At 31.8% G+C, this 57,671-nt stretch carries 58 protein-coding genes and 1 riboswitch (2 of these 59 cut by a window edge); of the genes, 28 read left to right on the forward strand and 30 right to left on the reverse strand.

Annotation, left to right across the window (positions count from 1 at the left end; all coding sequences use genetic code 11):
* Both L3X39_RS11980 and L3X39_RS11985 read right to left on the reverse strand, forming a co-directional pair.
* Positions 1–542, reverse strand: the 5' portion of a protein-coding gene (locus tag L3X39_RS11980; RefSeq protein WP_237232035.1) for an endonuclease. Its footprint begins 445 nt before the window's first position; only the first 542 of its 987 coding nucleotides appear in the window; it begins with the start codon at positions 540–542; its stop codon lies beyond the left edge, outside the window.
* Between the two features lie 5 nt (positions 543–547).
* Positions 548–1,762, reverse strand: a complete 1,215-nt coding sequence (locus tag L3X39_RS11985) for an RsmB/NOP family class I SAM-dependent RNA methyltransferase (protein WP_237232037.1) — start codon at positions 1,760–1,762, stop codon at positions 548–550.
* Positions 1,763–1,866: 104 nt separating this feature from the next.
* Here L3X39_RS11985 and L3X39_RS11990 point away from each other — a divergent pair, with 104 nt between their 5' ends.
* Positions 1,867–2,910 (forward strand): WD40/YVTN/BNR-like repeat-containing protein, encoded by a 1,044-nt coding sequence (locus L3X39_RS11990; protein ID WP_237232038.1) that lies wholly within the window; start codon positions 1,867–1,869, stop codon positions 2,908–2,910.
* Positions 2,911–2,938: 28 nt separating this feature from the next.
* On the opposite strand, the gene L3X39_RS11995 is transcribed toward L3X39_RS11990, so the two are convergent.
* The 7 genes from L3X39_RS11995 to L3X39_RS12025 form a co-directional block, all read right to left on the reverse strand.
* Positions 2,939–3,385: a sensor of ECF-type sigma factor gene (locus tag L3X39_RS11995; protein ID WP_237232039.1), complete on the reverse strand. Its 447-nt coding sequence runs from the start codon at positions 3,383–3,385 to the stop codon at positions 2,939–2,941.
* 10 nt (positions 3,386–3,395) lie between these two features.
* Complete coding sequence (locus tag L3X39_RS12000) at positions 3,396–3,893, reverse strand: hypothetical protein (RefSeq protein WP_237232040.1); 498 nt, start codon at positions 3,891–3,893, stop codon at positions 3,396–3,398.
* Positions 3,894–3,926: 33 nt separating this feature from the next.
* A complete protein-coding gene (locus L3X39_RS12005) occupies positions 3,927–4,469 on the reverse strand; it encodes an RNA polymerase sigma factor (RefSeq protein ID WP_237232042.1) in 543 nt (180 codons plus the stop codon).
* A gap of 293 nt (positions 4,470–4,762) precedes the next feature.
* The gene (locus L3X39_RS12010; RefSeq protein WP_237232044.1) at positions 4,763–6,592 is read right to left on the reverse strand and encodes an ABC transporter ATP-binding protein; all 1,830 of its coding nucleotides are present in this window, start codon (positions 6,590–6,592) and stop codon (positions 4,763–4,765) included.
* Complete coding sequence (locus L3X39_RS12015; protein ID WP_237232045.1) at positions 6,592–8,322, reverse strand: phospho-sugar mutase; 1,731 nt, start codon at positions 8,320–8,322, stop codon at positions 6,592–6,594. The genes L3X39_RS12010 and L3X39_RS12015 overlap by 1 nt, the downstream gene beginning before the upstream one ends.
* Before the next feature lie 98 nt (positions 8,323–8,420).
* Positions 8,421–9,371, reverse strand: coding sequence for a glycosyltransferase family 2 protein (locus L3X39_RS12020; RefSeq protein WP_237232046.1), 951 nt, complete (start codon positions 9,369–9,371; stop codon positions 8,421–8,423).
* Positions 9,372–9,409: 38 nt separating this feature from the next.
* Positions 9,410–9,940: a DUF4199 domain-containing protein gene (locus L3X39_RS12025; protein ID WP_237232047.1), complete on the reverse strand. Its 531-nt coding sequence runs from the start codon at positions 9,938–9,940 to the stop codon at positions 9,410–9,412.
* 158 nt (positions 9,941–10,098) lie between these two features.
* Between L3X39_RS12025 and L3X39_RS12030 the strand changes: the two genes are divergently transcribed.
* The 3 genes from L3X39_RS12030 to L3X39_RS12040 all read left to right on the forward strand — a co-directional run bounded on the left by L3X39_RS12030 (position 10,099) and on the right by L3X39_RS12040 (position 12,017).
* On the forward strand, positions 10,099–10,350 hold the full coding sequence (locus tag L3X39_RS12030) for a type B 50S ribosomal protein L31 (RefSeq protein ID WP_167918659.1): 252 nt from the start codon (positions 10,099–10,101) through the stop codon (positions 10,348–10,350).
* A 140-nt stretch (positions 10,351–10,490) separates the two neighbouring features.
* Positions 10,491–11,666 carry a GlmU family protein gene (locus tag L3X39_RS12035; protein WP_237232048.1) on the forward strand — a complete coding sequence of 392 codons (1,176 nt, stop codon included), beginning with the start codon at positions 10,491–10,493 and terminating at the stop codon, positions 11,664–11,666.
* Positions 11,667–11,681: 15 nt separating this feature from the next.
* Entirely contained in the window at positions 11,682–12,017 is a 336-nt protein-coding gene (locus tag L3X39_RS12040; protein WP_237232049.1) for a hypothetical protein, read from the forward strand.
* Here the strand turns inward: L3X39_RS12040 and L3X39_RS12045 are convergent.
* Positions 12,014–13,633, reverse strand: a complete 1,620-nt coding sequence (locus L3X39_RS12045) for an ABC transporter substrate-binding protein (RefSeq protein WP_237232050.1) — start codon at positions 13,631–13,633, stop codon at positions 12,014–12,016. The two genes, L3X39_RS12040 and L3X39_RS12045, sit on opposite strands and share 4 nt — an antisense overlap.
* Positions 13,634–13,721: 88 nt before the next feature.
* Between L3X39_RS12045 and mtaB the strand changes: the two genes are divergently transcribed.
* On the forward strand, positions 13,722–15,044 hold the full coding sequence (gene mtaB, locus L3X39_RS12050; protein WP_237232051.1) for a tRNA (N(6)-L-threonylcarbamoyladenosine(37)-C(2))-methylthiotransferase MtaB: 1,323 nt from the start codon (positions 13,722–13,724) through the stop codon (positions 15,042–15,044).
* Between the two features lie 56 nt (positions 15,045–15,100).
* Here the strand turns inward: mtaB and L3X39_RS12055 are convergent, their stop codons facing one another.
* On the reverse strand, positions 15,101–15,397 hold the full coding sequence (locus L3X39_RS12055) for an N-acetyltransferase (protein WP_237232052.1): 297 nt from the start codon (positions 15,395–15,397) through the stop codon (positions 15,101–15,103).
* Positions 15,398–15,578: 181 nt separating this feature from the next.
* On the opposite strand from L3X39_RS12055, the gene L3X39_RS12060 reads away from it, so the two are divergent.
* From L3X39_RS12060 to cls, 3 genes are read left to right on the forward strand one after another with little or no spacing between them, the layout of a single operon-like run.
* Positions 15,579–16,244 carry an alpha/beta hydrolase family protein gene (locus tag L3X39_RS12060; RefSeq protein ID WP_237232053.1) on the forward strand — a complete coding sequence of 222 codons (666 nt, stop codon included), beginning with the start codon at positions 15,579–15,581 and terminating at the stop codon, positions 16,242–16,244.
* 37 nt (positions 16,245–16,281) lie between these two features.
* Complete coding sequence (locus tag L3X39_RS12065; protein ID WP_237232055.1) at positions 16,282–17,202, forward strand: lytic transglycosylase domain-containing protein; 921 nt, start codon at positions 16,282–16,284, stop codon at positions 17,200–17,202.
* A 12-nt stretch (positions 17,203–17,214) separates the two neighbouring features.
* Positions 17,215–18,672, forward strand: coding sequence for a cardiolipin synthase (gene cls / locus L3X39_RS12070; protein ID WP_237232057.1), 1,458 nt, complete (start codon positions 17,215–17,217; stop codon positions 18,670–18,672).
* Here cls and L3X39_RS12075 read toward each other — a convergent pair.
* Positions 18,669–19,244 (reverse strand): DUF2892 domain-containing protein, encoded by a 576-nt coding sequence (locus L3X39_RS12075; protein WP_237232060.1) that lies wholly within the window; start codon positions 19,242–19,244, stop codon positions 18,669–18,671. The two genes, cls and L3X39_RS12075, sit on opposite strands and share 4 nt — an antisense overlap.
* 298 nt (positions 19,245–19,542) lie before the next feature.
* Between L3X39_RS12075 and rpmH the strand changes: the two genes are divergently transcribed.
* Together rpmH and carB are read left to right on the forward strand one after the other, a co-directional pair.
* Positions 19,543–19,704, forward strand: a complete 162-nt coding sequence (rpmH, locus tag L3X39_RS12080; protein ID WP_076700048.1) for a 50S ribosomal protein L34 — start codon at positions 19,543–19,545, stop codon at positions 19,702–19,704.
* Positions 19,705–19,816: 112 nt separating this feature from the next.
* The gene (gene carB, locus L3X39_RS12085) at positions 19,817–22,672 is read left to right on the forward strand and encodes a carbamoyl-phosphate synthase large subunit (RefSeq protein WP_237232062.1); all 2,856 of its coding nucleotides are present in this window, start codon (positions 19,817–19,819) and stop codon (positions 22,670–22,672) included.
* A 31-nt stretch (positions 22,673–22,703) separates the two neighbouring features.
* Here the strand turns inward: carB and L3X39_RS12090 are convergent, their stop codons facing one another.
* From L3X39_RS12090 to L3X39_RS12115, 6 genes are all read right to left on the reverse strand, one after another.
* Entirely contained in the window at positions 22,704–23,225 is a 522-nt protein-coding gene (locus L3X39_RS12090; RefSeq protein WP_237232063.1) for a YceI family protein, read from the reverse strand.
* A 49-nt stretch (positions 23,226–23,274) separates the two neighbouring features.
* Positions 23,275–23,640: a hypothetical protein gene (locus L3X39_RS12095; protein ID WP_237232064.1), complete on the reverse strand. Its 366-nt coding sequence runs from the start codon at positions 23,638–23,640 to the stop codon at positions 23,275–23,277.
* Between the two features lie 39 nt (positions 23,641–23,679).
* On the reverse strand, positions 23,680–24,528 hold the full coding sequence (locus tag L3X39_RS12100) for a DUF5777 family beta-barrel protein (RefSeq protein WP_237232065.1): 849 nt from the start codon (positions 24,526–24,528) through the stop codon (positions 23,680–23,682).
* 13 nt (positions 24,529–24,541) lie between these two features.
* Entirely contained in the window at positions 24,542–25,117 is a 576-nt protein-coding gene (locus tag L3X39_RS12105; RefSeq protein WP_237232068.1) for a T9SS type A sorting domain-containing protein, read from the reverse strand.
* 16 nt (positions 25,118–25,133) lie between these two features.
* A complete protein-coding gene (locus tag L3X39_RS12110; protein ID WP_237232070.1) occupies positions 25,134–25,511 on the reverse strand; it encodes an OB-fold protein in 378 nt (125 codons plus the stop codon).
* Between the two features lie 171 nt (positions 25,512–25,682).
* Entirely contained in the window at positions 25,683–26,756 is a 1,074-nt protein-coding gene (locus L3X39_RS12115; RefSeq protein ID WP_237232071.1) for a hypothetical protein, read from the reverse strand.
* A 112-nt stretch (positions 26,757–26,868) separates the two neighbouring features.
* Between L3X39_RS12115 and L3X39_RS12120 the strand changes: the two genes are divergently transcribed.
* From L3X39_RS12120 to L3X39_RS12130, 3 genes are read left to right on the forward strand one after another with little or no spacing between them, the layout of a single operon-like run.
* A complete protein-coding gene (locus L3X39_RS12120; protein WP_237232073.1) occupies positions 26,869–27,393 on the forward strand; it encodes an RNA polymerase sigma factor in 525 nt (174 codons plus the stop codon).
* A gap of 47 nt (positions 27,394–27,440) precedes the next feature.
* Positions 27,441–28,352 (forward strand): FecR family protein, encoded by a 912-nt coding sequence (locus tag L3X39_RS12125; protein ID WP_237232075.1) that lies wholly within the window; start codon positions 27,441–27,443, stop codon positions 28,350–28,352.
* Positions 28,336–30,852: a TonB-dependent receptor gene (locus L3X39_RS12130; RefSeq protein ID WP_237232077.1), complete on the forward strand. Its 2,517-nt coding sequence runs from the start codon at positions 28,336–28,338 to the stop codon at positions 30,850–30,852. Before L3X39_RS12125 ends, L3X39_RS12130 begins: the two co-directional genes overlap by 17 nt.
* On the opposite strand, the gene L3X39_RS12135 is transcribed toward L3X39_RS12130, so the two are convergent.
* From L3X39_RS12135 to L3X39_RS12150, 4 genes are all read right to left on the reverse strand, one after another.
* Positions 30,849–31,385, reverse strand: coding sequence for an acyl-CoA thioesterase (locus L3X39_RS12135; RefSeq protein ID WP_237232078.1), 537 nt, complete (start codon positions 31,383–31,385; stop codon positions 30,849–30,851). The genes L3X39_RS12130 and L3X39_RS12135 overlap by 4 nt on opposite strands.
* 12 nt (positions 31,386–31,397) lie before the next feature.
* Positions 31,398–32,717, reverse strand: coding sequence for a DNA recombination protein RmuC (locus tag L3X39_RS12140; RefSeq protein ID WP_237232080.1), 1,320 nt, complete (start codon positions 32,715–32,717; stop codon positions 31,398–31,400).
* Positions 32,718–32,796: 79 nt separating this feature from the next.
* Positions 32,797–34,521, reverse strand: a complete 1,725-nt coding sequence (locus L3X39_RS12145) for a tetratricopeptide repeat protein (protein WP_237232082.1) — start codon at positions 34,519–34,521, stop codon at positions 32,797–32,799.
* A 192-nt stretch (positions 34,522–34,713) separates the two neighbouring features.
* Entirely contained in the window at positions 34,714–35,229 is a 516-nt protein-coding gene (locus tag L3X39_RS12150) for a DUF6580 family putative transport protein (RefSeq protein ID WP_237232083.1), read from the reverse strand.
* Positions 35,230–35,275: 46 nt separating this feature from the next.
* Positions 35,276–35,495, forward strand: a riboswitch (cobalamin riboswitch).
* A 67-nt stretch (positions 35,496–35,562) separates the two neighbouring features.
* On the opposite strand from L3X39_RS12150, the gene L3X39_RS12155 reads away from it, so the two are divergent.
* On the forward strand, positions 35,563–37,434 hold the full coding sequence (locus L3X39_RS12155) for a TonB-dependent receptor plug domain-containing protein (protein ID WP_237232085.1): 1,872 nt from the start codon (positions 35,563–35,565) through the stop codon (positions 37,432–37,434).
* A gap of 43 nt (positions 37,435–37,477) precedes the next feature.
* On the opposite strand, the gene L3X39_RS12160 is transcribed toward L3X39_RS12155, so the two are convergent.
* Positions 37,478–38,911, reverse strand: coding sequence for a GFO_1087 family putative carboxy terminal peptidase (locus tag L3X39_RS12160; RefSeq protein WP_237232087.1), 1,434 nt, complete (start codon positions 38,909–38,911; stop codon positions 37,478–37,480).
* 148 nt (positions 38,912–39,059) lie between these two features.
* Here L3X39_RS12160 and L3X39_RS12165 point away from each other — a divergent pair, with 148 nt between their 5' ends.
* The 4 genes from L3X39_RS12165 to L3X39_RS12180 are packed head-to-tail and all read left to right on the forward strand — an operon-like array spanning position 39,060 to position 41,194.
* Positions 39,060–39,569: a GFO_1088 family ECF-type sigma factor gene (locus tag L3X39_RS12165; RefSeq protein WP_237232089.1), complete on the forward strand. Its 510-nt coding sequence runs from the start codon at positions 39,060–39,062 to the stop codon at positions 39,567–39,569.
* Positions 39,556–40,026, forward strand: coding sequence for a PG0215 family putative anti-sigma factor (locus tag L3X39_RS12170; protein WP_237232091.1), 471 nt, complete (start codon positions 39,556–39,558; stop codon positions 40,024–40,026). Before L3X39_RS12165 ends, L3X39_RS12170 begins: the two co-directional genes overlap by 14 nt.
* 48 nt (positions 40,027–40,074) lie before the next feature.
* Entirely contained in the window at positions 40,075–40,635 is a 561-nt protein-coding gene (locus tag L3X39_RS12175; protein ID WP_237232093.1) for a GFO_1090 family protein, read from the forward strand.
* Between the two features lie 16 nt (positions 40,636–40,651).
* The gene (locus L3X39_RS12180) at positions 40,652–41,194 is read left to right on the forward strand and encodes a GFO_1091 family lipoprotein (protein WP_237232095.1); all 543 of its coding nucleotides are present in this window, start codon (positions 40,652–40,654) and stop codon (positions 41,192–41,194) included.
* A gap of 31 nt (positions 41,195–41,225) precedes the next feature.
* On the opposite strand, the gene L3X39_RS12185 is transcribed toward L3X39_RS12180, so the two are convergent.
* The 3 genes from L3X39_RS12185 to L3X39_RS12195 all read right to left on the reverse strand — a co-directional run bounded on the left by L3X39_RS12185 (position 41,226) and on the right by L3X39_RS12195 (position 43,438).
* Positions 41,226–41,438, reverse strand: coding sequence for a hypothetical protein (locus L3X39_RS12185; RefSeq protein ID WP_237232097.1), 213 nt, complete (start codon positions 41,436–41,438; stop codon positions 41,226–41,228).
* A gap of 8 nt (positions 41,439–41,446) precedes the next feature.
* A complete protein-coding gene (gene purB, locus L3X39_RS12190) occupies positions 41,447–42,790 on the reverse strand; it encodes an adenylosuccinate lyase (protein ID WP_237232099.1) in 1,344 nt (447 codons plus the stop codon).
* Positions 42,791–42,859: 69 nt separating this feature from the next.
* On the reverse strand, positions 42,860–43,438 hold the full coding sequence (locus tag L3X39_RS12195) for an adenylosuccinate lyase (protein ID WP_237232101.1): 579 nt from the start codon (positions 43,436–43,438) through the stop codon (positions 42,860–42,862).
* Between the two features lie 38 nt (positions 43,439–43,476).
* Between L3X39_RS12195 and L3X39_RS12200 the strand changes: the two genes are divergently transcribed.
* The 5 genes from L3X39_RS12200 (at position 43,477) to L3X39_RS12220 (ending at position 48,786) form a co-directional block, all read left to right on the forward strand.
* Entirely contained in the window at positions 43,477–43,950 is a 474-nt protein-coding gene (locus L3X39_RS12200; protein WP_237232102.1) for a heme-binding domain-containing protein, read from the forward strand.
* 68 nt (positions 43,951–44,018) lie between these two features.
* Positions 44,019–45,254 (forward strand): glycosyltransferase family 4 protein, encoded by a 1,236-nt coding sequence (locus L3X39_RS12205; RefSeq protein ID WP_237232104.1) that lies wholly within the window; start codon positions 44,019–44,021, stop codon positions 45,252–45,254.
* A gap of 102 nt (positions 45,255–45,356) precedes the next feature.
* Positions 45,357–48,026, forward strand: coding sequence for an FIDD domain-containing protein (locus L3X39_RS12210; protein WP_237232105.1), 2,670 nt, complete (start codon positions 45,357–45,359; stop codon positions 48,024–48,026).
* Between the two features lie 113 nt (positions 48,027–48,139).
* Positions 48,140–48,586, forward strand: a complete 447-nt coding sequence (locus tag L3X39_RS12215) for a hypothetical protein (RefSeq protein WP_237232106.1) — start codon at positions 48,140–48,142, stop codon at positions 48,584–48,586.
* Positions 48,586–48,786 carry a helix-turn-helix transcriptional regulator gene (locus tag L3X39_RS12220; RefSeq protein WP_237232107.1) on the forward strand — a complete coding sequence of 67 codons (201 nt, stop codon included), beginning with the start codon at positions 48,586–48,588 and terminating at the stop codon, positions 48,784–48,786. Before L3X39_RS12215 ends, L3X39_RS12220 begins: the two co-directional genes overlap by 1 nt.
* Positions 48,787–48,815: 29 nt before the next feature.
* On the opposite strand, the gene L3X39_RS12225 is transcribed toward L3X39_RS12220, so the two are convergent.
* Complete coding sequence (locus L3X39_RS12225; protein ID WP_237232108.1) at positions 48,816–49,499, reverse strand: SIR2 family NAD-dependent protein deacylase; 684 nt, start codon at positions 49,497–49,499, stop codon at positions 48,816–48,818.
* An 82-nt stretch (positions 49,500–49,581) separates the two neighbouring features.
* On the opposite strand from L3X39_RS12225, the gene L3X39_RS12230 reads away from it, so the two are divergent.
* From L3X39_RS12230 to L3X39_RS12240, 3 genes are read left to right on the forward strand one after another with little or no spacing between them, the layout of a single operon-like run.
* The gene (locus tag L3X39_RS12230; protein WP_237232109.1) at positions 49,582–50,238 is read left to right on the forward strand and encodes a TrmH family RNA methyltransferase; all 657 of its coding nucleotides are present in this window, start codon (positions 49,582–49,584) and stop codon (positions 50,236–50,238) included.
* A gap of 40 nt (positions 50,239–50,278) precedes the next feature.
* The gene (locus L3X39_RS12235; RefSeq protein WP_237232110.1) at positions 50,279–50,806 is read left to right on the forward strand and encodes an SRPBCC family protein; all 528 of its coding nucleotides are present in this window, start codon (positions 50,279–50,281) and stop codon (positions 50,804–50,806) included.
* 11 nt (positions 50,807–50,817) lie between these two features.
* Positions 50,818–51,192 carry a VOC family protein gene (locus L3X39_RS12240; protein WP_237232111.1) on the forward strand — a complete coding sequence of 125 codons (375 nt, stop codon included), beginning with the start codon at positions 50,818–50,820 and terminating at the stop codon, positions 51,190–51,192.
* A gap of 51 nt (positions 51,193–51,243) precedes the next feature.
* On the opposite strand, the gene L3X39_RS12245 is transcribed toward L3X39_RS12240, so the two are convergent.
* The 3 genes from L3X39_RS12245 to L3X39_RS12255 form a co-directional block, all read right to left on the reverse strand.
* Positions 51,244–52,017, reverse strand: a complete 774-nt coding sequence (locus tag L3X39_RS12245; RefSeq protein ID WP_237232113.1) for a carboxypeptidase-like regulatory domain-containing protein — start codon at positions 52,015–52,017, stop codon at positions 51,244–51,246.
* Between the two features lie 104 nt (positions 52,018–52,121).
* Positions 52,122–53,939: a DEAD/DEAH box helicase gene (locus L3X39_RS12250; RefSeq protein WP_237232115.1), complete on the reverse strand. Its 1,818-nt coding sequence runs from the start codon at positions 53,937–53,939 to the stop codon at positions 52,122–52,124.
* Positions 53,940–54,261: 322 nt separating this feature from the next.
* On the reverse strand, positions 54,262–55,146 hold the full coding sequence (locus tag L3X39_RS12255; protein ID WP_237232116.1) for a LysR family transcriptional regulator: 885 nt from the start codon (positions 55,144–55,146) through the stop codon (positions 54,262–54,264).
* A gap of 81 nt (positions 55,147–55,227) precedes the next feature.
* On the opposite strand from L3X39_RS12255, the gene hutH reads away from it, so the two are divergent.
* Positions 55,228–56,718, forward strand: coding sequence for a histidine ammonia-lyase (gene hutH / locus L3X39_RS12260; RefSeq protein WP_237232238.1), 1,491 nt, complete (start codon positions 55,228–55,230; stop codon positions 56,716–56,718).
* 6 nt (positions 56,719–56,724) lie between these two features.
* Positions 56,725–57,671: the beginning of a urocanate hydratase gene (hutU, locus tag L3X39_RS12265; RefSeq protein ID WP_237232117.1), read on the forward strand. 1,051 nt of this gene lie beyond the right edge of the window; only the first 947 of its 1,998 coding nucleotides appear in the window; the start codon lies at positions 56,725–56,727; its stop codon lies off the right edge, out of view.

A 57,671-nucleotide genomic window follows, 5' to 3' on the forward strand; every position in this document is an offset into this window, starting at 1 on the left:
TTATATCTTAGGTTAACATACATAATTATTCTAGCAACATCACCTCTCCAGTCATCTCCAGGATACCATGCGCTTCCAGTTGAACCATAAGTTCCAGAACCAGCCGTGAAAGGGTCGTTTCCTCTATTGGAATTAATACTTATATCACAAGACCTCAATAAATGTAAGTCTGCTTCTGTATTTGAATTATCCAATAATGAACGAGGGTATACATGTTCTGTATTAAATGTTTGAGGCGAATAAGAATTTGATCCAGATAAATATTCGTTTTCATTTCTACTATCTCCACTGTAAATTAAAATTACATTTGAAGTATTTGACAAATCTTCGTCAGCATTATATAAGTAATCATGTCTATCCGAGTAAGTAAGAAAAGTTGAATGTGATGCAATTATTTCTGTAGCTAAATTATTGTATAAATTATTTCCAGTTTCTGAAAAGTCTACACCAGAATAATAAGCTTGTAACTCGCTAGGAGGTGTAAGTTGTGCAAAAGCTACTGATGTAATTAGTAAAAGAAATAGAGAGTAAAAGTGTTTCATGTAATTTATTGTTTACGTTCCAGAAGTGCCATATAAAAACCGTCGTAACCAGATTTATGGGCTAAAACTTTATTGTCTTTTACAAAAGTAAAATTTTTTCCAGTTTCTGATGTTAAGAATTCATCTACTTGATTTTGATTTTCAGAAGGCAACACCGAACACGTTGCATACACTAATTGTCCGTCAACTTTAACCATTCTGGAGTATTGCTGAAGTATTTCTTGTTGCGTTGCTTTAATTTTTTCAATAAAATCGGGTTGTAATTTCCATTTTGCATCTGGATTTCTACGTAAAACCCCTAGACCAGAACAAGGTGCATCAATTAAAACTCTATCGGCTTTATCGTATAGTTTTTTAATAACCTTAGTTGATTCTATAGCTCTGGTTTCAATATTATGAGCACCATTTCTTTTTGCACGACGTTTTAATTCGTGCAACTTATTAGCATATATATCTAAGGCAATAATTTGCCCTTTGTTTTCCATTAACGACGCAATATGTAGCGTTTTTCCACCAGCGCCAGCACAAGTATCCACAACTCGCATTCCGGGTTCTACATTCAAAAATTCTGCGACTAATTGCGAAGATGCATCTTGCACCTCAAAAAATCCATTTTTAAATGCATCGGTAGTAAATACATTCGAGCGTTCCTTTAATTTTAATGCATTGGGATAGTCTTTTAAAAATTCAGTTTCAACATCTAAATCAAAAAGCTCTGCTTGTAACGCTTCTTTGGTTGTTTTTAAAGTATTAACTCTTAAAATAACATCAGCCTGTTCGTTTAATGCCGCAATTTCTTTAGTCCAAACCGTATTTCCGAGTTCCTTTTCACCAAGCTCGTCCATCCAATCTGGAATAGATTCTTTAAACTTTCTAATTTTTGACAATTCATCAAATCGTCCTTTTATTTTTCGTGTTGGTGTGTTTTCAAAATACTTCCAGTCGGGTAGTTTTATGCCTTTTAAAGTTGCCCAAACAGCAAACATGCGCCACAAGTTGTCTCTATCAAAAGGTTCTTTAACGTCACCAATTTCGGCATATAAACGTTTCCATCGCACTATATCATACGTAGTTTCCGCAACAAAGGCTCTATCTCTTGCTCCCCAACGCTTATCACGTTTTAATAGTTGTTGAATAACTTTATCGGCATAGTTCCCCTCATTAAAAATTAAGGTTAATCCATCAATAACCGCAAAGCATAAATTTCTGTGTAATCGCATCTTGTATAAATAAGGCTGCAAAGTTACGTTTTTAAATGTGTATTTGTTTAAACGTTTATTAGTTTATTGATTTAGCTTTTCTATTTTTAAGGAAATTTAAATTTATGAAACAGTTCCTTCTAATTATTGTAGTCATATTATTGATTTTTTCTTGTGGAAAAAAGGAAACATTTAGAGCAAGAAATTTTAGTAAGGTTGATGTAAAACATCTTTTAGAAGATTCTTTGTTGAATGTTCGGGCTTTAGAAATAAACGAAGGTCGAGTGGTGGCTGTTACATCTGATGGAAGAATTTATAGAAGTATTTTAAGCTATATGAATGGTTTTGAAGAAGGCAATTATTGGTCACAAACAGAAGATTCATTAGTCCCAAGTAATTTTAGGTCTATTGCATTTCAAGGAGATAAAACATTTACTTTATCAATTAGTAGTCCAGCGAAATTATTTTATGATGGATGGCTAGTTTATTATGAAAACCATCCTAACGCTTTTTACGATTCTATGGATTTTTGGAATGATGAAGAAGGCATTGCCATTGGCGATTCCACCGATGGTTGTTTGAGTGTTATCATCACCCGAGATGGTGGAAATACATGGACGAAATTAACTTGTGACGAATTACCAAAAGGCACTGAAAACGAAGGAGCTTTTGCTGCTAGCGATACTAATATTGCTATTGTGGGTGACAATACTTGGGTAGCTACAACGGCTGGTCGTGTTTATTATTCACCAGATAAAGGGAAAACTTGGGAAGTTTTTGATACGCCAATTATAAAAGAAAAAGATACAGAAGGCATTTATTCAATCGATTTTTATGATGCATTAAATGGTTTTGCTATTGGTGGCGATTACACCAAACCCGATGATAATGCTGCCAATAAAATAAAAACTACGGATGGTGGAAAAACTTGGCAATTAGTAGCTCAAAACCGAAATCCAGGGTACAGAAGTTGTGTGCAATATATTCCTAAAGGAAATGGTAAAGAGCTTGTCGCCATTGGTTTTAAAGGAATAGATTACAGTAATGATGCTGGAGAAACTTGGAAGCATTTAAGTGATGAAGGCTTTTATACCATTCGTTTTTTAAACGATAGTGTTGCTTATGCCGCTGGTGCCGGAAGAATAAGTAAACTTACTTTTAGAGAATAAAAAAAGGAGCTAAGTAGCTCCTTTTAATTTATGGTTTTTTACCATCGTGTTTCATTTTTTTCCACTGATCAAATAGTTTCTTTTTAAAATCTTCTTCAGCTATTTTCAGTAAGAGTATTTTTTTTGGTGAAATTATTTTTTTTAGTTTCACATTTAGCTTAACTTCTTCTTCATGTAATTTGTTTTCAGCACTTGCAATCTCTTCTAAAAGTTCACTGGCTCTTTTATCGGTAAGTGTAGCGATGTTGTTTTTTATTTCACGACGAATATTTCTTAAATCTTCATATTTAATCTTACCAGTAATATCGTCATAAGCATTATAAACGGGCCAAAATTTTTGCGCTTCTTCTTGTGTTAATTCTAATCTTTCGGTTATAAAAGACACTTTTAGTGCTTTAATTCTATCTTTTTTACTTTGGGAAAAAGCGCTCAAAGCTATTAATAAAGCAATAATAGGGAGTATTATTTTTTTCATAAGGTCTGTTTTATTCATTTACTAAGTCTCCAATATCTAAATTATTTAATAAATAGTTTTCGATATTTTCATTGTCAAAATTATAGTCAATAAAATCTTCTTCTTTTAAATCTTCTTCTGATAATAAAGATGCTATTTCATACGAGCCATAATCTTCAGCTATTATATAATTTTCTACGGTTTCTGTATCCAATTTATTCCAACCAGCGTCTTTATTAAAAATGGATAAATTAAACAATAGTAAAATGGCTGCTGCAATACTAGAAACGTAGATTACCGTACGTTTGTTAAATAGTGAAATAACTTTTGATGATTCTTGTTCTGAAACATTTGTAATAATACGTTTTTCTAAAGCTTCAAAATACCCTTTTGGGACATTAAAACCAGGGTTTTTAATGGTTTCCTTAAGCTTAATTTCGCTCAATATAACATCGTCAAGATTAGCAAAGTAATCTTTTGGTGTTTTAAAACCAGTTTTTTTAATGTTATGTAAGTTATTTTTATCCATCCTATTATTAAGACTGTTTTTTTTATTAAAGGTTTAATCTTTAGTTAAATAGCTTTCAATTTTTTTTACCGCTAAATGATAAGAAGCCTTTAATGCACCTTCACTTGTTTCTAATATTTCAGACATATCGGAGTATTTAATGTTCTCAAAGTATTTCATATTAAAAACCAATTGTTGTTTTTCTGGTAATGTGGCTATAGCCTTTTGTAGCTTTAACTGAATTTCATCACCTTCAAAATATACATCAGAAGCTAAATTAGTTATCGCCAATTGTTGTACCTCTTCGTTAGTTATTTGCAATTGTTTTGCTTTGTTGTTTATAAAAGTAATAGACTCATTAGTTGCAATGCGATACATCCAAGAATACAATTTACTGTCGCCTTTAAACCCGTTAATGTTTTTAAAAATTTTTATAAATGTATTTTGAAGCACATCATCGGCATCGTCATGCGATTTAACAATATTTCGTATATGCCAATACAAGCGCTCTTTGTAAAGCGTTAAAAGGGCTTTAAAGGCTTGATTTTTATGGGTTTCTGACTTTAATTGTTCTAACAGTTCTAATTCGTCTGTCACAAAATATATTTTGTATTTAGACTAATAAATATACTAAAAGTTTAATCAAAATTATTTTCATTCTTTTGGTAATATTGTAACCTTTTGATATACAGAGATATAAATATTAAAACATCGATAAAGTGTAATTAAAATACGATTAAATGCATTTTTTCTTGTAAGATTAGTTTTTATGATTTATGTTTGTACCAGAAACCTACTTATGTTGTTAGTCGTCCCCAAGTCTAACAAAAACAAAAAAAAGGATAGATGCCCAAATCTCTATCCTTTTTTAATTTTATAAAGTTAGGTGTTTACTCAAAACTTTGCATATCCACAAGCTTTTTATACACCCCATTTTTTTCAATAAGTTCGTTATGTTTTCCTTGTTCTACAATTTCACCTTTGTTAAGAACAATAATTTCGTCAGCATTTTGGATGGTAGATAACCTATGAGCAATTACAATTGAGGTTCTGTTTTTCATCATATTTTCTAAAGCTGCCTGTACTAAACGTTCGCTTTCGGTGTCTAAAGCTGAGGTTGCCTCATCTAGAATCATAATAGGAGGACTTTTTAGAACCGCCCGGGCAATACTTAAACGTTGTTTTTGTCCGCCAGAAAGCTTGTTTCCAGCGTCACCAATATTAGTTTCAATTGTATTTGGTAAATCTTTTACAAATTCCCAAGCGTTAGCAACTTTTAAGGCTTCAATAATATCTTCGTCTGACGCTTTTTCATTACCTAATTTTAAATTGTTCTTAATACTGTCGTTAAACAAAATAGCATCTTGGGTAACAATACCTAACTGTTTACGTAGCGAAGCGATGGTTAAATCACGAATATCAACACCATCTATTAAAATTGCGCCTTTATTAACATCATAAAAGCGTGTAACTAGGTTAGCTAGCGTTGATTTTCCACTTCCAGATTGCCCAACAAAAGCTATCTTTTTTCCCTTAGGGATGGTTAACGAGAAATCTTTTAAAACATACTCGTTTTCATATTTAAATGATATGTTTTTAAATTCAATTTCAGAATTAAATCCATCTTTGATTATGGCGTTTTCTTTATCTTTTAGTGGGTTTGGTGTGTCAATTATTTCTTGAATTCGTTCTGCAGCGGCATTCCCTTTTTTAATGTTATAGAGGCCACGTGAAATAGCTTTTGCAGGTGTTAGAATATTATATGAAAGACCCATATACACTAAAAATGTACTACCATCTAGATTGGCATCGCCTCCTAATACTAAATTCCCTCCGTACCATAAAATTACAGCAATCATACAGATTCCTAAAAATTCACTTGCTGGAGATGCTAAGTTTTGACGATTTAATAGCTTATTTGAAAAGTGATAAAAACGGGATGTAGATTCTTGAAATTTTTCATTGAATTTATCTTCAGCATTAAAGCCTTTAATAATTCGTAAACCCGTTAATGTTTCTTCTAAGGTAGATAAAAAAGTACCTTGCTCTTTTTGAACCCTATCTGATTTTCGTTTTAAACTTTTGCCAATTCTTGATATTATAATACCCATTACTGGAATAAACACAAAAACAAATAGCGTAAGTTTTGCGCTTATAATAAGCATCGCTGTAATAGTAAATATAATAGTTAATGGTTCTCTAACCAGAAGTTCTAAAACAGATAAAAAGGAGTATTGCAACTCTAAAACATCACTAGTTACTCTTGATAAAATATCACCTTTGCGTTGTTCAGAGAAATATGATAAAGGTAAATCAACGGTTTTTTTATAAACCTTATTTCTTAGATCTCTAATCACACCATTTCTCAAGAACACTAGAAAATAATTAGCGAGATAAGCAAATACATTTTTTAGCAAAAACATGATTATAATAAGACCTACAACAAATATGAGCGCTTTTGATTTATCACCACCTGTAAATTGATTCATTTCATAAGCTAAATAATTTTCAGCGTAGTGTCCTATTTCCATAAGGCCTTCATAAACTGGTTTAGAGGTTGGAGCAACTTTGTCTTTTTCAAAAATAACATCAAGCATTGGCTTTAATGCTATAAAAGAAAGTGTACCGAATAAAGCAAAAAACACATTAGAAATAATGTGTCCTATAGCATAACTTTTATACGGTTTTGCGTATTTTAAAATATTATAAAAATGGTTCATTAAATAAGGTTCATGTCTTTTAAAATGGCTTCTGCTTTAGCATCCAACTGTTTTTCTGTTTCTTTAAAATTATCAACCGATTTTAATGTAGTATTTACGCTTACATAAAATTTTATCTTTGGCTCGGTACCACTTGGTCTTAAAGCTACTTGACTGCCATCTTCAAGATAATAGATAATAACGTTTGATTTTGGTATATCAATTTTAGATTTTTCACCTGTTAGCATATTTTTAGACACAGATAAATCATAATCTTCAATTTTAGTCACTTTAGTTCCGTTTACTATTTTAACTGGGTTTTCACGAGCATCGGTCATCATCTGTTGTATTTCCTGTGCGCCCTCAATACCTTTTTTAGTAAGTGATACTAATTTTTCTTTATAGCAACCATGCTCAACATAAAGCTTTAAAAGTTCTTTGTAAAAAGAACTACCGTTTGACTTTGAAATGGCAGCTATTTCACAAGCTAAAAGGGTAGAGGTTACAGCATCCTTATCGCGAACAAAATCACCAACCATATAGCCAAAACTTTCTTCACCGCCACCAATAAAGCTTAGCTCAGGAAAGTCCTTAATTAACTTAGCTATCCATTTAAAACCTGTTAGTACAATTTTACTATCTACACCATAAGCATTGGCAAGTTTAGTTAACATGGGTGTAGAAACTATTGTAGAAGCAATAAATTCTTTTCCTTTTATTTTACCATCGGCTTTCCATTGTTTTAATAGAAAATCGGTCATCATCAACATGGTTTGGTTGCCATTAAGTAATTGTAACTCATTTTCAGAGTTTCGTACTGCTACACCTAAGCGGTCACAATCAGGATCGGTACCAATTACAATATCAGCGTTTACTTTTTTAGCTAGTTCTAGAGCCATTTTAAGTGCAGCTGGCTCCTCTGGGTTTGGTGATGCAACTGTTGGAAAATCTCCATTTGGAACTTCTTGTTCTTTTACAATATGTACATTTTTAAAGCCTGCTCGTTTTAATGTTTCAGGAACAGCGGTAATTGAGGTTCCGTGAAGGGATGTGAATACGATGGTTAAATCGTCTTTAGCGGCTTGAGTTGCTCCAACACTACCATTTTTAACAGATGCATCTATAAAAACATTATCAACATCTTTTCCTATATAATGAATGAGTTTATCGTTAGGTTGAAACTTAATATCTCCATATTTTAAATTGTCTATAACTTCTATAATTTCGCCGTCTTGCGGTGGTACTAATTGACCACCATCTTGCCAATAAACCTTATAACCGTTGTATTCAGGTGGATTGTGAGATGCAGTTAATACAATTCCACAATGACAATTTAAATGCTTTACTGCAAATGATAGTTCTGGTGTAGGGCGTAAATCTTCAAACAAATAAACTTCAATGCCGTTTGCTGAAAATACATCGGCAACCACTTTAGCAAGTGTTTTACTATTATGTCTACAGTCATACGCAATTACAGCTTTTGGTGTTTGGTTTGGAAACGCTTTATTTAAATAATTGCTTAAGCCTTGGGTGCTTTTTCCCAATGTATATTTATTAATACGATTAGTTCCAACTCCCATAATACCACGCATTCCACCAGTACCAAATTCTAAATCTTTGTAAAAACTTTCTTGTATATCTTTTGGGTTATTGGCTATGCTTTCTTTAATAGTATTTTGTGTTTCACTATCAAAAACTGGTGTTAACCAAGTATTAATTCGGTCTAAAATTTTTGGCTCAATGTGTATCATAATGCGTTAATTAATATAATTTTTCAAAAGTAAAGGATAGAATTGGAGTAATACTTAAAGTTTCTCGTTTCGATTGAAACGAAACTACATTAAATTTACTAATTTAAATTTAATTCATCCTTAATTAAATATCGTTTTTTGTCAGGTCTATTTCGTAAAACAATTTCGCCTAAAAATCCAGCAACAAAAAATTGTGTGCCAATAATCATAGTAGAAAGTGCAATGTAGAATTGTGGGCGTTGAGTTATTAATCTACCGCTTGGGTTTAAAAATAACTTGTCAACACCTAAATATAATGCAAAACCAAATCCAATTGCAAACATAATAACACCTAAGGCGCCAAATAAATGCATAGGACGTTTGCCAAAACGCGATAAAAACCAGATAGTAATTAAATCAAGGAAACCATGAATAAAGCGATTCATTCCAAATTTTGTTTCGCCATATTTTCTGGCTTGATGTTGAACTATTTTTTCACTAATTTTTGTAAAACCAGCATTTTTTGAAAGCACTGGAATGTAGCGATGCATTTCACCATTAACATCTATGTTTTTTACAACATCTATATGGTAAGCTTTTAAGCCACAATTAAAATCATGAAGTTTAACTCCTGATGTTTTTCTTGCTGCCCAATTAAAAAGTTTTGAAGGTAAATTTTTAGAAATAACAGAGTCGTAGCGTTTCTTTTTCCAACCCGATACTAAATCGAAGCCATCGTTTACTATCATACTGTAAAGTTCAGGAATTTCGTCTGGGTTATCTTGTAAATCGGCATCCATGGTAATAACCACATCGCCTTGAGCTTTTTCAAAGCCAGCATGTAAGGCTTGTGATTTACCAAAGTTTTTTAAAAACCGAATGCCTTTAACCGATTTGTTTTTTTCTGAAAGTTGAGCAATTGTTTTCCAAGAATCATCGGTACTGCCATCATCAATGAAAATGATTTCATATGAAAAATGATTGGATTGCATAACTTTTGCAATCCAATCATGTAATTCTGTTAAAGAGTCTTGTTCGTTGAGTAGTGGTATGACTACTGATATATTCATTTAAGTATTTTCAAATATTATTTTCAAAAATACTGAATTTATGCTTCGTCTGGATTATTTTTTTTAACAACTAAAGCCACTATTAATCCTACGATACTATATCCTATAAGCTGAAAAGCTAAAGATTGCAAAACTTTACCGATTGAAAACATGTTTTCTTGGGCTTCTAATTTCTCTACAGCTTCAGCAATAGCTTCTTCTGGTGCACCAAAATTTTGCATCATTTGCACTTGAGAATCCATAATTTTTTCTTTTAAAGTATTTGCTGCTTCAGGATCAACAAAGTTAAAAATGATGATACTTACAACAGTGCTTATCACTAAACCTAGCGCTACTGTTATAAAATAAGAGGTGAAGGCATTTTTAAAACTTATAAATCCACCTAAAAGTCCTTTAGACTTCATTGCAGAAATGATGCCCATTACAATTACAAGAATTAGCATGCCAATACCAAACCACCATTTAGTAAATAAATCAAGGTTAACATAACCTAATACAGTTAATAAAGCTAGAGCCACACCTAAGTATAAACCCCAATTTGTAGCTAAAGATTTAATAGATTTTTCCATAATATTCCGTTTAATTTGTTAGTTGAATAGTTAGTAACCAAAGATACTAAAACGTTACAGAATACATAAAAATAAAAAATATTAAAAAGTATTGTGAGTTTACAAAAATTACGTAAATTTGCACTTCCAAAATTGAAAAGAATAAAAAGCATTTAGCGATGAGAAAAGGTATACATCCAGAAAATTATAGAGTAGTAGCGTTTAAAGATATGTCTAACGACGATGTGTTTTTAACAAAATCTACTGCCGATACTAATGAAACAATTGAAGTTGATGGTGTTGAGTATCCATTAGTGAAAATGGAGATTTCTAGAACATCTCATCCTTACTATACTGGTAAATCTAAATTAGTAGATACTGCTGGTCGTATTGATAAATTCAAAAACAAATACGCGAAATTTAAAAAATAATTTCTGTGTTACGTTATACTTATTAAGCCTTTCAACCGAAAGGCTTTTTTATTTTATACAATTAAACTACTTTTGATAATGTTAATCAAGGCTAAATTTATGTATAAAACCCTATTTAGCTTATAACTTTCAGCTTACAAATGAACTACATTCTTTTTGACGGTCCTTCTCGAAACAATTTGTTACCATTTACGTTTACCAGACCTGTTGCCGAAATACGTGTTGGGATATTAACCATTAGAGAAAAGTGGGAAACTTTTTTAGACACCACGACTACCACTATTACTGAAGATTATTTATCCGAAAAATATCCGATGGTTGAAATGGACGAGAATGTGTTGATAAATGCTTCATACCTCCCAAATTTGGAGTTGGTTGAAATGATTAAAGATTTAAAAGAAAATCAAGCCATTTTTAAAGATGAAGATGTCATTGCATTTTTTACAAAAGAGGCTCAAGAAGACATTGATTTTAATACGTTTGAAGCTATTGAGTTTAGTGAAGCTATTATAAAAATTGAAAACACTTGGGATATTTTCTCCAAAAATGGAGAGGCAATTCAAGAAGATTTCAATTTAATTACAAACAACCGAAAATCGCAACCCATACCATCTAGCAATAACATTATTGCAGCTGAAAACATCTTTATTGAGCCAGGAGCTAAATTAGAGTTTACAACACTAAATGCAACAAATGGACCTATTTATATAGGTAAAGATGCCGAAATTATGGAAGGTTCTATAATTCGTGGACCTTTAGCTTTATGTGAAGGTAGCATTGTGAAATTGGGAGGCAAAATTTACGGGCCCACAACTGTGGGACCGCACAGTAAAGTTGGAGGTGAAGTGAATAATTCGGTTCTTTTTGGATATTCAAATAAGGGGCACGATGGCTTTTTAGGAAATTCAGTGCTTGGAGAGTGGTGCAATTTAGGGGCCGATACTAATACCTCTAATTTAAAAAATAATTACGCTGAAGTAAGACTTTGGGATTATCAAACCGAAGCTTTTGCAAAAACAGGATTACAGTTTTGTGGGCTTATGATGGGTGACCACAGTAAATGTGGTATAAACACCATGTTTAATACTGGAACTGTTGTTGGTGTCAGTGCTAATATTTTTGGCAGCGGTTTTCCAAGGAATTTTGTCCCTAGTTTTAGTTGGGGAGGTAGTGGTGGATTTACGACCTATTTAACTAAAAAAGCTTTTGAAGTGGCTGAGGTTGTAATGAGTAGACGCCATGTTGAGTTTTCTGAGCAAGATAAAGCGATTCTTGAACACGTTTTTGAGGAAACAAAGAAATATAGGCGCAATTAATTTTATACTTTATCAATGCTAGGACTACTACTTATTTATTTTATTGGGAAGCGTTTTTACGACCTTTCGGTTGAATTCAATCAAAACAAATGGCTATTTGCTATTTTAGGTGTTATAGTTTACTATGCCGCTGGATTCATATTTGGGATTATTGTTGCGATTTTAGATGTGTATGTTTTTGATTGGGGAATTGATTGGGAAAATAGTTTTGGTGTTAATTTATTAGGATTGCCGGTTGGGTTATTAACTGTTTGGGGATTATATATACTGTTGCAAAATAAATGGAAAAAATCAGTTGTGTTGATTAAAGATGAAATTAATGATATTGGCAGAAATATAGACGATAATTAATCTTTTTGAACATATCTTAAATCTAACATATTAATAGGGTTAATACCCAAACCCTTTATATTTTTTCTAGTAAATCTTATTACTTCGTCATAATACAACGGCACCATTATAGCGTGTTCCATAGCTATAGAATCTATAGTCGTATATATGTGCTTTCGTTCTTCAATATCTATAATCGTAAAAGCCTTATTGTACAAACTATCAACAGTGGCATTTTTAAAATGAAAATAATTGGAACCGTTTGGAGCAAAATTTTCACTATAAAATATGGATAAATAATTTTCGGCATCTAAGTAATCCGCAACCCAAGAACTTCTAAACATATCTACTTTGCCATTTGAACGCGCTGTTCTTAAAGTAGCTTCAGGCATAACATCTACATTAATTTTAAGGCCGATTTTTTCAAGTTCTCGTTGAATAAATTCGCAAAAACTTAGGTAATTACTTGTAGTAGTTAATGTAATTTCAGGGTTTCTAATTCCAGTTTCATTTTTAAATTGCTCAATAAGTTTTTTTGCTTTTTCCGGTTGGTATGTAAACCCAATAAGTTCATCAAATCCTTTTAACCCCATAGGTATAAAACCACCATTAGCAGGATTGCCAATACCATTCCGTAAATAAAGCATCATTTTTTTTCTATCAAAACCATAATTAATCGCTTTTCTTATAAGTTTTGATTGAATTTCGGGTATTTTAGAGTCTAAATAAAAACCAAGATATTCAGAATTTAAATATGGACCGCGTATCATATCAATACTAGAATTGTAATTTTCTCGAAGGCGTCCATCACTTGTTAATAGTTCGTCTTTATAAGAAGCATCTAAACTATTTAAAAAGTCAATATTGCCCTGAACAAACTGTAAAAATTCACTCTGTTTATCTGGTAAGAAAGTTATGGCAACAGCTTCTAAATAGGGTAGATGGTTTCCAGTTTCATCAGTTTCAAAATAATCATGATTTTTTCTAAAAACGAGTTTAATGTTTTCTTCCCATCTTTTAAATTTAAAGGGTCCAGTACCAATTGGATTCGACCTGAATTCCGAACCATAGTGCTCAACAATCTCTTTTGGTACAACTGAGCAATATTTCATGCTTAATAAACCAATAAACGCCGGAAATGGCTGTTTTAATTTAATTTGAAAAAGCGTATCATTAATGGCTCTGAAATCTTGTACTTTATTTAAAACCCAGCTTCCTGGAGCAGCAACCTTTTTGTCTCTTAATCGGTTTAAACTATATTCAAAATCTGAAGCATTAACAATTCTGGTAGAATCTTTTCCAAAAAGTTTATGTTTATGAAAATAGACGTCGTTCCGCAGTGAAAATGTATAAACTGTTGCATCCTCAGAAATCGTCCAATCTTTAGCAATACAAGGTGTAATATTCAAATCGCTATCCATTTGTACCAGCCCATTAAACAACTGATTAGCAACCCAGGTATCTTGTAAAGTTCTAGAAAAAGCGGGGTCTAAAGTGTTAATATTAGCATGTTCGTTATACCTAAAAACTAAATGATCTTTGCTTGAAGTAGAACTATCATTGCAGGATAAAAAGAAAAATGCAACACAACTTATTGATAAATAGATTATTAATTGCTTTAAATTAGGTTTTATCATATAATTTAATAGTTGTAAATTTGCAGTCTTTTAACGGTAAAGATAAATTTTAAAAAATCTTGAAACAAGTTCAGGGTGATAAATTATAATGAAGAAGAACGTCGCATTTTATACGTTGGGTTGTAAGCTAAATTTTTCAGAAACCTCTACCATTGCCAGAAGTTTTAAGGATGAAGGCTTTAACAGAGTAGATTTTTCGGAAAAGGCGGATATCTATGTAATTAATACCTGTTCGGTTACCGAAAATGCAGACAAACGATTTAAAACCATTGTTAGGCAAGCTCAGAAAGCAAATTCAGAAGCATTTATAGCTGCAATAGGATGTTATGCCCAATTAAAACCGCAAGAATTGGCGGATGTAAATGGTGTAGACTTAGTTTTGGGAGCTACAGAGAAATTTAAAATTACCGATTATCTAAACAACCTTTCAAAAAATGATTTTGGTGAAGTACATTCTTGTGAAATTGAAGAAGCCGATTTTTATGTAGGGTCTTATTCCATTGGTGACAGAACCCGTGCTTTTTTAAAAGTACAAGATGGGTGCGGTTACAAATGTACTTACTGTACCATTCCTTTGGCACGAGGTATTTCGCGTAGTGATACTATGGACAATGTTTTGAAGAATGCTCGAGAAATTTCTGCTCAAAACATTAAAGAAATTGTATTAACAGGAGTTAATATTGGGGATTATGGAAAAGGTGAGTTTGGTAACAAAAAACATGAACATACGTTTTTAGATTTAGTAACAGAGTTGGATAAAGTTGAGGGTATTGAACGCCTTCGTATTTCCTCTATCGAACCAAATTTGTTAAAAAACGAAACTATTGATTTAGTATCGAAATCTAGAGCCTTCGTACCTCACTTTCATATCCCATTACAATCTGGGAGTAACGATATTCTTAAAAAAATGAAGCGACGTTACATGCGTGAATTATATGTAGACAGAGTTTCAAGAATTAAGGAAGTAATGCCTCATGCTTGTATAGGTGTTGATGTTATAGTTGGTTTTCCAGGTGAAACTGATGACCATTTTTTAGAGACTTATAATTTTTTAAATGAACTTGACATTTCATACTTACATGTGTTTACATATTCTGAGCGAGATAATACAGAGGCTGCAGAAATGGATGGGGTTGTGCCACGGAATGTTCGAAACAAACGCAGTAAGATGTTACGAGGATTATCAGTTAAAAAACGTCGGGCATTTTATGAAAGTCAAATAGGAACAAATAGAACTGTGCTATTTGAAAGCGAAAATAAAGAAGGTTATATACATGGTTTTACAGAAAACTATGTGAAAGTAAAAGCACCTTGGGATCCGGAGTTAATAAATACATTGCATGAAGTTGAGCTTACTAAAATTGATGATGATGGTTTGGTGCGGTTTGAATTCCTTAAAATATTAGTTTAATAAAAAAACCGAAACTTCAAGTTTCGGTTTTTTTTATTACTCTCTAATTGAGTTTGTTATATTCTTACTCCAACAGGAAGCATACGTTTGTATTTTCGGTTACATCTAACAAATTTAGCTATTTCAGGACTAGTAGGAACAATGCTTAAGTTTCTTTCATTTATTTGTTCAAAAACAGCACTCAAAAACTCTTTTTTAAAATCCTCTCCTTTAATTTCTTCTGGAATTATAAGCTTAGTTAAAAAAATCTTCCTCTCTTGCAGTGAATATTCAATTTTGGCTAAATGGTTATCGATTTTTAGTTCAAATTGTCGTAAAAAATCGTTGTCAATAAGTTCAGCTGCATCAACCATAGTATAAATTGTTTAAATTATTCGGAATGACAAAAAATAGTGAAGACTATTTTATAAGTTTGCGGTGCAAAAGTACGAAAAAAAACGTTACCAATTGTCAAATATTAAGTTAATCTCTTCAAAAATAACCTTTTATAAATTATTTTTTCGATTGATTAAACTAAAAGTCATTTTATAGATAATGCACAATGATATAATACATGTTTATTTAATGCCAGGAATGGCGGCAAGTTCGAAAATATTTGAGCATATTAAGCTACCTGAAGATCAATTTAAAATTCATTTATTGGAATGGATTATTCCTCTTGATCATGAATCAGTTAGTGACTATGCATTGCGTATATCTAAGCATATTGAGCATGAAGACATTGTTTTAATTGGTGTATCCTTCGGAGGAGTGTTGGTACAAGAGATTAGTAAACACATATCGGTTAAAAAATTAATCATTATTTCTAGCGTAAAATCTGTAAATGAACTCCCGAGACGAATGACGCTGGCAAAAGCAACCAAAGCATATAGACTTATACCAACCAAACTGGCAAGTAATATTGATATTTTTGCAAAATATGCTTTCGGTGAGAATGTAACAAAGCGTTTAGAGTTGTATAAAACCTATTTATCAGTTAACAATCCTAAGTATTTAAATTGGGCTATTAAAAATATGGTTTGCTGGAATCAAAAGGTCTGCAACCCTGATATTGTTCATATTCATGGGGATAATGATCCTGTTTTCCCAATAAAATACATTCAGAATTGTATAACGGTGAAAGGAGGAACCCATATTATGATTATAAATAAGTATAAGTGGTTTAATGAAAATTTACCAAAAATTATTTTAGACAAGTAACCAAATAATAATTATCTTTATAAAAACTTTTTAAAAGATGAAGACAGTACAAAAAGTATTGGCGTTTGTAGGATTATTAAGTTTATGCACCATATTTATATTTGCCCTACAAGATGCCCCAACCGATGAAAATTTTGAAACAAAACTTATAAACGATTACAACGTTTATGCGTTACAAGTGCCAGAAAATTTAGACTTTGCAGGCGAGCCTGTTCCTCTTAAAAATCCAGATATTTTGGAACGAATGGATAGAGAATTGCTAGTGAATACTTATTGGCAATCTAATGGATTGTTAATGTTTAAACGCGCAAAGAAATATTTTCCAGTAATTGAACCTATTTTAGCAAAACATGGTATTCCTGACGATTTTAAATATTTAGCAGTTATTGAAAGCGGGCTTACAAATGCGGTTTCTCCGGCTGGAGCACGTGGCGTTTGGCAAATTATGCCAGCAACAGGAAGAGAAAATGGCTTAGAAGTTAATGATAATGTTGATGAAAGATATCATTTAGAAAAAGCAACAGAAGTAGCTTGTAAATACCTTATAAAATCTAAGGAGGACTTAGGATCTTGGACACTAGCTGCTGCAGCTTACAACGCTGGGAATGCAGGAATCTCTAGAAGATTAGAAGAACAAAATGTTTCAGGTTATTATGATTTATTGCTAGGTGAAGAAACAGGGCGTTATTTATTTAGAATTGTTGCTTTAAAAGAAATTTTATCAAACCCAGCTAAATACGGTTTTAATTTTAGAGAAAAAGATTTATACACAAATGTTCCTACTTATAAAGTAGATGTTGATACGGCAGTAACAGATTTCACCAAATTTGCCCAAAATTTTAATATAAATTATAAAATATTAAAACTTCATAACCCTTGGTTGCGTGAGCCACATTTGAATAATAGATCTAGAAAATTATATCAAATAGAAATCCCTAAAAATGGCTACTATCAATAATAATTTATTGATATGCTAGATTTTATAAAGGAAAATATTTGGAATATACTTATTGTTTTAAACTATGTAATTGCGGCTTCTGCAGTAATTACAATCCTTCTAAAAAATATTAACCCTACAAAAACACTATCCTATATTATAGTTTTAGTGTTTTTTCCTTTTTTAGGGATAGTGGTTTATTATTTATTTGGGCAAGAGTATCGAAAAACAAAAATCTTCAACCGAAAATATATACTTAACAAAAATGTTGTTAAATCAATTAAAGAGGAATTAGAGTTTAATAGAAAGGAATTAGAAAAAGTAGATCGATATCTAGAAGATAAAGTAAAGTTAGTTAAGTTAATTCACTGTAATGAAAACGAACCATTAACTTTAAATAATAAGATTGATTTACTTAAAAATGGAGATATTAAATTCGAATATCTAATAGAGGATATAAAATCTGCTGAACATCATATTCATTTTGAATATTATATTATAAAAGATGATACTATAGGAACACAAGTTCTAGACCTGTTGTGCGAAAAAGCCAAAGAAGGTTTAGAAGTTAGACTTATTTATGATGATGTTGGTACCAGTATTTCAAATAAAATGAAATCGAAATTAACAAATTCAGGAGTTTTACATCATCCTTTTATGCCAGTTTTATTTTCTGGATTAACTGGTAAAATGAACTATAGAAATCATCGAAAAATAGCTATAGTTGATGGTAAAATTGGTTATGTAGGAGGAATCAATGTTGCAGATAATTACCTTAATGATAATAATTCCAAAGGCTATTGGAGAGATACACATTTAAGAATTGAAGGAGATGCTGTTAAATCACTTCAAATACATTTTTTATCTTCATGGGATTTTGTATCAACCGAAAAACCTAGTATCAAAAAAACGTATTTTCCTGAAATAAAGCCTAGAAAAACGAAAGTCCCTTTGCAAATTGTAGCTAGCGGTCCGGATACTGATTGGGCTAATATCATGGAAATTATATTAACGGCTATTTCTACTGCAAATGACTATGTGTATATAACAACACCTTATTTTGTTCCGAACGATGAAATTATTTCTGCATTACAAATAGCTGCAAAAACTGGTGTAGACGTTAGGTTAATTATACCAGAAAAATCAGATTCTTGGATTGTTAAGCATGCGTCAAATTCATATTTGGATGCTTTATTAAAAACAGACATAAAAGTGTACAAGTATAATAAGGGCTTTGTGCACGCTAAAACTATTGTTGTGGATGATGTTTTTTCTTCAGTCGGTACGTCCAATATGGATTATCGAAGCTTTAATATAAATTTTGAAATAAACACATTAATTTATGACAAAAAGAATAGCAAACTTTTAAAGGAACACTTTTTAGAAGATATGAAAAACAGCACCCAAGTAAATTATGACACCTACTTAAAACGATCAAAGTTGGATAAGGTGAAAGAGTCTTATTGTAGGCTTTGGTCGCCTTTAATTTAACCTCTTCTTTTTTGCGCTCTTATAGAGCCACCACTACCAAAATGTTGGTTAGGCATTTGAGCACGCTTCATGTTTTCCTTCATCATTTTAATTTGCTCGGTAAGCATACCTTGTTTGTCTAATTTTTGAGCTTCCGTAAGTAGTTTTTGTGCTTCTTGTTTTCTACGTTTAGAAAATGCAATACCAGCTAAATTTAGTTTAGCCATGGCAATATCATGTTTCATTGATAAACCTAAAGAAATAGCTTTTTTAAAGTATTTTTCTGCTTCATTCATATTGCTTTGAGACACCATAATACCATGTAAATAATTATAGTAACCTTGTTGCTTTTTTACTAATGCAGATTCTGGGTTTTTAATTTTATCTAACCATTTTTTAGCCCCTTCAAAATCTTGCTTTCGTAATCTTAAAAAAGCAAGTAAAATAAACTCATTTTTAAAGTAAAGAAATACAAAAATTAAAGATAATAGGATGAGCATGATACCATTACCAATATAACCTTCTGTAAATTGATAAACGGCGTAAGCTATAAGACCGAAAGCTATGATTAGTTTTATAATTTTATTGTACATTTTAATAAAGTATTTTATGTAATTCGGATGCTTTTCAGCTTAAAACTGACATCAGTTTTTATTTAGACTGCAAAGAAACTAAATTTTTATTAAAAAAAAGGCATACTAAACAAACAAAACATTTGCTATTAAGTTAAATAAACATAGGTGTTTACAGCATATTTTAAATGTAAAATATAAATAAAAATATTTTTTTAAAAAATGATTTGCAAAGTAATAAAGGCTTTGTATATTTGCCCTCAGTTTTGGAGAAGCCCAAAGTTTAAAAATTACATTTCAGATTTAAAGATATAAGATAATGAGTAAAAGAACATTTCAGCCTTCTAAAAGAAAGAGAAGAAACAAACATGGTTTTAGAGAAAGAATGGCTTCTGCCAACGGTAGAAAAGTTTTAGCGCGTAGAAGAGCTAAGGGAAGAAAAAAATTATCTGTGTCATCTGAAGCAAGACATAAGAAATAATGATTAACAATTGTTGATAATAAAAAGGTGTTACTTAAGTGTAATGCCTTTTTTTATATCTACTGATTACTATTTTTGCAACAAATTATAATTCAACACATAACCATTAAAAATGCCGAAAAACGAAAAACTTAAATCTATTTTAATTATCGGGTCAGGTCCTATTGTTATTGGACAAGCATGCGAATTTGATTACTCAGGATCTCAAGCATTAAGGTCGTTGAGAGAAGATGGGATAGAAACTATTTTGATTAATTCTAATCCTGCCACTATCATGACCGATCCTACTATGGCAGACCATATTTATTTATTACCACTTACTACTAAGTCGTTAATTAAAATTCTAAAGGAACATCCACAAATTGATGCCGTTTTACCAACAATGGGCGGTCAAACAGCGTTAAATTTATGTATAGAAGCAGATGAAAAGGGTATTTGGGAAGATTATGGCGTGGAGTTAATTGGTGTAGATATCAATGCCATTAATATTACTGAAGATAGAGAGCAATTTAGAGAATTAATGGGTAAAATAGGTGTTGAAATGGCACCCCAAGCTACGGCAACATCCTTTTTAAAAGGAAAAGAGATAGCTCAAGAGTTCGGATTTCCCCTTTGTATTAGAGCATCATACACCCTTGGTGGAGCTGGAGCTTCAATTGTTCATGATGAAAAAGATTACGATCAATTATTACGTAGAGGTTTAGAAATTTCCCCAATCCATGAGGTGATGATTGATAAAGCTATGATGGGCTGGAAAGAGTATGAGTTAGAGTTACTTAGAGATAAAAACGACAACGTAGTTATTATCTGCTCTATTGAGAATATGGATCCTATGGGAATTCATACAGGGGATTCTATTACGGTTGCACCAGCTATGACACTTAGCGATAGGACTTATCAAAAAATGCGAGATATGGCTATCAAAATGATGCGAAGCATTGGTGATTTTGAAGGTGGTTGTAATGTGCAATTTGCTGTAAGTCCAGATGAAAAAGAAGACATCATAGCCATCGAAATTAACCCTCGTGTATCGCGTTCTTCAGCATTAGCTAGTAAAGCAACTGGTTATCCTATCGCGAAAATAGCAACAAAATTGGCTATTGGTTATACTTTAGATGAATTAAGTAATCAAATTACAAAATCTACTTCGGCTTTATTTGAGCCTACTTTAGATTACGTAATTGTAAAAATACCTCGTTGGAATTTTGATAAGTTTGAAGGTTCAGACAGAACTTTAGGCTTACAAATGAAAGCCGTAGGAGAGGTTATGGGTATTGGGCGCTCATTTCAAGAGGCGCTTCATAAGGCTACACAATCCTTAGAAATAAAAAGAAACGGTTTAGGTGCTGATGGTAAAGGTTATAAGGATTACAACCAAATAATTGATAAGTTAACTAACGCAAGTTGGGATCGTGTGTTTGCTATTTTTGATGCTATCGAAATAGGTATTCCTTTAAGCCAGATTTATGATATCACTAAAATTGATATGTGGTATTTAAAACAATATGAGGAGTTGTTTCAACTTCAAAAGGAGATATCAAAATTTACAATTGATACTATAGAAAGAGATTTACTTCTTGAAGCAAAACAAAAAGGATATGGCGACCGTCAAATTGCGCATATGCTAAATTGCCTTGAAAGTCAGGTGTATAACAAAAGAGACGAATTCAATATTCAACGCGTTTTTAAACTAGTTGATACTTGTGCTGCGGAATTTGAAGCAAAAACACCATATTACTATTCTACTTTTGAAAGCGAAATGGAAACCGCTGATGGAAATCGTTTTGCTCATAATGAAAGTGTTGTAACTGATAAAAAGAAGATAGTTGTTTTAGGTTCTGGGCCTAACAGAATTGGACAAGGAATTGAATTTGATTATTGTTGTGTACACGGTGTTTTAGCCGCTTCTGAATGTGGTTATGAAACGATTATGATTAACTGTAACCCTGAAACTGTTTCAACTGATTTTGATATCGCTGATAAATTATACTTCGAACCTATTTTCTGGGAGCACATTTACGATATAATTAGACATGAAAAACCTGAAGGTGTTATTGTACAGTTAGGTGGACAAACGGCATTAAAATTAGCAGAAAAACTAACCAAATATGGTATTAAAATTATAGGGACTAGTTTCGAGTCTTTAGATTTAGCTGAGGATAGAGGAAGTTTTTCAAAATTATTAAAAGCCAATAATATACCTTATCCAGAATTTGGAGTAGCCGAAAACGCTGATGAAGCTCTAGCTTTAGCAGATGAGTTAGACTTTCCTATTTTGGTAAGGCCATCTTATGTACTTGGTGGTCAGGGTATGAAAATCGTTATAAATAAAGAAGAATTGGTTGAGCATGTTGTTGATTTACTTCGAAAAATACCAAACAACAAGTTATTATTAGATCATTATTTAGATGGTGCTATTGAGGCAGAAGCTGACGCTATATGTGATGCCGATGGGAATGTGTATATCATTGGAATTATGGAACACATAGAACCATGTGGTGTACATTCAGGAGATTCTAATGCTACTTTGCCTGCTTTTAATTTAGGAGATTTGGTAATGCAACAAATTATTGATCACACACATACTATAGCAAGAGCATTAAACACGGTTGGATTAATCAATATCCAATTCGCAATTAAAGATGATATCGTTTTTATAATTGAAGCGAACCCTAGAGCTTCTAGAACGGTACCTTTCATTGCAAAAGCATACAAGGAACCTTATGTTAACTATGCTACAAAAGTAATGCTAGGTGAAAAGAAAGTAACCGATTTTGTTTTTAACCCTCAATTGGAAGGTTATGCGATAAAACAACCTGTGTTCTCTTTCAATAAGTTCCCTAATGTAGATAAGAGATTAGGACCTGAAATGAAGAGTACTGGAGAGAGTATCTTATTCATCGATAGTTTAAAGGACGATGAATTTTATGAGTTATATTCCCGTAGAAAAATGTACTTAAGTAAATAAATAAAGAAAAAGCCGCTTAATAGCGGCTTTTTTAATTTAGTTTGAGGCTGAAAACAAAGGAAACATTAACACTTTCTGAAATTTTGTTTTTTACTATTTTCGGAATCTTAATGTCAAAATCCGAAGCATTAACATCAAAGTTCCCGGATATTTCAACAACATTATTATCTAAAGAGTAGGTTATAGGTACTATTTGTATTCGCTTCGATTTTCCATGGAAAGTTAAAGTGCCTTCTATCCAATTTTCATTTGAATCATGAATTATTTTTCCTTTAAAAGTTGCTTTTGGAAATTTAGTTGACTCCGCATAATTTTCATTAAAATGCTCTTCCATTAAAGCGTTTTTAAATCGAAAACCCTTAACTAATACTAAAGCAGCAAATTCACTATTCTCAGCATTAAAAATGGCTGTTACTGAATTATTTTTAGCTCTAACTTCTTCGAAGGAGGGTACAGATGCTTCAAAATTAACGCTACCAGTTTTGGTAATGTACTTAGCTTGCGAAAATATATTTAAGCTTAAAAGGGCAATTAAATAAACAAATGATTTCATCTATAATGTTGCGTAACGAGTTAAAATTATAAATTGGGTGAAAAACACATTAGTTTTCTAAAAAGCCATCATTAACCCATTGTTGCACCAAAGCTCTATTAGCTTGCGACATTAATCCGCCTTGTGGCATTGGATTATTAGCATCGTTAATTCTTTGTATTAAACCTCGATTTTCAACGGCACTTTTTACCTCTGCATAGGTTGTTAACGACATAGGGGCGCCATTTGTAGTTGGGTTTCCATGACATGATGTACAAAAATTACTCATAATGCTTTGTATGTGCCCATTGTAAGTTACATTACCTGATGGATTAGGGTTCGGATTTGGATTTGGTTCAGCAGAATCATCACTACTTGAACAACTAAATATCAATAATGAAATTGATAAAACGTAAATTAAATTTTTAATATTCATAGCATTGGTTTTTAAATTATTTTTTATTTGATAGATTGGTTAAAATCTTCTACTTAAGTTAAATCCAAAATATATATCACCTTCACTCCAATCACCAGAAGCTTGTCCCATAAAACCATTAATATTCATAGCTTGAGCATTGGAAAAATGCATTTGGAATACGTGTCCGCCAGTTTCTAAATCAAATCCAATGGATAATGGATTTTTAAAAGGAGAATTATTAGCTCTATTGAGGTGCCAGCCATAGTCGGCATTGATAGACCAGCGCTTTCCTAATTTATGTCTTCCTCCAATACCTAAAGCAAATTGTGATTTATCTTGTTGAGATACGGTTACATAGTTATCATGAAAAAAAGTTGGTGCTATTTCAACGGAAAAATTGGTGTTTATTTTTCTTGCTACTAAAAGTTGAAACGCATAACCTAAACGGTCGTTGAACTCTAAACCTGGAATATTATCTTCATCTAGTGCTGTATTAATTTGAATGGAGTTAAAACCTACAATAGTAAAAGGAGAGCCATTTTCTTTCTGTCTCAACAATCTGTATTTAGCTGATATTTCATATATTTTTAAGAACGAACTACGAGACACTCCAACATTAAAAGCATCAGAAATTCCATAAACAAAGTTTAAACGTGTTACTGCATTATCTAAACCAAAAAAGGTATCAATTCCATCCTTAATAGTCCCGAATCTGTGAGAAACAATGAATATGAATTCATTTTTGTTAGCTAGCTTAGTAGATTCAAAATTTACAATTTTTAATCCTTTAAATGCAGCAAAGGCATATTCATTTCCTGTTGAATCGGTATCTATTTCATTCAACAAATCATCTTGAGCAAGAATAGATAACGGGAAAAGTAATAAAATAAACATTAAAATTTTCATAAGCTTATTTGGTTTATTGTTTAATTATTTTTTTGGTTTTTAAAATGCCTTCTGAGGAAATACTAATAAAATATAGCCCATTTGGTAAGCTAGTTACATCCATTTCTTCTTCCAATATACTACTAAAATATACTTGTTTGCCTAATAAATTGAAAATCTTAACCTCGTCTATCAGAACATTTATAGGTAGATTTATATTGATAAATGATTTTGCAGGATTTGGAGATATTGAAAACCCTTTAGTTTGGAAATCGTTAATGCTAAGCGAGTTTTGAACAGTAATAGTTCCAGCCATTGATAATGGATGAAAACTACACTCATATGGATTACTCCCTTCAACGGTAAAAACTTTTGAGTACGTCATACCATTACCAGTAATTGACCCGCTATTAAAATTTTCTGCACTTCCAGCCAAACTTGTAACGGTATGTGCAAAATTATCAGTCCATGTCCAGATTACGGTATCTCCAACATCTATTGTTAAATCTACATTCGTTCCCATACCAATCTGCCAATTAAGGTTATGAGTTGTTTGAGCGCTTATGCTCATTATTCCCAAAAAAAATAATGTAAGTAGTTTTGTTTTCATTGTTTTAGTTTTTTGATTAATCAATTACTGTACATTGGTCTAGTTTGATTTGTTCTAATAAATCGTCATAGCCTATAAAACGTCCTTTAATTTTGATTTGGGAATTGTGCGAGAGGGATTTTTGTAAATTCTCTTGAAACTGACAAAAAATAATATTGTTTAAGGTAAGATTTGTGGGATTTAAATTTGTTATTGAGCCAGTTACTTCAATAGTTTTGTTAAGATATTTAGTTTCTGAATCAATTGGATTTATAGAAAATTCATTAATTAATGTGTTTGATGTAAGTTGAAAACTAGATGTTTCATTTGCTATGTTTCTATGGTTTTGGTACACGTATTTATACAAACAAATAGCTGTAATAATGATTATGATTAAAACTATTAGCCTTTTCATAGCGTTGTTTAAAAAATTTTTAAAACTGCTTCGGTATTTAATACCGAAGCAGTTGCTAGCTAACCAAACATCTCCTACTTTGTAGGATAAAATAATCCGATCATGTAACTTTTCTTTTTCATAAAAGTATTTCTACTAGCTTAGTTTTCATTGTATTATAAGAGATTAGTCTTAGTTACAATTATTTTTATATCTCAGCCTATCATTACCACCTACTCTTAAATCTATTTTAGAATCAGAGTATTGTGATATTTCATGTAATACCCATCCGTTATTGCAATAAGGTAAATTAGGAATGTCAATAGTTACTGTTATATTATTACCCGTTCCATTGGCTGCCCAAGTGCCATAATCAGTGCCACCAGAATAATAAGCGCTTACCGTTCCGTCATTTTGAAAGTTGAATGTGTAGCCATCATATACATCATCATAATCATTTCCATAGCGCTCTAATTTATCAACTGTCCAGCCAGAGCAATTCGTTAGTATATTAATAAGTTCGTCTGAAGTACAATCGTTACAATCATCGTCGTTATAATCATAGTCGTCGTCTTCATCACAAGAGTCTCCATAATAATTAATTGCATTTTCTAATTCAATTAACGTATTAATTACTATTTCTGAGTCATCAAAGAGGGTTACTGTTAAAGGGAAATCAATTGTAACAACATCGTTATTTTGCAAACTCTTCAAGAAACTGTATAATGCTTTATCAGAATCTAAAATTACAGTATCAACAACTTCATTGTTAGAGTTATATATAAAAGTAGTAATGGGGTAATTAAAATCTAAACATTCAATGTCTTCATCATGCTCGTTTTCACCGTTGCAATTATTTGAATGTGTAATTAGTTCGCTAAAATCGTTAATGTTAACTTCCGTATAATCAGCTAAGACTATTTGTATAGGGTATATGATTTTGATGATATCAACATCATCATCGGAGTCATCAAAAATGTGTTCAATTACCTTGTAATCTTCTTTTGAATTAATTGTAATTTCTTCGCCATTAACATTTACAAATACTGGTAGTTTTATGTAGAAACAATTCGCTTTATCAATAATATTATCTACGGAGCCATCATTTGTCGATGTTTTTTTCATTAAACTTGCTACGGCGGAGTTTGATGCTAAAAGCTCTTCAGGAGGTGTTTCTATAATTTCGGTTTCTTCAGTTCTGCACGAAAATAAAGTCAGCAGAACCAATAAAGTTAAAATCGCTATTTTATTGATGGATGATTTCATAATTAAAAATACTCCATTCGGAGCGTTTAATAATTAAACAACTTAAACTTTAAAACTCCTGAAAATTTTTAATAATTTTTTTATATAACTTTAATGCATAAAATATTACATCTTGAGTAAAGACCTTAATGACCATATTTGCGAAGACAAAGTCTTTGAAAGTATCTATAATAAGTATTTACAAGACTTAATAAATTTTTTGTATTACAAATTTGGTTCGCAAATTAATCCAAACGATATAGCCCAAGACGCTTTTATTAAGCTTTGGGATAATTGTAAAAGTGTTACTTTAAGCAAAGCCAAATCTTACGTGTTTACTGTTGCAAATAACATGATGTTAAATGAAATTAAGCATCAAAAAGTGGTTTTAAAATATCATCAACAAAAACCAAAAGATTACACTATTGAATCTCCAGAGTTTATCTTAGAAGAAGAGCAATTTTTAAAGCGTTACCAAAAAATATTGGAATCCCTCAGCGAGGAACAACGAGTGGCTTTTTTATTAAATAAAGTTGAAGGAAAAAAGCATAGTGAAATTGCTGAACTCTTAGGAATCACCCAAAAAGTAGTTGAATATAGAATATATAGTGCGTTTAATATTTTAAAGAAAGAACTGGAAGGATTTAAAATAAAATAATCAGGAGTTTTAAAGTTTAGATTGTTATATATTAAAGTTAAGGATACATGGATAAGGAAAACTTAATAAGAAAATGGCTTAATGGCGAGCTTACAAATGATGAAAAGACAGCATTTGATAAGTTGGATGATGCTCAATTAAACCGATATATAATTGATAAAGCTCAGCACTTTAAACCGACTCATTTGTATAAGACCAATGATTTTAATGCGTTTAAAACAGCATATATAGCTTCAAAAAAATCAATAAAAACTGTAAATTGGTATAAACCTTTATTAAAAATAGCAAGTGTAATTATCATTGCTTTAGGGGTTTATTTCTCATTTTTTTTCAATAACAATAATTTTGTAGAAACTTTAGCGAGCCAAAAAACAACCGTAGAGCTTCCTGATAATTCAAAAGTTGAATTAAATGCCTTATCTTCGATTAAATATAGTACCAGAGATTGGGATAATAAAAGAGCGGTAGAATTGAAAGGCGAAGCTTATTTTAAAGTAGCAAAGGGACAAACCTTCAATGTTATAACTAGTGATGGTGTTGTAACTGTGGTTGGTACTCAATTTAACGTAAAACAACGCAGTGATTATTTTGAGGTTAAATGTTTTGAAGGTGTTGTTAAAGTTTTTTCAGACACAATTATAAGTCAATTATTGGCGGGTGATACATTTCAAATATTGGAAGGAAAGTTTACAACAGGCAAAACTTTATCAGAATCACCTAAATGGATACATAATATGAGTGACTTTTATGCTATTCCTTTTAAGGAGGTTTTATCGGAGATAGAAAGACAATATAATGTTGAGGTTACTTTTAAAAATATAGATGTCAATAGGTTATTTACAGGAGTGTTTACTCATGAAAGTCTTGAAAATGCCCTTATTGCAATTACACAGCCAATGAATATGACCTATGAATTGAGTTCTTCAAACTTGGTAATTATTCATGGAAAAAACAATTAATAGAACAAATACTTTATACTGTCTATTACTTTTTATTTTTTTTAATGGTTATTCACAAAGCACCATTAAAAAAGAGTCACTTTCTCATATTTTAAGTACTATACAAGCGCATTACAACGTTCAGTTCAATTACGCTGAAGATACCATAGAAAACATTTTTTTATTTCCACCTAATAAGGATTTATCATTAGAGGAAGTCTTGGTTTACCTCGATTTAGAAACTGGATTATCATTCTTAAAGATGAGTGAAAGTATTGTTTTAGTAAAACCAAAGGAAAACCTCTTTTTTTGTGGTTATTTAAAAGATAGAGATAATTTAAAGTTGCTTGAAGCAGCAACAATTCAAACGAACAACACTTCTACAATTACAGATCATAATGGTTTTTTTCAAATAGAAATAAAAAACCTAAATGAATTAGTTACAATTCGGTTTTTAGGATACAAAACAATTACAAAGTCGTTTAAGGAATTTTCAAAATTAACCTGTGAGGATGTTTTTTTAACGCCAAACTTTCAACCACTATCTGAGGTTGTAATTACTAATTATATAGCAAGCGGAATAAACAAAATAAGTAATGGATCTTATGAAATAAATTTTTCAGATTTTGAAATTCTTCCAGGTTTGATTGACAACGACGTTTTACAATCTGTTCAGGCATTTCCAGGTATTTTAAGTGTTAATGAAACGGTTTCAAATATTAATATTCGTGGTGGCACGCATGATCAAAATCTAATTCTTTGGGATGGGATAAAAATGTATCAATCTGGTCATTTTTTTGGATTAATATCAATGTATAATCCACAAATAACACAACATGTGTCTTTAAGGAAAAATGGAAGTGATGTCAGCTTATCTGATGGTGTTTCCGGAACTATTTTGATGGAAACTGAAAAAGAAATTAATAATCATTTTAAAGGTGCCTTGGCACTTAATTTAACAGATGCTAGTGGATTTGCAGATATTCCAGTAAATGAATTTTCCTCGCTTCAAATTGCAGCTCGTAAATCGATTAGCGATTTTGTTGAAACACCAACTTACACAGCTTTTTTTGATAGAATTTCTCAAAACACAGAGGTTGCTTCGAATGTGTCTGCTATTACAAATACAAATGAGACTTTTGATTTTTATGACACGTCGTTGCGATGGATTTATAAAATTAGTGATAAAGATGATATACAACTTAACTTTATTAATGTTCATAACCAACTTATGTTTACCGAAAATGCTACGGTAGATAACGTTGATGAATCCCGAGAAAGCAAACTTACTCAAAACAGTATTGCTGGTGCTTTGCATTATAATAGGCTTTGGAATGATGATTTTAAAACTGAATTTGAGGTTTATGAAACAGACTACGAGTTAAAAGCATTAAACGCCAACATACTAGATTCGCAACGTTTTTTGCAAGAAAACAAAGTGTCTGAAACAAGTGTAAAACTAAAAGCACATTATAAAATAAATAACTATTTTGAACTTTTAAATGGTTATCATTTTGTTGAAACCAAAGTAACGAACCTTGATGATGTTGATGTTCCATTATTTAGGATACTTGTTTCTGAAGTTTTAAGAACTCATGGTGTTTTTTCTCAACTTGGATATAAGTCTGAAAGTAAAAAAACAGCCTTAAATATTGGGTTGAGATATAACTATATTGGCAAGTTTAAAAAATCGATTTTCGAACCAAGGGTTACATTTAATCATCAATTCTTAAAGTATTTTTCGTTCGAAATCCTTGGTGAATATAAACATCAAAACACTTCGCAAGTAATTAATTTTCAGAATGACTTTTTGGGCATTGAAAAACGTAGATGGCAATTAGCAAATAACGAGAGCATACCGATTATTACTAGCAAACAAATATCTACAGGTGTTAACTATAATCATCGAGGTTGGTTATTCGATATCGATTTTTATTTTAAAGAGGTAAATGGTATTACAAGTCAAAGCCAAGGATTTCAAAATCAATATGAATTTATTAAAACCCAAGGGAGCTACGATGTAAAGGGATTAGATTTATTATTAAGAAAAAAAATGAATCGTTTCAATACTTGGTTAAGCTATTCTTTGATGGATAACCGCTATAGTTTTGAAGATTTAGAAACAAATTACTTTCCAAGCAATTACAATATTGCACATTCAATAAATATAGGAACAACCTTTAAAACTAATAATTTGAAGCTTTCGGCAGGACTAAATTGGCATACTGGAAAACCAACAACGGTACCAGTTTTTAATAACGAAATTGTAAACAACACGATAAATTATGGACCCACTAATGCTTCAAATTTAAAGGATTACATGCGCTTGGACGTTTCAGCTATTTATAATTTTAAACTTACCAATAAGGTTAGAGCGCATTTAGGGGCTTCAATTTGGAATGTTTTAGACAAACAAAATGAGGTTAATAATTTTTTCCGAATAAACGAGCAAGAGGTTTTAGAAACCAAACAATACTCTTTAGGTATTACTCCTAATGCCGTTTTTAGAGTATACTTTTAAAGTTCTAATTTTAAATTCTGATTTTTAAGAGCATCTAAATGGTCTTCCATTTTAAATTCAGAAGATTTAAATTTTGAGGACCTATTTTTTGCTTGCTCTTGTCTAGCTATACTTCTGGCAAACCGTCTTACAGTTTGTTCAGAATTTAATATAATACCTGGAACAGGTACATTTTTTCCGTTTTCGTCCTTTGCTACCATTGTAAAATACGAAGAATTACAATGTTTTTTCTTGCCTGTTTGAATATTTTCTGCTTCCACACGAACACCAACAACCATAGAGGTTCGACCTGTGTAATTAACAGATGCCTTTAGGGTTACCAATTCGCCAACGTCAATAGGGTTTAAAAAATCTACTTTATTAACTGATGCAGTTACGCAATAATGTCTGGAGTGTTTTGAAGCACAAGCAAATGCTACTTGGTCCATTAAATTTAAAATATAGCCACCATGAATTTTACCGCTAAAATTCGAGTGAGATGGTAACATTAGCTCTGTAATAGTAATTTGAGAATCTTTAATATGTTTAAACATAAATAATTAATTTTAATCGTCTTCTTCAGCGCGTTTTATTATGGACTCAGGAAGTGCTTTTTTCGCTTTTGCACCCATTTTTTTTAGTTTTTCAACACTTGTAATGAGGTTGCCTCTTCCTTCAACCAATTTATTCATAGCAGCTGAATAATCTGTTTTAGCCGCATCAATTTTTTTGCCAACACCAGTTAAATCACTTACTAAACCTTCAAATTTGTCATATAAAGCACCCGCTTGTCTTGCAATTTCAATAGCATTTTGTTGTTGCTTTTCGTTATTCCACATGCTGTCAATGGTACGTAGTGTAGCTAAAAGGGTAGAAGGTGTTACAATAACAATATTTTTTTCGAACGCTTTGTTATAAATAGAATTGTCTTCGTTTACAACCACAGCAAATGCTGGTTCGATAGGAATAAACATCAATACAAAGTCTGGCGACTCTATATCGTATAAATCTTGATAGTTTTTGTCTGAAAGTTGGTCTACATGCTTTCTAATTGAATTTACATGTGCTTTTAAAAAGCGGTCTTTATCTTCATCATCAGCATTAACCAGACGTTCATAATCGGTTAAGGATACTTTGCTGTCGATAATCATTTTCTTTCCATCGGGAAGGTGAAGAACAACATCTGGTAATACGCGCGAACCATTTTCTAGTGTAAAACTTTGTTGCACAAAATACTCTCTGTCTTTTTCTAACCCAGATTTTTCCAGAACACGCTCCAAAACTAATTCACCCCAGTTCCCTTGCATTTTGCTATCACCCTTTAAAGCCCTGGTTAGGTTTGTGGCTTCTTTGGTCATTTGTTGGTTAAGGTCTTTTAAACCCAACAGTTGCTCTTTTAAAGCGGAATGCATACTAATGCTTTCCTTTTGGGTTAAATCTACTTTTTCTTCAAATGTTTTTATTTTTTCTTGAAGCGGATTTAATATGTTTTTTATGTTTTCTTTATTTTGTTCTGTGAATTTATTAGATTTTTCCTCAAGTATCTTGTTGGCTAATAATTCAAAGTCTTTACGTAATTGTTCCTGTCTTTCTTCTAGTTCCTTATCGCGTTTTAAATATTGTTCTTGAAGATTATCGTATTCGGTATTTTTTCTTGCCAATTCGGAATTTAATAATTCTTTTTCGCTACGTATATGTTCGCGTTCACTTTCTATTTTATTTAAATTTTGTTTTAATTCATCAATAGTTAAACGCATTTGATTTTGGCGTTCTTCAAGGGTGCTTTGTTCACTTTTACCTTTAAGCTTTGTAATAAGTATCCCTAAATAGGCTCCAATTACAGCTGAAATAATTATGGCAAGTATAAGAATTAGGTTATCATTCATTAAAAAAAGAATTTAGTCAAAGATAAATTTTTTAGATGAAGGATTTAGTGTTATTATGGTAGTAATTTGTAAAAATATTTTATAAAATAGAAGTGTTTATTTCAATGTCAGCGTATTTCCAAGCACTATCAAATTCGTTCTTTATTTTGTTTGCCTCATCTAATTTACCTTGAGCTTCAAGACTTTTATATAAGCCAAATAGGGACCATCCGTTTTGTCTGAGCAATGCTAAATCTTCACGATAAATTTTTTCAGCTTCGGCATGTTTTTTAGCTTTCATTAATACATAGCCTAAATTTTGCCTAGGAGGAATATACCATGCAGAGGGCTCATTATAAATGAGATTATCTTCCATTTCAACAGCTTTTTTTAAATGCACAATAGCAGAGTCATAATCATTTATAGCTATAGCAATTTCCCCTGAAACCACCTCGAAGGCCAATTTAGCTATTGTTGTACCATTATCAAATCCTGTAGCTACAATTGTTTCTAAATCGGGGTCTTTAATCATTTCGCCAATAGCATCAAGTTCTTCTTTTGCTTCTTTGATATTGTTTTTTCTGGTAAACGCAACTCCTCTAGCATAATGCCAAATAAGTTTCAGGTGTTTTATATCATCATTAGGTTTAGGAAAAGTTAAAATGTCATTCCACTTTCCAAAGCGAGTATACGCCAAAAGTGGTGTAGCAGCAAAATTTTGTAAAAAATGAAGTTCTTCCATTTCGCCAACGGGTACTTTCTCAGCAGTTTTTTTGGCTGCATCTATAGCTGTTTCGCTATCTCCTAATAAACTGGCAGCAGACCATAAAAAATGAATGTTATGAGGGTAATACCCTAGCGGATACATGCCTTGTGCATAACATTGCGAAATATAATCTTCATCAGCTAATATGGCTTTTTGATTAGCGATTACAGCATCTTTATATCGGCCAACTCTAATGTAAATGTGCGATGGCATATGCACAATATGTCCAGCAGCAGGCATTAATGAGCCAAGTTTTTCTGCACTAGGAACACCTAAATCTGGTTGCGGTAATTCTATCATATGAATATAATAATGATGTGCTCCTGGGTTGTTTGGGTTTAATTCGATAGCTTTTTCAAGAGCAGTCTTTGCTTCGAGGATGTTTGGAGAAGGATTACCCTGCTTGTCCCAATAATTCCAGGGCACCGTATTCATAACAGAAGCAGCATATAAAGTTAGAATGTCTGAGTCTTCTGCATATTTGGTTACAACGTCTTCCATAGCTTCCATGTAGGACATATTGAGTTCTGCCACGTCTTTGGATAAATCAGTGGAATAACGATGTGTTAATGCTTTGATTAATGCTTGTTCTTTAGCTGTTACTTTTAAAGCTAACCGATTTGCTTTTGCTATAGCTTCATTATATTTATTTTTACGATCCTCATCGGGTAGAGGATCATTAATATTTGGACCTAAAGTATAAGCTTGACCCCAAAAGGCCATAGCGCAGTTTGGATCTAACCGTGCGGCTTCCATAAAGGACCGATGAGCTTCAGCATGATTAAACCCATAAGTAAGTCTTATACCTTGATTAATGAACTTTTGTGCTAATGTGCTATTTGTACTCACAGTAAAAGTGTGTGTTCCTAGGTTTTCAAATAATGGAGAGATTTGTTTTGTTGTGTCAACATCTGTTAATAGAAAGTTTGCTGGTGTGCAGCTTATTGAATTTACTCCGATTTTGTTGGAATAATCAAAAGTATCTACATCTTTTATTTTAACCGAAATTGAAATTACAATAACGATTAAAGTAACCAAAAAGGCGAATTTAGTTTTCATAATTGTTTAATGTTAAAAACAAATATAGATTACCGAATATGGTTGAAAATGAGGTGGTTAATAGCTGTAGTAAATGTAATTAAAAATTAACTAAAAATAAAGTTAAGCAGTTAAAATATAAATTGTTGTAGTTTTTAGACATTAAAAAAAACGCCTTATGGCGTTTTTTTTAAATTTTACTAAAGTTAAAATCTATGCGATTTTTAAATATTTTTTTGATACAAAATCAAATGTAAAATACATGACACCTGCATAAAAGAAATCACCAATTAAAGAATTTCTAAAAAATGGAATAGCCAAAGTATAGCATTCTATTAAACCATCAATGGTTTTAGGATAGGCTAAAAACCAAACCCCTAAGTTAGTGATTATAAAAAAGCTTATGCTTGATAATAATATAGTAGTGATGCTAACTTTTTTCGATTTTAAGCCAATGAAACCTACTAGAATAAAAGCCAAATACACAAAAATTGAAATCGTGTAAAGCCCTAAAAATAAATCAGAAATAAACATCGCCAACAAGGGTACTAAAAAAGCAAATCTTTTATCAGTAAAGTAAACTCCAGAAAAGAGAGCCATTGCTGTTATCGGTGTAAAATTCGGCATATGAGGAAATAGACGAATTATAGCCGCAACCAAAATAAATAAAATTATAACTATTTGTTTTTTATTAAATAAAGAGCTCATCATTAATTTTTTATACTTCAAAAGTAATATTAATTGTAATAAGATTAAAATTTAAGAATAGATTTTTACTTTTGCACTGAAATTTGGTTTTATCTACTTCACGTGGATGAATTAAAAGGGAATCTGGTGTAAATCCAGAACTGTTCCCGCAACTGTAAGTTTATGCTGAATTTATTTCAGTACCTCATGAGAGAGGATGTTATTAACTGCAATACCACTGGCACTGTGCTGGGAAGGTTTAATAACATAAAATGAGTCAGGAGACCTGCCATTTTCAAAACAAATAAGTTAAACTTTCGGGATAAAAGTTTGCGTATGATAATCCATGCGATTCTCGATTAATTATTAATTAAAATGAACAAAAAAACAAAAGTTTTTGGTGTCCTATGTTTAGGATTATCAACGGTTGGTTTTGCTCAAAAGCAAGCAGATTCAACTAAAGTAGAGCAACTGGATGAAGTTGTTATTACCGATTCGCGTTTTGAATTAAAGCGCGAAAACTCCGGTAAGACGGTTATTAAGATTTCAAATAAAGAAATTGAAAATAGCCAAGGCAGAACTATTTCAGAATTGATAAATACCAAAAGCGGTATTGAAATTAATGGGAATCGGAGTGCTGAAGGCAACAATTTAGGGTATTATGTAAGGGGTGGAAATAACAGACAAGTTTTAATTTTAATTGATGGCATTCAAGTTAACGATGCATCAGGAGTTGCGAACGATTTTGATTTACGCTTAATAGATTTAAACACTATTGAATCTATTGAAATTATTAAGGGAGCAGCAAGTACGTTGTATGGAAACGCAGCAGCAACAGCAGTAATTAATATTACTACTAAAAAATCATCTAAAGACGAAATTTCAGCAAGTTTTTTAACTGTTGTGGGTACAAACCAAACTCAAGATGATTTAAATTATAACGGCTCCAGTTTTACAAATAATGTGTCTGTAAGCGGAACGTCAAATAAATTCAATTATTTGGCAAGTTTTGGAAACCGTTTTGTGGACGGGTTATCGGCAGCAAAATCTGAAAACCCAGAGAAAGATGCTTTTTCAAGATATAATACTAACATAAAGTTGGGTTATCAAATTAACAAGACTGTTGAAATTACCACTTTTGCTAGTTACGACAAGTTTAAAACAGATATTGATGGATTTCCTGCGCCTGCTTACACTTTTGCAGATACTAACGACAAGTACACTTCAGAACAAACACGATTTGGAATTGCTCCAAAGTTTAATTATCAAAATGGAGTTTTTCAAGTAAATACAGCTTTTACCAAAATAAACAGAGAAACCATTTCGGACTTTAGTACTATACATGAAGCCGAAAGTATCGTAATTGATGCGTTTAACAAATACACGTTTAACAACAAATTTTATACTATTGTTGGGGTTAATTATGGTGATTACAAAAGTTTATTTGCTCAAGAAGAATCATTTACAAATACCGACCCTTATTTAAATGTAGTGTACGTATCAGATTTTGGCTTAAACTTGAATGCGGGAACACGTTTGAACAACCATAGCGAGTATGGTTCGCATTTGGTTTATAGTTTAAATCCGTCATATAATATAAAAGTGAAAGATGGATATGCAAAGGCTTTCGGTTCGTATGCCACATCATTTATAGCACCAAATTTGTCACAATTGTTTGGTTTTTTTGGTCCAAATCCTGACTTAAAACCTGAAGAAAACACAACTATTGAAGGCGGTTTAGAGTTTAATACTAAAGACGGATTTCGATTAAGTGGCGTATTTTTTAATAGAAAAGAAGAGCATACTATTATTTATAGCACCATGTATGAAAACGCATTGGATGAGGCTTCAGTTCAAGGTTTTGAATTAGAAGCTGAATTTAACGTTGGAAAAGATTTGGCAATAAATTCAAATTATACATTTACTGAATTGAAGGATGGTGTAAGGTTGAGAGTACCAAAGCATAAAGTAAATACGAGTATTGGATATAGTTTTTCTGAGAATACATTTGCATCTTTTAACTATCAATTTGTTGGAAGTAGAACGGATTTAGACTTATCCACTTTTCAAAATGTTGAGCTAGAGTCTTTTTCATTATTTGATTTATACTTTAGCCAGAAATTGATAAAAAATAAAGTGAAGTTATTTACGAGTATAACTAATGTTTTTAACGAGGATTATTTTGAAATATTGGGCTACACTACTAAAGGAAGGAATGTAAACATAGGGCTTAATATAAGTTTATAGGAATAAAAAAGCTCCTCGTTTTAAAGCGAGGAGCTTTTTTATTTTAGTCGATAATTAATCCTCCTTCATGAGGATTAAACTCGTTACTATCTTTTAATATTTTAAGTGACCTTTCAGCTTTAAATTTTATAATTTCAAACTTACCAGTTGAGCTTTCAATATCTGCAAGTGCTAATGCGAGCATAGGCTCATTTAAATCACCTAAAACACCATAGTTTCCCGGTCTTTCTTCGTATTCAAAACCAAAAGAAGGCACTAAACCAGTACTAGGTACAGATTCATCATTTTTATTGACACCATTAGCAACCAAAGGTTGCATAGCATATGTATGACTTGGATTTGCACCTTGTTTTTCAAAATTTGGTGAATCATAGAGTGTTCTGGATGCTTGTGTTTTTCCAGTTGTATTGGTTCCTATTTGTATAACTTCAATATAAGGGATTAATCCATTTATTAGACCTTCGCTGGCTGAAGCACTTCTGCCTGTTGTGAGTACATATAATTTGCTCAGATTTAAACTATTAATGGCATTGCCGTTTTGCAACTGAGTTTCAAACAAATAATCTGTATTCTCAGATTGAAAATTTTCGTTGAAAATAAGTTTTTCAAAAACTTCTCCTGAAAATTGACCAGTAATCATGCTTGCTAAATAGGTAGTCGTTGTTACTGAACCACCTGGGTTATATCTTAAGTCTAACACCAAATGCTGTACATTATTAGATTTGAAATCGCCAAAAACCGTATTTAAGGCATTTTCAGAACCAGCTGTAAAGCCGTTGTACATTAAATAACCAACATTTTCGCCACCAACATTAAAAATTTGCGTTTGATAAATAGGGTTTTCAGTATATACTGTTTTGGTTAAGCTAATAGTTTCTCCAGTTGGTACAATAGAGTCATCATTGGTTTCAGGTGTGCCATTGTCATCAAAAACACCAATGTTTATAGTGTATGATTCTTGGTTTAATAGCTGAGAAAAGTTGTTTTCGTTGAGAATAGTTCCATCAATACCATAAAAAATATCTCCGCGCTCAACACCATTTGAATCTGCACTGGAATTAGGAAGTACCAACCTAACAACCCCTATAACTTCTGTGGTACTATTAGGTGCATAGAACAATGTAAATTCCATGCCATTTACAGTAGAAGTTCCCTGAAACTGTTGTTCTAAAGCAATATAATCATCAACAATCCAACTAAATCTATCTACGGTTTGTCGTTCATGTATTAAACTTTCAAACAAATCAAACGGGTTTGAATAGCTATTTAAATAATCAGCATATTCAGCATTACTTGAAAATCTATCATCTGCAAGATTAGGAATTTCAGCCTTATATAAATAGAATACATTCATCCCTTTCCAAATAAAATCATTTATTTCGCTGGCGGTAATAAGGTTGTCGTCATTATCTTGAAAACAGCTAATAGTTGAGAACGACACTATCAGTATTAGAAATAGGGCTTTTAAATTTTTCATGGCAATTCTTTTATTATAAGTAGTCTATAAAACCCTAAATTTACTTACATTATTGTGGAATAAAAAATATTTGTAACAAATTTGATTCTTATTCGTCGTAATATCAAATAGCCTAAATAAAGCTTTTTTTGACTAAACCAAACCAAAAATGACTCAAGCGGAGTTTTTAAATATTGTAATGCCTTTTAAAGATAAAGTATTTCGTCTTGCAAAACGATTACTGGTATCTACTGAAGAGGCTGAGGATGCTACGCAGGAAGTTCTTTTAAAATTATGGAATAATAAAAAGAAGATACAAGAGTATAAAAATGTAGAGGCTTTTTCTATGACAATGACAAAGAATTTTTGTTTTGATAAGTTAAAATCTAAACAAGCACAAAATTTAAAAATTGTACATAGCAATTATGAAGACAATAACACATCGTTACAAAAGCAAATTGAAATAAGCGATAGCGTAAGTTGGGTAGCAAAAATTATTGAAGATTTGCCCGAACAACAAAAATTGATTATTCAATTACGAGATATAGAAGAATATGACCTTGATGAGATTGCTAAAATGTTAGATATGAATAATACAGCAGTAAGAGTAAATTTATCAAGAGCCAGAAAAACAATAAGAGAAAAATTAACTAATACACATAGTTATGGTATTAAATAGCATAGAAAAATTACTAGAAAAGTACGAAAACGGTGAAACATCCCTTAAAGAAGAACAAGTGTTGAAAAACTATTTTTCCAGCGACACAGTTGCGCCACATTTAGAAATGTATAAACCTATGTTTGACTATTTTTTGGTAAGCCAACAAGAGCAATTTACTAAAGACGTTCCATTAAAAACTAAGACAATTTTTAATTATAAATGGATTTCTGTCGCAGCAGTAGCGGTTCTTATGCTAGGGTTTTATTTCAGTAACTCATTCGGTAATGAATTAGGTACTTATGATGACCCAGAATTAGCTTTCAACGAGTTTTCAAAATCTATGGAAATGATTTCACAAAGCTTCAATAAAGGCGCTTCAACCGTAGGATATTTAGATGAAGTAAATAAGGGAACTTCAACACTTGGGTATCTTAACGAAATTGAAAACTCAACGAGTATAATTTTTAAAAAATAATCAGTTAAAAACACAATGAAGAATTTAAATAACTTAAAAACAAGAACAATGAAAAATAAATTAATAGTATTCGTAATGGCCATTATGTTATTACCATTAACTGGAATGGCTCAAGGTGATATTTTTGATAAATATAGCGACAACGCCGATGTTACCTATGTAAACATTAAGCCTAAAATGTTTCAAATGATTGCAAAAATCGGGGTTAGTACTGATGATCCTGAAGCACAGGCGTACATGGATATGGTAAAAAGTATTACCAGTTTTAAAACGATTGTAACAGATAATAAAACTATATCAACAGATATTGCAAAGTGGGTAAAATCTCGTTCTAGTTCTTTAGAAGAATTAATGGAAGTTAAAGATGATGGTACTACTGTTAAATTTTATGTGAAAGAAGGTAAAGACGCAGACCACGTAAAAGAGCTTTTAATTTTTGTAAATGGCATTGATAAAGTGATGAAAGAAAGTGTTGAGATTAATGGTCAACAAAGACGTATTGAAACCGTTGTATTATCGATGACTGGTAACATTGATTTAAACGAAATATCTAAGCTTACTCAAAAAATGAACATCCCTGGCGGTAAGCATTTAGAGAAGAAAAACTAATAAGAAAACATCAATCATGCTACGAACAATCAAATATACTTTATGCACACTATTTGCCACAGTTATTTTAACTAGCTGTGGTGATGGTGTAAGTCTGCAACGTTATTATGTAGATAACCAAGAAGCTAAAAACTTTATAACTCAAGATTTACCTATTTCAATGATTAAGATTGATAAATCTAACTTTTCAGAAGAACAACATGAAGCTTACGAGTCTGTTAATAAGTTAAATTTTCTAGGTTATAAGTCTAATGAAACAGACATAGCAACTTATAATGCTGAAATTTCAAAAGTAAAAGCCATTTTAAGTGATAGCAAGTATAACGACTTAATGGAATTTAGCGATAAAGGAAATAAAGTTATAGTAAAGTATGTTGGTGATGAAGACGAAGCAGATGAAGTAGTTATTTTTGGTAGCGCAAAAGATATGGGTTTTGGTATTGTTAGAATTTTAGGAAATGATATGAATCCAGAAAAAATGGTTACTTTAATAAGTGCTTTACAAAATGCTAATGTTGAAGAATCACAAGTTCAAGATATTATGAATTTCTTTAAGTAATTTATAGTAATGTTAATAAAAAAAAGCTTCCTTAATGGAAGCTTTTTTTGTTTGTATTATTACCGTCTTTTATATCTTCTTTAGATTTAGAATTTGTGTAAAATAGGTTAATGATGATTGCAAAAAACAATAGAGTAAGAATGGTTAAAACAACAAAATTATCCAGAATATCAAGTATTCCAAAGATGAAAATGCCTCCACCCATTAAACCAGAAAGTATTAAAGATTGTTGGTTGTTTAACATAGCTAGAATTAAATTCCTGTATAATTACTAGGTGTAATACGTTTTAACTCTTCTTTTATTGTGTTACATACCTCTAAAGTATCAATAAAATTTGAAATTGATTTTTGATTTATTTTTTCGTTGGTTCTTGTTAGTCCTTTTAAAGCTTCATAAGGATTAGGATACCCTTCTCGACGCAGTATGGTTTGAATAGCTTCAGCAACCACAGCCCAATTATTTTCTAAATCTTCAGCAAACTTACTTTCATTCAACAACAATTTATCCAATCCTTTTAGTGTAGATTTAAAACCAATTAATGTATGCCCAAAAGGAACGCCTACATTACGTAAAACTGTGCTATCTGTTAAATCCCGTTGTAACCTTGATATAGGAAGTTTTGCTGCCAAATGTTCAAAAATGGCATTAGCAATACCTAAATTGCCTTCACTATTTTCAAAATCAATAGGATTTACTTTATGTGGCATTGCTGAACTTCCAACTTCTCCAGTTTTAATTTTTTGCTTGAAATAATCCATAGATACATAAGTCCAAATATCTCGGTTTAAATCTATGATGATCGTATTAATTCGTTTTAAAGTATCAAACAAAGCAGCCATGTGATCATAATGTTCAATTTGAGTCGTAGGAAACGAGTGCTGTAAGCCTAATTTTTCTTGCACAAAACTGCTTCCAAAGGCTTTCCAATCTATATTAGGATATGCCACATGATGCGCATTAAAATTACCAGTAGCACCACCAAATTTAGCTGCGCTGGGTATGTCATTTAATAAGTTAAATTGCTCTTCTAAACGAACTACAAAAACTTCAATCTCTTTACCAAGACGAGTAGGAGAAGCGGGCTGACCATGGGTTCTAGCTAGCATTGATATAGCTGCCCAATCTTTCGATAAATCTTTTAATTTATTTAATACAATTTGATATTCAGGTACATAAATATTATTCATGGCTTCCTTAATGCTTAAAGGAATTGCTGTATTATTTATGTCTTGCGAGGTTAACCCAAAGTGAATAAATTCTTTGTATTGAGATAATCCTAATGCGTCAAATTTTTCTTTTATAAAATATTCAACCGCTTTTACATCATGGTTAGTAACACTTTCAATCTTTTTAATACTTAATGCATCTTCCGTAGAAAAGTCATTATATATTTTTCTTAAATCATTAAAAATAGCATTGTCTACGGATTTAAGTTGAGGTAAGGGTATTTCGCAAAGCGCAATAAAGTATTCTACTTCAACTAAAACTCGATATTTTATTAAAGCTTCTTCAGAAAAATAAGGAGCTAATTCGCTTACTTTACTTCTATATCTTCCATCAATAGGAGAAATGGCATTTAATGCAGACAATGACATATTACTGTGGTTTTTTGAAGTTGCAAAGATAGCAAAGAAAGTTAGAAGAGCGAAGTTAGGAGAGCGAAGTTATGCTTGTTTTTTACTTTTCTTAATTTTTTGCAATGTTCGTTTTGCTCTAGCCTTAAAACCAGCACTTTCTTTTTGAAAATCTTGCTCGAGTATTAAAACAAGTTCTTGATGAATCCAATTACTATCTTTTCCAAATAGAAAAAGGGTTTCCATAGAGTAGGCTTTAGGCGCAACTTTCTGACCGCTAATCATCCAGTCAAAGCAAGCTTCAATAATACGTTCTTTATGAACAGAGGTTAGTGTCTTTTTTAAGGGGTTTGGTAGTTTAGAATCGTATTCTTTAGCAATTAATTCACAAACCTTTGCCACAGGACGAACAGCCGAATCTAAATGTATTTTTTTTAAGTTAATTGTAAATTGATCTAAGTGAGGTACAATGGCATAAATATATTCTGAGCAAACAAACTCAAAAACCCACGCGGCTTTACACGACACTTTGTCGTCAACCATAAATAAAATGTCTAAGAGTTTTGGAAACAAACTCATATCCCTTAAAACTAATTTAGCATTTTTTAATCTATTTTCCCTTGATGCATTTACATAGCTTAAATCTTTATAGAATTCTTCTGTGGTCATGTAATTTTAACTATTTTTAAAGTTCTAAAATACACATTATGAAAATCATTAAAAAGATATTGTTACTCTTATTAATTGCGTTTGTGATAGCTCAATTTTTTGGACCAGAAAAAAATCAAGGAGATTTAGCTTCTATTAATGCTTTTTTAGAAGAAACTAATCCACCAGAAGACGTAAAACTTATTTTAAAAGAAACCTGTTATGACTGTCATAGTGATTTTACCAGATATCCTTGGTATAATAACATTACACCAGTTAATTTTTGGTTAGCTGATCATATAAAACACGGAAAAAAACACTTTAATGTTTCTAATTGGGAAGGCAATTCGGTAAAGCGTAAAGACCATAAATTTGAAGAACTTATCGAAATGGTTGAGAATAAAGATATGCCTTTAAAATCGTATACATGGACTCATTCTGATGCTAAACTTACCGATGAGCAAATTAAATCAGTTGTGGATTGGGCAAAACAAGTGCGCACGAAGTATGCTTTAATGCCAAAACCTGAGTAGGACTCTAAATCCTAGTTTTATTATTTTTTTGGTGTTTAGTATTTGAATATTGAATTTTATAATTTTTAATGCAAAAAAAGCTATTAATAATTGGTTTTGTATGGCCAGAACCAAAAAGTTCTGCAGCTGGTAGTAGAATGCTGCAGCTAATTGAGATATTTCTTTCTCAAAACTATACGATAACTTTTGCGAGTCCAAGTGCTAAAAGTGATAATTCTTTTCATTTGGAAAGTATTGGGGTTTTAGAAAAATCGATTGAATTAAACAACTCTAGCTTTGATGATTTTATAAAAAGCTTGAACCCTAATATAGTGTTGTTTGATCGCTTTATGATGGAAGAACAGTTTGGTTGGCGAATTGTAGAACATTGTCCTGATGCCATACGAATACTTGATACTGAAGACTTACATGGTTTGAGAAAAGGAAGGCAATTAGCTTTTAAGGCTAATAAGACTTTTGATAAAACTTATTTATTTAATGATACTTCAAAACGTGAAATAGCTAGTATTTACAGATGCGATTTAAGTTTAATCATTTCTGAAGCTGAAATAGACATTTTGGTCAATGATTTTAAAGTTGATGCTTCGTTGTTATTCTATTTACCGTTTATGCTTGATGAAGTAAGTGATGACGAGGTTAGAAGGCTTCCAAAATTTGAAGAAAGAAACCATTTTATAACTATTGGTAATTTTTTACACGAACCCAATTATGATGCTGTTTTGTATTTAAAAGAAACCATTTGGCCCTTAATTAGAAAGAAATTACCAAAGACAGAATTGCATGTTTATGGAGCCTATGTATCACAAAAAGCCAATCAATTGCATAATGAAAAGGAAGGCTTTTTAATAAAAGGGTTTGCTGAGGATGTTAATGAGGTTATGAAAAAAGCTAAAATATGTTTAGCGCCCATTCGCTTTGGTGCTGGTTTAAAAGGCAAGTTGATTGACGCTATGATAAATGGAACACCTTGTATTACAACAACGATAGGTGCTGAAGGTATGTTTGGTGATTATGAACCTAATGGATTTATAGAGGACATTCCAGAAACATTTGTTTCTAGAGCGATTGAATTATATAATAATAAGATACTTTGGGGCGAAAAACAGCAAAACGGATGTAAAATAATAAATACGTGGTTTAATAAAATCCCATTTCAACAAAAATTTGTTGCAAAAATAGATGAAACGACTAAAGAACTCCACAAAAAACGACTCAACAACTTTACGGGCCAAATGCTACTACACCATACATTACAAAGCACGAAATATATGAGCAAGTGGATTGAGGAAAAGAATAAAAATTAGAATAACTAAATTAAAAAAGTAAGTAAGTGCAATCAAATGCTTTTGGTTTACCAAATTGGTTTACCAATTATTTTTGCCTATATTTGTATATATGTGTTATGAATGAAAAAGTTACTGATCATAATTACAATTTGTCTTGTGCAATTAGGCTATACTCAACGTGAAGCTAATATATGGCATTTTGGAGATGGTGTTGGTTTAGATTTTAATTCATGTGAACCAGAAGTAATATTTAGTGAAATGAGCTCGTCTGAAGGTTGTACTTCCATTTCAGATAGTTTCGGAGAATTACAGTTCTACACAGAAGGATCTACAATTTGGAATAGAAATCATGAAGTAATGACCAACGGTACTAATCTTCTTGGGTTTCGATCTGCAACGCAAGCCTCAATGATTGTTAAGCGTCCAGGTAATTTTAACGAGTATTATGTGTTTACTGTAGATACCCAAGATTATTCTAACGGATTAATGTACTCGAAAGTTGATATGAATAGTGATGGAGGTTTAGGAGCAGTTGTATTAAAAAATATACCTTTAGTAACTCCTATAGCAGAAAAAATTCACGCAACTCGACATGCTAATGGGGTTGATGTTTGGGTAAGTGTTCACGGTTTTGGAAATAATAATTTCTATTCTTTTTTAGTAACTTCTGCAGGTGTAAACTCAACTCCAGTTGTTAGTAGTGTTGGGCCAATAATTTCTGGAGATGAATTAGCAACGATTGGTGCTATGAAATTTTCACCTAATGGTAAAAAATTGGCTATATGTAATTATGAAAACGGTGTTGACTTATTCGATTTCAATGATAGTAACGGACTTTTTAGTAACTCTATAAATGTAACACCTAGATTATATAGTTATGGTGTTGAATTTTCAAAATCTAATAATATTTTATATGTTACAACATCATATCAAGACATCGATAATAAACTTTTACAATACGATTTAAGGGCTTCAAAAATAGAAGATTCGGAAATATTGCTTTTAGATTTAGCAGATAAGGGTTCTATAGGATCATTGCAATTAGGTCCTGATCATAAATTGTATGTATCTATTAACAACAGAAACTTTTTAAGTGTCATAAATAATCCAGATAAGTTAGGGTTATCGTGTAATTTTATTGAAGATAGTATTGATTTAGGAGAGGCAACTGCAAAACGCGGATTACCATTATTTCTTTCTCCTTTTTTTCACAATAGAATTGTTGTTGACTCCGCTTGTTATGGAAGTGCTACTTTTTTCAGTCTTGATGAAAATTTAGATAACATTGTTTGGGATTTTGGCGACCCAGCTTCTGGAATAAATAATATATCTACTGAGTCTGAGCCCACACATATTTTTAGTGCTCCGGGAGTATATAACATAACAACAAGTATTCCATCAGGTTGTGGTAGTACTCCATTTTTAACAGAACAAATTGAAATTTTTAGTGTTGAGGAAGTTTTAACTTCAGCTCAACTTATACAATGTGATGATGATTCAGATGGATTTAGTAATTTTAATTTGAATGAGGCAAATAGCAAATTATCTCCAAATTATACCGATGAAATATTTACTTATTATAACACAGAAGACGATGCATTAAAAGAAGTTAATTCTATACTGAATACTGACACTTACGAAAATATTAATGCATATTCTGACAGTATTTGGGTACGAGTTGAAAATAGTATTGGATGTTTTGAAGTTATTGAACTTGATTTAATAGTGTCAAATAATACTTTGTTTGAAACATTTCAACCCATAGAAATTAATCTCTGTGATGATAATAAAAATGATGGTATTACTATGTTTGATTTTAGTAGTGCTCAAAGTAGTATTGAAGCTCTGTTTCCAGGTTTAGAGCTTGAAATCACCTATTATATAAATCTGGAAGACGCTTTAGCTGAAACAAACAACATTATAAATATCAATTCTTATGAAAACATAAATTCCCCGTTTTCCCAAGATATATACGTGAGGGTTGAAGATAAAATAAATAACGATTGTTTAGGAATAAGCAATTGCATTCTTTTAACGGTTAGCGAGCTGCCAGAATTTGAATTAGTTTCTGAAGCTGAAATTTGTCTTAATGAAAATTCTGATATTGTTTTGCAAGCATTTAATGCCAACGATGTATATTTTTATGAATGGACAAATTCTAATGGGGATATTATAAGTACAAGTATTGAAGCAATCATTAATGAACCAGATTTGTATGCATTAACGGCAACATCAAATAATGGATGTAAATCTTTACCAAAACAAGTGCTTGTTTCCGTGTTAAAAAAGGTTGTAATTACTTTGGAGATGATTACTATAAACGATGGTTTGAAAAATAATACCATAATTATAGATGAAACACAACTTGGTACAGGTGATTATGAATATGCTTTGGATGACAAATTTGGTTTCTATCAAGAAGAACCTTTTTTCCAAAACGTAACTTCTGGAAACCATATACTTTATGTTAGAGAAAAAAATATTTGTGAACCAAGTTATTTAGAGTTTTCAATTATTGGATATCCTAAATATTTTACACCAAATAATGATGGATATAATGATACTTGGAATATTAAGGGATTAACTGCAGACTATAATCTTGATTCAAAGATTTATATTTATGATCGTTATGGTAAATTACTAAAACAAATTAGTCCTTGGGACAATGGATGGGATGGTCTTTTTAATGGTGAAGCTTTAAAACCTTCTGATTATTGGTTTGTAGCAAACCTAATTAACAAATCAGGGTCTACTAGAAAATTAACCGGACATTTTAGTTTATTGAGATAGCCTTATTTTTAAAGAGTTGTAATTAAAAGTCCAAAAATTTGTATTATTTAATAATGTAAAGTATATTTGTCATAATAGAAAATAAATTTTCCATTATATAAAAAATATTTGTCATGAATTTAAAAAGTATTCAAGAGTGCGAGCGTACCAAGTTAGAGAAGTTTTTAAGTAAATTTCAATTGCCACATATTTATAAAAAAATTGGAATTGGTACGGTAGTATTGAGTTTTATTTTGCTAACTGTAATTAAGTTTACAGACAACGAACCTTCTTGGATGCGACTTTCATTAAAACATTTAATGATTGTTGGATTGTTAGTTATATCTATTTCCCGAGAAAAAATTGAAGATGAGTTGATAGAGAGTTTACGCTCTAAATCATATGCGTTGGCATTTATTATTGGGGTTATTTATACCATGTTACAGCCGGCTGTAAATTATGTTGCGGATTTAATTATAGACTCACAAGAAGAGATAGGGAACATTTATTACTTTGAGGTTCTATTATTTATGCTTTTAATTCAAGTTATGTTTTTTGAAGTTTTAAAACGCAACCGATAATGGAAAACCGCATCAAAATAGAACGTGCTATTTTAGATATTACTCAGGAAGAACTGGCACAAAAAATAGGAGTTTCACGACAAACCATAAATTCCATTGAGGCTAATAGATATGTGCCATCAACAGTTTTGGCATTAAAATTATCCGAACTATTTAATAAACCGGTAAATGATTTTTTTAAATTAACCGAAGATGATTGAGTTAGCATATAACATTGCAATCGTTATTGCTACATATGTTTTAATTGTTCTAAAACTTTTTTAATACCTATTGTAGCCATTTCAGCAACAACCGTTAAATTTTTACTACTAGTTATATTAGGTTTGGGGTCAATAAAGTAAGCAGGTGTATTTTGTGGTACATAATGCATTAAACTTGCCGCAGGATATACTTGCAATGAAGTACCTATTATGATTAAAATATCGGCTGTTTCACATATGTTTATAGCTTTCAACATCATAGGAACATCTTCTCCAAACCACACAATATGAGGTCTTAGTTGATAACCATTTTTACATAAGTCGCCTAAAAATAAATCCGTTTTCCATTCTTGTATATCAGTTTCATCATAAGTGCTTCTCACTTTAAAAAGTTCACCATGTAAATGAACAATATTTGTACTCCCTGCTCGCTCGTGTAAATCATCTATGTTTTGTGTTACGATGGTTACTTGGTAATCTTTTTCAAGCCCAGCCAAATCATAATGAGCCAAATTGGGTTCCACAGTTAAAAGCTGTCTTCTACGTTGGTTGTAAAAATCTAAAACTAATTCGGGGTTGTTGGCAAAGCCTTGTGGTGATGCTACTTCCATAACGTCGTGTCCTTCCCATAAACCATCAGCATCTCTAAAAGTTTTAATGCCACTTTCGGCACTCATACCGGCACCAGTAAGTACAACAATGTGTTTTTTCATTTCATAAAAGTAATTAATCTGTCATTCTGAACAAAGTAAAGATTCTCATTCAATTTTATTAAATTCGATGTTTACTTTAGGTATGATTGATTTAAAACTTTTAGAATATTTAGAATCGTATTTAACCGATAACAGAAAACAACGCTTTGAGACTGTTTTAGTGCAGCGTACCAAACATTTTACTGTAGCTACGGAAGATGTGTATCAACTGCATAATACGAGTGCCGTCATACGAAGTTGTGATGTATTTGGAATACAAGAAGTTAATATTGTTGAAGAACGAAATACCAAACGAATTGATAGAGAGATTGCTATGGGCTCTCAAAAATGGGTAGACTTGAATAGATACAAAAATGTAAAAGACTGCATAGTGAGTTTAAAACAAAAAGGATATCAAATAGTTGCAACTACACCGTATAGCACTGATTGTTTATTACAAGATTTTGATGTTACCAAAAAGTCTTGTTTTTTCTTTGGAAGAGAAACAGAGGGATTATCTCAAGAGGTTTTGGATGCCGCCGATTGTTATTTAAAAATTCCTATGGTAGGTTTTACCGAGAGTTTAAATATTTCGGTTTCAGCTGCTATTATACTTCAGTATGTTACAACAAAATTGAAACAAACTAACATTAACTGGCAATTAACCAATGAGGAATTACTGGAAAAACGCTTTGATTGGTGCATAAAAACCATTAGAAGTAGCGATAAAATAATCGAACAGTTTTACAATGCAAAGTGAAAATTTAGTAAATTTAAAGGTTTAATTAATAGGATTTATTATGTATATCGTTGTTTATATTATAGTTGCGCTTATAGTTATTTTAGGTTTTTTAGCATTAATAGCACCGAAGAAGTACGATGTTAGTAGAAGTATAATTATAGAAAAACCAATATCGGAAGTTTTTAATTATTTAAAATTGATTAAAAAACAAAATGATTGGTCACCTTGGAAAAAGAAAGACCCACACATGAAACAAGAATTTATTGGAACAGATGGTGAGGTTGGTTTCATTTCAAAATGGGAAGGCAATAAAGATGTTGGAGTAGGTGAACAAGAGATTTTACGTATTGTTGAAAATGAGGTTATCGAATCACAATTACGCTTTTTTAAACCATGGAAGTCACAATCAAATGCTTATTTAAAAGTTGAAGATTTAGGTAATAATAGAACTAAAGTTATCTGGGAATTTTCAGGAAAAAATCCGATACCATTTAACATCTTTATGCTGTTTTTTAATTTTGAAAAAGCCGTAGGTAAAGATTTCGAAGAAGGGTTAGCTAGCTTAAAAATACAATTAGAACACTAAATACGAGTCAGATGAAAAATAATATGGTAGGTTGGTTTGAAATTCCTGTAAATGATATGGATAGAGCCAAAGCTTTTTATGAAGCTATTTTTAAAGTTGAAATTGCGATTCATGATTTTGGTGGGATGTTAATGGGATGGTTTCCATTTGAAGAAGGAAAAGAAGGAGCAGCAGGCACTTTAATTAAACAGGAAACTTATATCCCTAGTCAAGAAGGAACATTGGTTTATTTTATATGTGACGACGTTCAAAACGAATTAGATAGGGTAAAAGCCGCTGGAGGAATAATTTACCAACCAAAAACTCAAATATCACCAGAGCATGGATATATGGGAGTATTTATTGATTGCGAAGGCAATCGGATAGCCCTACATTCTAGAGTATAAAAAAAGAGGAAACTTTTATAAAGTCTCCTCTTTAAATCTTTCTTTTAAATATTAAAGTCTTTTGCTTCTTCCTCTACTTAAAAGTTTATATTCTTCATAGCATTCGCTAATAGCATCTAAAATTTGTAAATCGTTTGCAGTTTGTATAAATCCTTTCGAATAGTTACACTGACTAACAATTTCATCTAAATCTACACGATCTACTTGAAGTAAAACAGTAAGCATTTCTCTATCAAATCGTGATGCTAAAATATTTCTAATTTCGTCATCTTCCTTCATCTTTTTTAGCTTACGCAATTCGTTAGGCTTTTTCCCAAACATACGATATAAAAAATCCGCAGGATTAAATATTGAACCGATTACTTTAGTGACTCCAGACTTTCTACTCGCCTCATAGCCGGTACTTGGTAATCCAGAAATACTATAACGATAATTATCATTAATCGCAGGTACTTGTTTTATATCAACTTCTAAATACCCCGTTAGTTTTAACTGATTTACAACCACTTCTTCAAGAGCTAATGCCAATTCAGTTAGTTCAATATTAGCGCTTCCAAACTTTAACCAGTCGTTAGTAACTCGAACCTTAATAGATTTAAACCCTAAATAAGAAAAATGTAGAGTATCGTTAACTTTAGCTGAAATTGAAAATTCTCCTTTATTATTTGTTGAAGTTCCTATTACTTGATTAAGGTTTACAATATTAACGTTCTCTAGAGGCGTTTCATCAGTTGAATTTATAACTACACCCAATACCTTATCCGTTTCTTGTGCCATAATAGTACAAGTAAACAGAAGTGTTAAAAAGAGTATGTAATGCTTCATCTAATATTTTGTTAACGCTAATTTCGTTATAAAAGTACTAAAGAAATAATAAGTAACCCTTTAGTATCTTTATTTTGACTTAAAATTAACAAATAGGTTTATTTTTATCGTCTAGAACGTCTAGGTCTCGAAGCTGCAAACTCGCCTGAATTTGAGTGTCTTGGTTTTGAGGTTCCTTCACTACGTCTTCTATCACCTCTGTTGCCCGAACTATTGCTCGAGCTTGAACGTTTTTCACCCCGTCTTTCACCACCGCGTTTATCATTGCGTCTTCCGCCACTTTTTCTATCGCGTCTTCCACCTCCACGGTTTTCAGACACTTCAACATTTACAAAACGACCTTCGTGTTTAAAGTCTGTAAAGTGAGCTAAAACTTTCTCTTTAAGTTCATTTTCTGTATTGAAAAAGGAAAAACTATCTTTTGTTTCAACTTTAAAAACATCATCTCTTTCAAGATTTAATTGCTCTTTTAAGAAGTCTTTTAACTTCATCCAGTCAAAACCATCTTTTCCACCAACATTAATAAAATAACGAGTTGAGTCGTTTTTACCACCTTTAAAATCACGTCCACCTTCTCTATCTCTATCACTAGTGCTTTCTGAAACATTTAGGTTTTTCGATTTTTGATAATAATTATAGAATCTTGTAAACTCTACAGAGAAGAATTTTTTAATTAATTCATCTTTGCTAGTGTCTTCAAACAACTCATTTATGCTTAATAAATATTTATCAATTTCATGATTAATTTCTGTATTGTGAATTTTATTAGCAAGTGACATAAGTTGTACCTCACAAATTTCCATCCCATCAGGGATGTCTTTTTTCACAAAAGCTTTATTGATGATACGCTCAATGCTTTTTATTTTACGTACTTCACTTTTTGAAACAATAACCATTGAAACGCCGGTTTTACCAGCACGTCCTGTTCTTCCTGAACGGTGCGTGTATGTTTCTATTTCATCGGGAAGTTGGTAGTTTATTACGTGTGTTATATCATCAACATCAATACCTCGTGCAGCAACGTCGGTCGCCACAAGCATTTGTATTTGGTTGTTTCTAAACGATTTCATAACTAAATCACGTTGATTCTGACTTAAATCCCCATGTAAAGCACCAGCATTGTACCCATCTTCAATCAAATTTTCAGCTACTTTTTGGGTATCGCGTTTGGTTCTACAAAATACTACTGAAAAAATATCTGGATTCGCATCTGCTAATCGCTTTAAAGCAGAATAACGGTCTCTTGAGTTTACTAAATAATATTCGTGAGATACTTGGCTCGTACTTTCATTTTTATTTCCAACAGTAATTTCCTGCGGATTTTCCATGAATTTTTTAGCAATTACCGATACCTCTTTTGGCATGGTAGCACTAAATAACCAAGTACATTTGTCAACTGGTGTATATGATAAAATATCGTTTATATCTTCATAAAACCCCATGTTAAGCATTTCATCAGCTTCGTCTAAAACGGCATATTCAATTTTAGAAATATCAACCAATTTTCGGTTAATCATATCCTTCATTCTTCCAGGTGTTGCTACAATTATTTGTGCACCTCTTTTAATCTCTCTAGCTTGGTCGGTTATGCTCGATCCACCGTAAACCGCCACAACGTTTAGTCCTTTACAGTATTTGCCATAAAGTTTCATTTCGTTGGTAATTTGTAAACAAAGTTCACGTGTAGGTGATAAAATCAATCCTTGGGTAGTTCTGCTATCAATATTAATTTTATGAAGCATAGGAAACCCAAAAGCAGCAGTTTTTCCTGTACCAGTTTGCGCTAATGCAACTAAATCGGTTTCTGAATTTAATAAAATTGGAATGGCTTTTTGTTGTACTTCGCTAGGTTCTGTAAAACCTAAATCAGTAATGGCGTGCAATAGGTCGTCATTAAGACCTAAATCTTGGAATGTGTTCATTTTTGTATAAGTATTCGATTATGTTATGTAGTGCTACATAAGAAGTGAATCGACATACTTAAACCTTAACTTCTTGTAACACATCCTCACCCTGAGGAATTTCAAGCGGCAAAGATACACTAATATTTCGGATTTACTATTTTTCATTTTCGCGTTCCTGTATTTCAGCTTATTAGAATGTATTCATGGGTTTTAGGGCGTTTTAACACGCTTTCACAAGTCGCTTTTTTTGTTTTTTCACCATGAGCGCAGTCAAACGGACTTTAAAAACAAAAAAGAGCTCCAACAATTGTTCAATCGTTAACGCAAACATTAACTGCGATTATTTATTAATTAACTCTAAAACATGGTTTAAAATAGGGTTGCGATTATCTTTACTCCAGATGGCAGAGAGGACGGTTCGCTGTTTGATTTTATTAAGTTCAATAAATTTTATGTTGGGATTATTTTCAACCTGTAAGGATTTTGGAACGATAGATATTCCGAAATTATTTTCTACCAACTTATAAATAGAACTCGCATGAATAGTATTATGCGAAATCTGAGGACTAAACCCGTTATCGTCAAAAATAGTCATCACTTTTTCATAGTACGATGCACTGTATTCAGGATCAAACAGTATAAAATGTTCGTCTTTAAGTTGTGAAAGCCTTTTAAAATTTACGTTGTCAATAGGATGTTCTTTAGGTAGCACTAAACAAAAAGGTTCATTCAAAATAGGTTTTATTTCTAACCCTCTAGGGATGCGCTCTAATCTCACAAACCCAATATCAATATCTTGAGACAATAAACCCTCAATCTGTTTCTGGTTGTCCATTTCTTTTAAACTAAAAATTACATTAGGATGGTCTTCTGTAAATTTTAATAGCAATTCAGGAATGATTTTATGCATTGCAGAACCCACATACCCAAAGTTTAACTTACCATCTTTACCGTCTTCTAATAATTTCGCATGATTTAAAATAGTATCTAAATCATTAAGGTTTTTGCCTAAAGCCTCTTTTAAATATAAGCCAGTAGGTGTTAATTTTACTTGTCTGTTATGCCTATCAAATAGTTTAACATGTAACTCCTTTTCCATTTCTTTTATTTGGCGACTCAATCCTGGTTGAGAAATAAAAAGTTTTTCTGCAGCTTTTCTAAAGTGCAAATTTTCAGCAACAGCCAAAAAATATTTTAAGTGTCTTAGCTCTATTTGATAACCCATAGTTATTAATTTGTGATAATAATAGTATTATTAAGTATCAAAATTATCAATAATTTTGTAAAAACAACTATTAAATTGAAAATGTTTATTTACGGAATTGATAGACTTACAGTAAAAAATGTCATTGCTATTTCCAATGGAAACTTAAAGGCGATTTTAACAGATTATGCCATTTCAAAGATTCAAGAATCAAGAAAAAAGGTTGAAAAAATGGCAAGCTCTACCAAGGCAATTTATGGCATTAATACCGGATTTGGGCCTTTATGCGATGTTAAAATTTCACCAGAAGAAACTAGCTTGCTTCAGAAAAACTTATTAATAACTCACGCAGTAGGTGTTGGAAATCCTATTTCTAAAGAATTATCTAAAATCATGATGATTTGTAAGGTTCATGCCTTAAGCAAAGGGTTTTCTGGAATTAGAATGGAGGTCGTAGAACGCATAATTTATTTTATAGAACACGATTTGCTTCCAGTTGTTCCAGAGCAAGGGTCAGTTGGCGCATCAGGAGATTTAGCACCCTTATCACATTTGTTTTTACCTTTAATTGGTGAAGGCGAATTTTGGATAAATGATGAAATAGTACCTGCTAAACAAGTTTTAGAGAACCATAAGTTAGAGCCCATTCAATTGGAAGCAAAAGAAGGTTTAGCTTTAATAAATGGTACACAGTTTATTCTGGCGCATACCATTACAGGCTTAAATAAAATGAAGTATTTGCTCGATTTAGCCGATGTTGCTGGAGCAATGAGTTTAGAAGGATATCAAGGTAGTGAGTCGCCTTTCAAAGAGTTATTACATAGTATTCGCCCATTTAGGGGTAATATGAAAGTTGCAGAGCGCATGCGTATGTTGTTTAAGGATTCAAAGAATATTAAATCTCACGAAAATTGTGCCCGAGTACAAGATCCATATTCTATGCGTTGCATACCGCAAGTGCATGGTGCATCAAGAAATGCCTATTATCATTTAAATGAACTCGCTGAAATAGAAATGAATTCGGTTACCGATAACCCGATTGTGTTAAGTGATACTGAAGCTATCTCTGGAGGAAATTTTCACGGGCAACCCTTAGCTATGGCGCTAGATTATTGTTCCATTGCCGCATCAGAATTGGGTAACATTTCCGACAGACGTTGTTATTTGCTTCTTGAAGGTAAATTTGGTTTACCTCGGTTACTAACAGCAAGTGGAGGTTTGAATTCTGGTTTCATGATTCCACAGTATACAACGGCTGCTTTAGTAACTGAGAATAAATCCTTATGCTTTCCGCCATCGGCAGATAGTATTCCAACATCTTTAGGGCAGGAAGACCATGTGTCAATGGGAAGTATTTCGGGTCGTCAGTTCAACCAAATTTTAGGAAATATTGAAAAAATATTAGCTATTGAATTGATGTACGCTGTACAAGCTATGGAGTTTAGGCGTCCGAATACCTTTTCCAAAATATTGGAGAGGAACTTTAAAATTATAAGAAGCAAAGTAGCTAAATTAGAAGAAGATAGAATTCTTAAAGACGATATAAATGCTTTAATTACTTTGGTGAAAAATCAAGCATTTGTTGTAAAATAGAGAGTTATGACGTTTAAAGAACAAATATTACAGGGCATTCCAAATGAGTTACCTCCTAAATACGAATATCCAGATGGTGTTAACAGAGCACCAAAACGAAAAGATATTTTATCAAAAGAAGAAAAACAATTAGCCATACGAAATGCGTTACGCTATTTTTCGAAATCTTGGCATGAAGTACTAGCACCTGAATTTGCTGCAGAATTACAAGATTTTGGTAGAATCTACATGTATCGCTTCAAACCAGCGTATAAAATATTTGCCAGGGCTATATCAGATTATCCAGCTAAATCTCAACAGGCTGCGGCTATCATGCTCATGATTCAAAATAATTTAGATTCAGCAGTAGCTCAACATCCTGAAGAACTTATAACTTATGGAGGAAATGGCGCTGTGTTTCAAAATTGGGCGCAATACTTGTTAACGATGAAGTATTTAGCAACAATGACGGATGAACAAACGCTACACATGTATTCTGGTCACCCAATGGGATTATTTCCATCGTCTAAAAATGCACCAAGAGTTGTTGTTAGTAATGGTATGATGATTCCAAATTATTCCAAACCAGACGATTGGGAAAAGTATAATGCGCTTGGTGTTACTCAATATGGGCAAATGACAGCAGGTTCGTTCATGTATATTGGTCCGCAAGGGATTGTACATGGAACTACTATTACAGTAATGAATGCCTTTCGTAAAATTTTAAAGAAAGGAGAAAACTCTAATGGTAAAATATTTTTAACTGCTGGTTTAGGAGGTATGAGTGGTGCGCAGCCAAAAGCGGGAAACATAGCAGGTTGCATCACTGTGGCTGCTGAAGTAAACGAAAAAGCAGCAAAAAAGCGTTACGAACAAGGTTGGGTAGATGTTTTAATTGATAATTTGGACGCTTTAGTAATAAGAGTAAAACAGGCGCAGGAAAAAAATGAAGTAGTTTCCATAGCTTTTATTGG

The organism is Flaviramulus multivorans (assembly GCF_021728415.1).
Lineage (GTDB): Bacteria > Bacteroidota > Bacteroidia > Flavobacteriales > Flavobacteriaceae > Sabulilitoribacter > Sabulilitoribacter multivorans.

What these genes read in the sequence shown, in the direction of transcription:
- L3X39_RS12165 (WP_237232089.1), top strand. Translation starts at nt 39,060, where the DNA reads ATGACTCAAGCGGAGTTTTTAAATATTGTAATGCCTTTTAAAGATAAA.
- L3X39_RS12010 (WP_237232044.1), bottom strand. Translation starts at nt 6,592, where the DNA reads ATGAACCATTTTTATAATATTTTAAAATACGCAAAACCGTATAAAAGT.
- L3X39_RS12225 (WP_237232108.1), bottom strand. Translation starts at nt 49,499, where the DNA reads ATGAAAAAACACATTGTTGTACTTACTGGTGCCGGTATGAGTGCCGAA.
- L3X39_RS12220 (WP_237232107.1), top strand. Translation starts at nt 48,586, where the DNA reads ATGGAAAACCGCATCAAAATAGAACGTGCTATTTTAGATATTACTCAG.
- L3X39_RS11990 (WP_237232038.1), top strand. Translation starts at nt 1,867, where the DNA reads ATGAAACAGTTCCTTCTAATTATTGTAGTCATATTATTGATTTTTTCT.
- L3X39_RS12185 (WP_237232097.1), bottom strand. Translation starts at nt 41,438, where the DNA reads ATGTTAAACAACCAACAATCTTTAATACTTTCTGGTTTAATGGGTGGA.
- hutH (WP_237232238.1), top strand. Translation starts at nt 55,228, where the DNA reads ATGTTTATTTACGGAATTGATAGACTTACAGTAAAAAATGTCATTGCT.
- L3X39_RS12170 (WP_237232091.1), top strand. Translation starts at nt 39,556, where the DNA reads ATGGTATTAAATAGCATAGAAAAATTACTAGAAAAGTACGAAAACGGT.
- L3X39_RS12235 (WP_237232110.1), top strand. Translation starts at nt 50,279, where the DNA reads ATGTATATCGTTGTTTATATTATAGTTGCGCTTATAGTTATTTTAGGT.
- L3X39_RS12060 (WP_237232053.1), top strand. Translation starts at nt 15,579, where the DNA reads ATGCACAATGATATAATACATGTTTATTTAATGCCAGGAATGGCGGCA.
- L3X39_RS12025 (WP_237232047.1), bottom strand. Translation starts at nt 9,940, where the DNA reads ATGGAAAAATCTATTAAATCTTTAGCTACAAATTGGGGTTTATACTTA.
- L3X39_RS12140 (WP_237232080.1), bottom strand. Translation starts at nt 32,717, where the DNA reads ATGAATGATAACCTAATTCTTATACTTGCCATAATTATTTCAGCTGTA.
- cls (WP_237232057.1), top strand. Translation starts at nt 17,215, where the DNA reads ATGCTAGATTTTATAAAGGAAAATATTTGGAATATACTTATTGTTTTA.
- L3X39_RS12240 (WP_237232111.1), top strand. Translation starts at nt 50,818, where the DNA reads ATGAAAAATAATATGGTAGGTTGGTTTGAAATTCCTGTAAATGATATG.
- L3X39_RS12110 (WP_237232070.1), bottom strand. Translation starts at nt 25,511, where the DNA reads ATGAAAAGGCTAATAGTTTTAATCATAATCATTATTACAGCTATTTGT.
- L3X39_RS12215 (WP_237232106.1), top strand. Translation starts at nt 48,140, where the DNA reads ATGAATTTAAAAAGTATTCAAGAGTGCGAGCGTACCAAGTTAGAGAAG.
- L3X39_RS12255 (WP_237232116.1), bottom strand. Translation starts at nt 55,146, where the DNA reads ATGGGTTATCAAATAGAGCTAAGACACTTAAAATATTTTTTGGCTGTT.
- L3X39_RS12030 (WP_167918659.1), top strand. Translation starts at nt 10,099, where the DNA reads ATGAGAAAAGGTATACATCCAGAAAATTATAGAGTAGTAGCGTTTAAA.
- L3X39_RS12100 (WP_237232065.1), bottom strand. Translation starts at nt 24,528, where the DNA reads ATGAAAATTTTAATGTTTATTTTATTACTTTTCCCGTTATCTATTCTT.
- L3X39_RS12180 (WP_237232095.1), top strand. Translation starts at nt 40,652, where the DNA reads ATGCTACGAACAATCAAATATACTTTATGCACACTATTTGCCACAGTT.
- carB (WP_237232062.1), top strand. Translation starts at nt 19,817, where the DNA reads ATGCCGAAAAACGAAAAACTTAAATCTATTTTAATTATCGGGTCAGGT.
- L3X39_RS12020 (WP_237232046.1), bottom strand. Translation starts at nt 9,371, where the DNA reads ATGAATATATCAGTAGTCATACCACTACTCAACGAACAAGACTCTTTA.
- L3X39_RS12135 (WP_237232078.1), bottom strand. Translation starts at nt 31,385, where the DNA reads ATGTTTAAACATATTAAAGATTCTCAAATTACTATTACAGAGCTAATG.
- L3X39_RS12055 (WP_237232052.1), bottom strand. Translation starts at nt 15,397, where the DNA reads ATGGTTGATGCAGCTGAACTTATTGACAACGATTTTTTACGACAATTT.
- L3X39_RS12045 (WP_237232050.1), bottom strand. Translation starts at nt 13,633, where the DNA reads ATGATAAAACCTAATTTAAAGCAATTAATAATCTATTTATCAATAAGT.
- L3X39_RS12155 (WP_237232085.1), top strand. Translation starts at nt 35,563, where the DNA reads ATGAACAAAAAAACAAAAGTTTTTGGTGTCCTATGTTTAGGATTATCA.
- L3X39_RS12250 (WP_237232115.1), bottom strand. Translation starts at nt 53,939, where the DNA reads ATGAACACATTCCAAGATTTAGGTCTTAATGACGACCTATTGCACGCC.
- L3X39_RS12075 (WP_237232060.1), bottom strand. Translation starts at nt 19,244, where the DNA reads ATGTACAATAAAATTATAAAACTAATCATAGCTTTCGGTCTTATAGCT.
- L3X39_RS12065 (WP_237232055.1), top strand. Translation starts at nt 16,282, where the DNA reads ATGAAGACAGTACAAAAAGTATTGGCGTTTGTAGGATTATTAAGTTTA.
- mtaB (WP_237232051.1), top strand. Translation starts at nt 13,722, where the DNA reads ATGAAGAAGAACGTCGCATTTTATACGTTGGGTTGTAAGCTAAATTTT.
- L3X39_RS12040 (WP_237232049.1), top strand. Translation starts at nt 11,682, where the DNA reads ATGCTAGGACTACTACTTATTTATTTTATTGGGAAGCGTTTTTACGAC.
- L3X39_RS12200 (WP_237232102.1), top strand. Translation starts at nt 43,477, where the DNA reads ATGAAAATCATTAAAAAGATATTGTTACTCTTATTAATTGCGTTTGTG.
- L3X39_RS12195 (WP_237232101.1), bottom strand. Translation starts at nt 43,438, where the DNA reads ATGACCACAGAAGAATTCTATAAAGATTTAAGCTATGTAAATGCATCA.
- L3X39_RS12145 (WP_237232082.1), bottom strand. Translation starts at nt 34,521, where the DNA reads ATGAAAACTAAATTCGCCTTTTTGGTTACTTTAATCGTTATTGTAATT.
- L3X39_RS12245 (WP_237232113.1), bottom strand. Translation starts at nt 52,017, where the DNA reads ATGAAGCATTACATACTCTTTTTAACACTTCTGTTTACTTGTACTATT.
- L3X39_RS12205 (WP_237232104.1), top strand. Translation starts at nt 44,019, where the DNA reads ATGCAAAAAAAGCTATTAATAATTGGTTTTGTATGGCCAGAACCAAAA.
- L3X39_RS12115 (WP_237232071.1), bottom strand. Translation starts at nt 26,756, where the DNA reads ATGAAATCATCCATCAATAAAATAGCGATTTTAACTTTATTGGTTCTG.
- L3X39_RS12095 (WP_237232064.1), bottom strand. Translation starts at nt 23,640, where the DNA reads ATGAATATTAAAAATTTAATTTACGTTTTATCAATTTCATTATTGATA.
- L3X39_RS12015 (WP_237232045.1), bottom strand. Translation starts at nt 8,322, where the DNA reads ATGATACACATTGAGCCAAAAATTTTAGACCGAATTAATACTTGGTTA.
- rpmH (WP_076700048.1), top strand. Translation starts at nt 19,543, where the DNA reads ATGAGTAAAAGAACATTTCAGCCTTCTAAAAGAAAGAGAAGAAACAAA.
- L3X39_RS12090 (WP_237232063.1), bottom strand. Translation starts at nt 23,225, where the DNA reads ATGAAATCATTTGTTTATTTAATTGCCCTTTTAAGCTTAAATATATTT.
- L3X39_RS12160 (WP_237232087.1), bottom strand. Translation starts at nt 38,911, where the DNA reads ATGAAAAATTTAAAAGCCCTATTTCTAATACTGATAGTGTCGTTCTCA.
- L3X39_RS12035 (WP_237232048.1), top strand. Translation starts at nt 10,491, where the DNA reads ATGAACTACATTCTTTTTGACGGTCCTTCTCGAAACAATTTGTTACCA.
- L3X39_RS11995 (WP_237232039.1), bottom strand. Translation starts at nt 3,385, where the DNA reads ATGAAAAAAATAATACTCCCTATTATTGCTTTATTAATAGCTTTGAGC.
- L3X39_RS12210 (WP_237232105.1), top strand. Translation starts at nt 45,357, where the DNA reads ATGAAAAAGTTACTGATCATAATTACAATTTGTCTTGTGCAATTAGGC.
- L3X39_RS12130 (WP_237232077.1), top strand. Translation starts at nt 28,336, where the DNA reads ATGGAAAAAACAATTAATAGAACAAATACTTTATACTGTCTATTACTT.
- L3X39_RS12175 (WP_237232093.1), top strand. Translation starts at nt 40,075, where the DNA reads ATGAAAAATAAATTAATAGTATTCGTAATGGCCATTATGTTATTACCA.
- purB (WP_237232099.1), bottom strand. Translation starts at nt 42,790, where the DNA reads ATGTCATTGTCTGCATTAAATGCCATTTCTCCTATTGATGGAAGATAT.
- L3X39_RS12000 (WP_237232040.1), bottom strand. Translation starts at nt 3,893, where the DNA reads ATGGATAAAAATAACTTACATAACATTAAAAAAACTGGTTTTAAAACA.
- L3X39_RS12230 (WP_237232109.1), top strand. Translation starts at nt 49,582, where the DNA reads ATGATTGATTTAAAACTTTTAGAATATTTAGAATCGTATTTAACCGAT.
- L3X39_RS12105 (WP_237232068.1), bottom strand. Translation starts at nt 25,117, where the DNA reads ATGAAAACAAAACTACTTACATTATTTTTTTTGGGAATAATGAGCATA.
- L3X39_RS12125 (WP_237232075.1), top strand. Translation starts at nt 27,441, where the DNA reads ATGGATAAGGAAAACTTAATAAGAAAATGGCTTAATGGCGAGCTTACA.
- L3X39_RS11985 (WP_237232037.1), bottom strand. Translation starts at nt 1,762, where the DNA reads ATGCGATTACACAGAAATTTATGCTTTGCGGTTATTGATGGATTAACC.